Source organism: Oerskovia sp. NPDC057915, from assembly GCF_042887685.1.
GTDB lineage: Bacteria > Actinomycetota > Actinomycetes > Actinomycetales > Cellulomonadaceae > Oerskovia.
This window is the reverse complement of sequence record NZ_JBHVOS010000016.1, coordinates 7430-52078: the sequence shown is the minus strand read 5'-3', so window position 1 is coordinate 52078 and position 44649 is coordinate 7430. Positions and strand designations below refer to the sequence as shown.

Below are 44649 nucleotides of genomic sequence, written 5' to 3'. Positions count from 1 at the left end.
TGTGGCCCCCGGGGGGTGGGGGGGGGGCCGCTCCCGGGCGGGGCGGGTGGTGGGGTGGGGGGGGGGGCGCCCACCCCCCGGGCGCCCCCCCGCCGGACCACGCACTCAGCGCTGGCGGACGGCGCGCTCGGCGCCCTCCCGCACCTCCGCCGAGAGGCGGACCTCGCCCGCGGCCTCGGCGTCGAGCAGACGCTGCGACACCTCGACCGACGTCCCCGCGGCCCGCGCCCCGAACCAGTCCGCGATGCTCACGCCGTGCGTCGGGCGGAACACGACCTCGACCGCGTCCCCGGCCCGCACCTCCCCCGGGGTCACGACCCGCAGGTACGCGCCCGTGCGGTTCGCGTCGGTGAACCGCTTGACCCACCGGTCCTCGGCGAGCCGTCGCGCGAACGTCGCGCAGGGCGTGCGCGGGTGCGTGACCTCCAGGACCGCGGTCCCCACCTGCCAGCGCTCGCCGATCAGGGCCCCGCTCGCCGCGACGCCTCGCGTGCGGAAGTTCTCCCCGAACAGCCCGGGCGTCACCTCGTAGCCGAGCTCTGCCGACCAGTGGTCGGCGTCCTCCTGCGAGTACGCGTACACCGCCTGCTCCTCGCCGCCGTGGTGCGCACGGTCCGCCTGGACGTCGGCGTAGAGGCCCAGCGGGCGCACCTTGACGGGGCCGTCCACGGCGCGCTTGTCGATCGCGGTCACGCCGACCGTGCCCGCGTCGGGCAGCAGGCCGTGCACGCGGCACACCGCGAGGAGCTCACCGGTCGCGCCGAGCGGCGCGTGGGGACGGGCAGGTTCCGGGGTGGAGAAGGTCATCGGAGGATTCTCCCAGGTCGCGCCACGGCTCCGGCCCGACGGCGTCGCACCGGCGGGTCCGGCACGTCACCGTCGGGGGCGGGCACGTCACCCTCGGCGTAGCGGCCGGTCACCGTCGGCGGGTGGGCACGTCGCCCTCGGCGGGGTGCACCCCTGGGCGTCCGCGATACGGGCGTCGCTGCGCCGTCGGGCGGTCCACCGCGCGTGATGGCGACCCGCCGGACAGACTGGTGCGATGGCCAGAGGTGTTCTACGACTCAAGTCCGTCGAGGAGTCGCTCGCGGCCCTCGACGACCCGGAACGGTCCCTCAAGCGGGACCTCAACGCCTGGGACCTCGCGGTCATGGGGGTCGCGGTCGCGGTCGGGGCGGGCATCTTCTCGGTCGGCGCGACCGCCGCCGCGAACTTCGCCGGGCCGTCGGTCATCATCTCGTTCGTCATCGCGTCGATCGTGTGCGCGCTCGCCGTCATGTGCTACGCCGAGTTCGCCTCGGCGCTGCCCATCGCGGGCTCGGCCTACACGTTCTCCTACGCGACCATGGGCGAGCTGGTCGCGTGGATCATCGGCTGGGACCTCATCCTGGAGATGCTGCTCGCAGCGTCGGTGATCGCGAAGTTCTGGGGCATCTACCTCGCCGACGCGTTCTCGCTGTTCGGCATCGACCTGCCGCTGACCGTCGCGATCGGTCCCGTGGACCTCGAGTGGGGGCCCGTGTTCATCGTGGCGGTCTTCACGACGCTCCTCGCGATCGGGACCAAGCTCAGCAGCCGCATCAACAGCGTGTTCACGATCATCAAGGTCGCGATCACGCTGTTCGTGATCGTCGTCGGCTTCTTCTACGTCAAGGCCGAGAACTACACGCCGTTCATCCCGCCGTCGCAGCCGGCCCCCGAGAAGTCGGCGCTCGAGCAGCCCCTGTTCGGCTTCCTCACGGGCCTCGAGCCCACGACGTACGGCGTCATGGGCCTGCTCGCGGGTGCGGCGCTCGTGTTCTTCGCGTTCATCGGGTTCGACGTCGTCGCGACCACGGCCGAGGAGGCCAAGAACCCGCAGAAGACCATCCCCAAGGGCATCCTCAGCGGACTCGCGGTCGTCACGGTCCTGTACATCCTGGTGACGCTCGTCGTCACAGGCATGGTCTCCTACACCGACCTCGCGGCCTCCGACGACCCGTCGCTCACCACGGCCTTCATCCTGGTGGGTGCGGACTGGGCCGGGCGCGTCATCTCGGTCGGCATCCTCGTCGGCCTGACGACCGTCATCATGGTGCTGCTCCTGGGCCTCACGCGCGTCATGTTCTCGATGAGCCGCGACGGCCTGCTGCCGCGCGGCGTCTCCAAGACCTCGCACCGCTTCCACACCCCGGTCCGCCTCCAGGTGGGGACCGGCATCGTGGTCGCGCTGATCGCGGGGCTCGCGCAGGTCGAGCTGCTCGAGGAGATGATCAACATCGGGACGTTGTCGGCGTTCGTGCTCGTGAGCTTCGGCATCCCGATCCTGCGCCGCTCGCGCCCTGACATCGAGCGTGGCTTCCGCGTCCCCTGGTCCCCCGTGCTGCCCATCTTCTCGGGCGTCGCGTGCCTGTGGCTCATGACGAACCTGACGACGCTCACGTGGCTGCGTTTCCTCGTCTGGGTCGTGATCGGGCTCGTGATCTACGCGTCGTTCGGGTACCGGCACAGCCTGCTCTCGAAGCGCAACGTCGCGGCGCGGGAGGCGGAGGCGGCCGCGGCGTCGGGTCCGCCGGGGGACCCGGCCCCGCCTGCGTGACCTTCCCGTGCCCGACGGCGCCCCCTCCCCCGGCGAGAGTCTCACCGGAGGAGGGGGCGCCGTCGGGCGTGGCCGCGGTGGAGGGATCGCGTCGAGGGAGAGGGCCAGAACCCTCCACCTCGACGGTGGCCCTCCGTCCCGGCGGCGGGATCAGCAGGTGAGCGCCGCGTAGTCGAGCGTGTACGACTCCTGCGACCCCGCGTCGTCCCAGGCCCTGACCGTCACGGTGCCTGCAGCGAGCGCACCGGTCCGGGTGCTGAACTTCTGCTGCGCGATCTTGCCCGGCGCGACGTCGTCGAACGTCTTGGTGCCGAACGGCGTCGTGATCCGGACGTCGAGCGGGCGGTCCTCGCCGTTGGTCGTGACCACCGAGAGCGTCGCGACGCCCCCCGTGCAGCGCGCCGTCGCGCTGAGGTTCGTCAGCTCGGGGTCGACCGGCGAGACCACACCGTTGATCGCCGACGTGTCCGCCGCGAGCGACGCCGTGGCGTGCGCGATCGCCTTGGACGTGATGTCGAGCGCGACCGGGTCGACGTTGTCGATGTCGTCGTTCGCCGAGTGGTAGTTGGGGTCCTGCCAGATCCCCGCCGTGCCGCCGAACAGCGCGACCTCGGCCTCGGTCTTGACGTCGTCGGCGCCCGTGAACAGACCCGACGCCGGGATGCCGTTCGCGATGAACGCCTGGTAGTCCGAGCGGCCCGAGAACTCCGAGTCGACCCACGCCTGCCCGATCCCGTCGAAGTAGTCCGTGAAGACGTCCTCGGTCTCGGACGAGCCCGGCGGCACCGGCACGGGCGCCGGGTACGTCGACTCGTCGGAGTCGTAGACCCCGATCACGTAGTTCGGCGATCCCACCATGTCGAAGTTCAGGTACGTCGCGATCTGGTCGAGCGCGGCCGGGTCGTTCGCGACCAGGTCGTCGACGTAGTGCGTCGAGCCCAGCAGCCCCACCTCCTCGGCGCCCCACCAGGCGAACCGCACCTGGTTGTCGAGCGGGCCGCCGTGCTCGGCGAGCTGGACCGCGGTCTCGAGGATCGCGGCCGAACCCGACCCGTTGTCGTTGATGCCCGGCCCCTCGGGCACCCCGTCGAGGTGCGCCCCGATCATGACGACGTTGTCCGACCGGCCCGTGCTCGTCTCCGCGATGACGTTGAAGGTCTCGTGCTGGACGATCGAGGTCTGGAGCACGTACGTCGCGCTCGTCTGCCCGCCGGCGACCCCCGCGATGATGGCCTGCCCGTCGGCCTGCGTGATGCCGACCGTGGGCACCCACGCGTCGCTGGGCGCGCCGAGCGTCGGGCTGATCGGGCCCGCCGTGTTGTTGTAGATGATGACGGCCGCGGCCCCCGCGGCGGCCGCGTGCTGGACCTTGAGCGAGAAGTTGCAGGAGCCTCGGCTGACCAGGGCGACGCCCCCCGTCGCCACGACCCCGGCCCACGCGTCGGCCGTGCAGCCCTGCTTGAGGGCGTCAGCCGGCTGGACGACGGGTCCCGTGACGCCGCCCGGCGGGGTGTCGGGTGCGAACTCCGCAGGGAAGATGCTCTGCGTGACCGCTACCCCACCGGCCGTGAGCGACAGCTCGTCGGTGTTCTGGTCCTCGAACGTGAAGTACTGGCGCTCGGGCGTGTACCCGGCGTCGGTCAGGACCTGCTCGACGTACGCGGCGCTCGCCTCGTACCCCGGGGTCTCCAGCGCGCGGTTGCCGCCGTTGGCGTCCGCGATGGCCTGGAGCTGCTCGAGGTGCTCCATGACGGCCGCGCCCGAGACGTGGTCCTCGAGCGGGGCGGGTGGTGCCGGCGGCGCAGCGGCGGCCGGCGGGACGAACACCGCGGCGAGCCCCAGGCTCAGCGCGGCGACGGACGGGACGATCGGACGTGTTCTCACACTCGTTCTCCTCCAGTGGTCCCCCACGCAGCAGACCGCACACTCGACGCGACGCTGCGGGGAGTTCGGTTGTCGCGAGCGTACGGGCAGCGGGCGGGACGCGACACAGGAAGGAGCCCACCCGCCGAGGGTGACGGCCCTGCCCGCCGACGGTGACGGCCCGGCACGCCGACGGCGACGCACCGGGACGCCGAGGGTGACGGCTCAGGACGCCGACGGTGACGCGCCAGCACGCCGACGGTGACGGTCCACCGCGCCGACCACCACCGCGGGCGCGACGACGGACCGCGGCGAGCGACGCCGTCGGGCCCGGTGTGCTGGGTATTGCCTGGCACCGGATGCCCCACGACCGGACCGTGTCCACGACCCAGCGAGGCCGCGCGAGGGCACGCGAGCGCCCCGTCTCGCGGGGTGTCGCGCAGCCCGCTCGCGCCCGGGCACTGGCAGGGTGTGCGCATGGATCCGGACTACTCCCTCGCGGTGCGTGCAGCGTGCGAGTTCATCGGCACGGCGATTCTCATCATCATCGGCAACGGCACGGTCGCGAACGTGCACCTCAAGGGGTCCAAGGGGTACGGCGGCGGCTGGAGCCTCATCGCGATGGGCTACGGGTTCGGCGTGATGATCCCGGCCCTGATGTTCGGCGGGATCAGCGGCAACCACATCAACCCGGCGTTCACGATCGGGCTCGCGACGTGGGGCCTGTTCCCGTGGGCCGACGTCGCACCGTACGTCGTCGCGCAGATGCTCGGCGCCATGGCGGGGCAGCTCGCGATCGTCGCGACCCACAAGCCGTACTACGACCGCACCGAGAACGTCGACGACGTCCTCGCGACCTTCTCGACCGTCAACGCCGCGCACAGCCGCGCCAACGGGTTCGCGAACGAGCTGCTGGGCTCGGTCGTCCTGTTCTCGTGCGCCCTGGCGATCGTCAACTCGCCGCTGACCACGACCGAGCCGGGGCTCGCGCACATGGCCCTCGGCTTCCTCGTGTGGGCGCTCGTCGCGGGTCTCGGCGGACCGACCGGGCCGGCGCTCAACCCCGCGCGCGACCTCGGGCCGCGCATCGTGCACGCGCTCCTGCCCCTCAAGCACAAGGGCCCCTCCGACTGGGGCTACGCGTGGGTGCCGGTCGTCGCGCCGCTGCTCGCGGGGCTCATCGGGGTGGGCTGCTGGAAGCTGCTCCTGGGCTGAGCCGTGCCGGGGCCCGACGGCGGAGCGAGCGTCGCGCCGTCAGGTCACCCTCGGCGGGCGCGTGCGTCACCGTCGGCGGGCGCGTGCGTCACCCTCGGGAGGCGCGTGCGTCACCGTCGGCGGGCGCGTGCGTCGCCCTCGGCGGCGCGGCTCGCGCTCAGAGGCCCGCGACCAGCTCCAGCACCGCGGCCAGCACCTCGTCGAACCCGCGCTCGGGCTGGAACACGAGCCATTCGAGCCCCGCGACGAGCGTGGCCCCGAACACCGACGCCGCGAGCAGCGACACGTCCGCCCCGGGTCGCTCCTCGCGCAGCGCGGCCGCGTAGAACTCGATGACGCGCGCCCGGATGTGACCGACGGTCTCCTGCCACTCGCGCCCGACCCGGAAGACCTCGGCAGCGAGGAGCTTCGCGAAGTCGGGGTGGGCGCTGATCTGCTCGAGCAGCGACGCGATGAGCGCCCCGAGCGCCTCCTTGCCCCGCAGCCCGGCGCGGGCCTCGGAGAGCGTGACGGTCAGCCGTTCGAGCCCGCCGGCGAGCGCGGCCTCGAACACGTCCGACTTGGACCCGAAGTTGTAGTAGACGCTGCCCTTGGCCACGCCCGCGGCCGCGGCGATGTCCTCGACGGACGTGGCGGTGAAGCCCTGGTCGGCGATGAGGCTCACGGCCGCGTCGATGATCTGCTGCCGGGTCCCGGCACGGCGGGCCGCGAAGGCCTGCTCGCGCCGGGTCCCGGCGGGCTCGCCGGCCCCGGCGAACCTGGTGGCACCGGCCTCGACGGGCCCGACGGCGCCCGGTCCGTCCGCCGTCGGGTCCGCCTTGGTCGTCGTCATCGTTCGTCCAGCCTCTTCGTCGTCGTGCGTCGTCGTGCGGTCGCCAGGGGCTCCGGCCGGGCCGGCGTCAGATCTCGAGCGCCGGGTGCAGGCGGTCGAGGGTCCAGGTGCGCATGCGGCCCGCCCGCCAGGCGCTGATCGCCAGCGACGCTAGCAGCAGCACGCCGAGGTAGACCACCGCGAACCAGAGCCGTCCGTCGACCCCGCCCGTGATGGTCTGACGCAGCCCGTCGACCGCGTAGCTCATCGGCAGCAGCGGGTGGATGGCCTGGAAGAACGCGGGTGTCGTCTGCACGGGGTAGGTGCCCCCCGAGGACGCGAGCTGCAGCATGAGCAGCGCGAGGATCGCGACCTTGCCCGCGGCCGGGCCGAGCAGCGCCATGAGGGCCTGCTGGAGCGCGAGGAACGTCGCGGCGACGAGCGTCGTGAACGCGAGCGTCCCGAGCGCGTGCGTCATGTCGAGGCCCACGCCCCAGTGGATGACGGCGAGCATCACGGCGACCTGCGCGAACCCGATGCACAGCGCGGGCAGGAACCCGGCGAGCGTGGTCCGCAGGCCCGACGCGGGCGTCGCGAGGGCCCGCGAGGGCAGCGGACGCATGAGGAGCCACGTGATGAGCGCACCCACGAACAGGGCGAGCGGGATGAAGAACGGCGCGAACCCCTCGCCGAAGCCCTCTGCCTCGGCCAGGTCGTGGTCCGCGACGGTCACGGGGGCCGCGATGACGTCGGCGCGCTGCTCGCGCAGGGCGGTGCCGTCGTCGGGGATGGCTTCGGAGCCCTCGGCGAGCTTGTCCGTCAGGGTCTGTGCGCCGTCGGTGAGCTGCGCCCCGCCGTCGGCGACCTGCGTGGCGCCGTCGGCCAGGGTGCTGGTGCCGTCGGCGAGCGCCCCGGCGCCGGTCGCGGCGGACTGCGCGCCGTCGGCGAGCTGCTGTGCGCCCGAGTACAGGGACGACGTGCCGGCGGCGAGCGTGCCCGCCCCGGACGCGAGCGAGGCGTTCCCGGCCGCGAGGTCGGAGGCCCCGCCGCGCAGGGTCGTGAGACCGCTGCTCAGGTTCGCGGCACCGGCGGCCACACCGTCGACGCCGTCACGGACGGTCTGCGTGCCCGACCCCGGGTGGAGCTGCGCGTCGATCTGCGCCGCCCCCGCCGAGGCGGCCTTGATGCCGTTCGAGAGGGCGGGCAGCCCGGCCGCGACCTGCTTCGAGCCGTCGGCCAGGGTCTGGAGCCCGGCAGCGCTCTGCGCGAGCTCGGCGTCCGAGGGGAGCTGGCCGAGGGCCTGCTGGTTCGCGGCCGCGAGCGCCTGCGCCCGGGGGTCGGCGGAGGCGCCGAGCGTCGCGGCGTTCTGCTGGAGCAGCGCACGGAGCGTGGGGACGCTGCCCGCGAGCGAGGTGACCTGTCCCTGGACCTGCGCGACGCCGTCGGACACCTGCTGGGCGCCTGCAGCGGCCTTGTCGGCCCCGGCCACGAGCCCGTCGGGGGCCGTGAAGCCTGCGACGAGCTTCTGCGAGCCGTCGGCGAGCTGGACCATGCCCGACTGTGTCGTGGCCGCACCGGCCGCGAGGGCCGAGGCCCCGTCGGCCGCGGACGAGGCGCCCGCGGCGAGCTTCGAGGCGCCTGCGCTCGCCGAGGACGCGCCCTGCGACAGTGCGCCCGCACCGTTCGCGAGCTGCCCGGCTCCCGCCACGGCGGACCCGGCACCGTCGGCGAGCCGGTCGATCCCGGACGCGAGCGTGCCCGCACCGTCGGCTGCGGACGTCGCGCCGTCGGCGACCTGCGTCGCGCCGTCGGTCAGCTGACCGCTCGCCGCCGTGAGCGTGAGGGCTCCGTCGGAGGCCTGCGCGAACCCGTCCCGTGCGCTGCCGAGACCCACGAGGACCTTGTCGACGGCCTGCGCGCCGATCTCCTCGCGCACCGCGCCCTGGACCTGCGTCATGGCGCTGCGGCCCAGGGTCGTCGCGAGGAACGAGTTCGCGTCGTTGTACGTGACCATGAGCTGCGCGGACTGCGGGTCGTCGCCCGCGGCGCTCGCGATGCCCTCCGAGAAGCCCTCGGGGATGGTCAGCGCGAAGTAGTAGGTGCCGTCCTTGACGCCCTTCTCGGCCTCGGCGGCGTCGACGCGCGCCCACTCGAGGTCGCCCGAGTCGACGAGCGTGGACGTGACCTCCTCGCCCGCGTCCAGGCGCTCGCCGTCCACCTCGGTGCCGGTGTCCGCGTTGACGATCGCGACGGGGAGCTTGTCGAGGTTGCCGGTCGGGTCCCAGAAGGCCCACAGGTACATGGCCCCGTAGAGCAGGGGCACGAAGATCATCGCGCCCACGGCGAGCTTGGGCAGGAGGCCGCGGCGGAACCGCCGCAGCTCCGTGCCGGTGGAGGTCCAGGACATCACGAGAGGTGTTTCCGTTCTGTTCGTGCGAGAGATGGGGGCCCGACGGCGGAGCGCGGGCGGGGAGGTGCGGGTCGCCGACGGTGACGGTGCTGGTCGCCGACGGTGACCGTGTGGGCCGCCGACGGTGACGGTGCGGGTCGCCGACGGTGACGGTGCGGGTCGCCGACGCCGTCACCCTCGGCGGGCGAGAGCGTCACCCTCGGCGGGCGAGAGCGTCACCCTCGGCGGGCGAGGGCCAGAGCCCCAGAGCCAGGGTCAGGCCGGGACGAGCTGCGGGCCGGTCGCGAGCCGCACGACGTGCGGAGTGCGGCCCCAGCGCATCGCGTCGACCTCGCCCGCTGAGGCGACCGACCCGATCACGGTCACCCCCGTGGCCGCGAGCGCTTCGAGGCGTTCCCAGACGATCTGTCGGCGGGCCGAGTCGTGGACCTGGTCGAGGTCGTCGACCACGAGCAGCTCGGGGCCCTGGGCCATGGCGATCGCGATCCGCAGGAGCATGGCGTCGACCTCGTCGAGGTCCCAGACCATGGCGTCGAGCGCGGGCAGCTCGCGGCGGCCGAACACGGGGCGGGCCACTCGCTCGTACACCTCCTGGGTGACCTTGGGGGTCCGGCGGTACCAGGGCGCGAGCCAGGTGAGGCGTTCGCGCACCGAGTCCCCGACCGTGACCGCGTCGTCGAGCTCGTCGATCCCGTGGAAGCCGGCGATCGCGGCGCGGCGCTGGACCGCGGTGCGACGTGCGCGGCGCCCCGTGAGGTTCTCGCCGAGCACGACGAGCCAGCCGTCGGGGGTGTGGTCGGGGGCCATGCGGCCTGCGAGGGTCAGGAGCAGGCTCGAGCGGCCGGCACCCTGCGGGCCTTGGAGGACGACGACCTCGCCGGCAGGGATCTCCAGGTCGACGGGGCCGTAGACGAGGCCGCGCGGGCCGTGGAGCTGGAGGTCGTAGGCGCTGACGGAGTGCGGGGGCGTGCCGTCGCCGAGCGTGGGGGTGTCGGGCTCGGCGATCTCGCCGCCGAGCGGGCCGCGCAGGGTCAGGTCGTCGGCGATGTCCGCGGCGGTGAGCTCGCCCTGCGGGAGGTGCGCGACGCCGTCGGGCCTGTTGACGTTCGCCGCAGGTCCGGGGACGGGCGCGGTGGTCGGGGCCTGCACGAGGTACGTGGCCTCGTCGCTGCTGTGCCGTGCGACGGGCTGGTTCATGGGGGTTCCTCCGAGAGTTCCGGGTCCGATCACTCTTTTAGACTGACCGGTCAGTTCGAAGTTACGCGCAGAGAACCCCGGTTGTCCACACGGCGTCAGATACCCGGCCCCGTGATCCCTGTCACGCGGGACCCACGAGAGGGGCGGTCCGGACCCAGACGGGCTCTTGCACCACGGCCCGGAGCACCCGTCTCGCCCCGCACCGCCCCTCTCGCCTCCCTCTCGCCCCCGCCCTCCGAGCGACATACGCTCGTGCCCCGGACCACCCGGCACATCGTCGTGTCGCACACGAGACGTATCGAGAGGCACACAGTGAACGACGGCACCGCCGCCCACCCCGCACCCACCGGGACGCAGCTCCCCCACGTCGTCGTCGTGGGCGGCGGGTTCGCGGGCCTCGCGACCGTCAAGGCGCTCGCGGGCGCGCCCGTGCGCGTCACGCTGATCGACCGCCGCGTCTACAACACGTTCCAGCCGCTGCTCTACCAGGTGGCCACGGGCGGCCTGAACCCGGGCGACGTCACGTACTTCCTGCGCGCGCTGCGCCTGGGGCAGCGCAACGTGCGCGTGGTGCACGAGCACCTCGTGGGCCTCGACCCGCACGCCAAGACGCTCCGGCTCCTCAACGACGAGGAGATCCGCTACGACTACCTCGTGCTGGCCAACGGCGTCACGACGAACTTCTTCGGGACGCCCGGCGCCAAGGAGCACGCGTTCGCGATGTACTCGCGCTCGCAGGCGCTGAAGATCCGCGACACCCTGTTCGTGCGCCTCGAGAAGTCCGCCGCCTCACCGGGGACCGACGACGGCCTGCGCGTCGTCGTCGTCGGTGGCGGCTCGACGGGCGTCGAGGTCGCGGGAGCCCTCGCCGAGCTGCGCACGCAGGGCCTCGCCCCCGCGTACCCGGAGATCCACGGCGACGCGTTCAGCGTCAAGATCGTCCAGCGCGGCACCGAGCTCATCAAGCCCTTCCCCGCCAAGCTGCGCACGTACGCGGCACGTGAGCTCCAGCGTCGCGGCGTGGACCTGCACCTGGGCGCGGGCGTCGCGAAGGTCCTGCCCGACGGCGTCGAGCTCACCGACGGTGACTTCATCCGCTCGGACCTCACGATCTGGGCAGCGGGTGTGGCTCCGCACGAGGAGGTCTCGCGCTGGAACCTGCCCCTGGGCGACGGCGGGCGCATCCGCGTGGGCGACGACCTGCAGGTCGAGGGCTTCCCGGACCACTTCGCGGCGGGCGACGTCGCGATCTCGCCCGCGGGCCTGCCGCAGCTGGCCCAGCCCGCGATCCAGTCGGGCAAGGTCGTGGGGCGCAACGTCCGCGCACTCGTCGAAGGCCGCCCGACGACGTCGCTCAGGTACCTCGACAAGGGCACCATGGCGGTCATCGGGCGTCGCGCGGCCGTCGCGGACATCGCCGGGAAGCTGCGCCTGACCCGCGGGACCGCATGGTTGGCGTGGCTGTTCGTGCACATCATGAGCCTCATCGGGCCCCGCAACCGCCTCACGACGCTCGCGGGGCTCGTGACCCGCTACGGGTTCCCGTTCCACCGCCGCCCGGTGCCGATCGTGGGCGACGTGCCGACCGTCCGGCCGCCCAAGGGCTGGGTGCCCGCGGACGGTCCTGCGCCGCTCCCCGAGGTCACGCCGAACGACTGAGGTGCCGGGCGGCCGGGCGGCCGCGGCGCTCGGCCGTCCGGCGGCGGCCGGGCCGCCCGGCACCGAGTGTGCAGTTCGGGTCGTCCCCAGCCGCCAGGGACGACCCGAACTGCACACTCAACGGGACGGCCCACCCCGCGCATCGGTAGGGTCACGGGACGGCCCGCACATCCTCGGCAAGGAGCTCGTCATCACGCACGCACCCGACCCCGAGCCCCGGGCCTCGACCCCCGAGGCGCAGGCCACCCCGGACCAGACCCCGGACCAGACCCCGAGCCAGCCCCCGGGCCCACCCCCGAAGCCCGCCCGGTCCCCCCAGAGCCACGCCCTGCGCGTGCTCGTGTGGTTCGTGCTGATCGGCGGGCTGACGTACGTCGTCATCCCGGAGATCAGCCAGATCCCGCGCATGGGCGAGGCCCTGCGCGACGCGCAACCGGCGTGGGCTCTCCTGGCCGTGCTCTTCGCCGCGTCGGGGTTCTTCGCGGCCGCGGCCTCGCTCGCCGCCTGCTCCCCGATGCACCTGCCGTTCCTGCGCACGACCCGGGTCCAGCTCGCGAACGCGTTCGCGGGCACCGCGACCCCGGCGAGCGTCGGGTCGCTCGCGCTCAACGTCCGCTACCTGTCGAAGTCGGGCATGAGCGCGGCGCTCGCGACGGGCACGGTCGCCCTCCAGAGCATCGTGCAGGTCCTGGTCCACCTCGTGCTCCTCACGGTGCTGGCGCTCGTCGCGGGGCGCAGCATCGACCACCACGTCCCGGGCTGGGCGAAGTGGGCGCTGCTCGCGGCGGCGGTCGCGGTCGTCGTCACGGGCGTGGTGGTGCTCACGGTGCCGCGGTTCCGGCACGCGGTCCGCACGTACGCCCGCGACGACGTGCTTCCTGCGTTCCGCCAGCTCGGCGGGCTCGCGAAGGACCCTCGCAGGCTCTCCCTCGCGGTCCTGGGCGCGATGGGGACGACGGTGTCCTCGGCCGCGACCCTGTGGGCCTGTCTCCTGGCGCTCGGCGGCGGCAACGACCCGATCGCGGCGGCGTTCTCGACCATGGTCGGGCAGACGCTCGCGTCCGCGGCCCCGACCCCGGGCGGTGTGGGTGTGGTCGAGGCCGCGCTCACGGGCGGGCTCGTGAGCTTCGGGATCGCGTCGACGATCGCCTTGCCGGCGGTCCTGCTCTACCGGCTGATCTCGTGCTGGGTCCCGGTCCTGCTGGGCTGGATCACGCTGCGCAGGCTGCAGCGCGCGGACGTGGTCTAGCGCCACCGCGCGCCACGCGGCGCTCGCGGTTCCGTCGAAGCCGGTCAGCACGTCAGGAAGACCACGCCCGACGGCGCCGCTCCCCGGGAGGTGCGCTCCGCCGTCGGGCGTGGGTCGTCCGGGCGTGGGTCAGCGCCGGCGGATCCCCTGAGCGAACACGTCCAGGACGGCCAGGATGCCGTCGTGCTGCCAGATGCGGTTGCGCTGCCGGCCGGTGCGCTCCTGGAGCACACCGGCGTCGGAGAGCTGGACCAACGCGCGTTGCGCGGTCACAGCGTTCATCCCCAACCTGCCGGTCAGGAACGCCGCGTTGACGACGGGGTGGGCGACCAGGTGGGGCACGACCTTCCAGGCCGCGGCTTGCGGCCGCAGGCTCCCCAGCTGCTCCTTCGCCTGCGAGATCTGCGCCCCCAGGTCGTCGACGAGCTGCGCACCGGACCGCGCGGCATAGCGACCGGCCCGGGCGAACTGCTCGACGATCGGCCGGGCGTCCCCCTCGCGAAAGGCCGTGAGCGCGTCGAAGTAGGCCTTGGTGTCGACCAGGAGTCCCGCCGAGACGGGGGCGGTGGTGTGTCGGACCGCCCCCTTGGACCGGAGCAGGGCGTGGACGAGAGCGCGCCCCGTGCGTCCGTTCCCGTCGACGAACGGGTGGATCGTCTCGAACTGCGCATGAGCGACGGCGGCCTGGACCAGGACGGGCAGGTCGTCCCGGTGCATGAAGTCCACCAGGTCGCTCATCGCGGGTGCGACCAGCTCGGGCTGAGGGGCGACGTGCGGGGCCCCTCGCGGGCTGATGCTGCTCGTCCCCACCCAGACCAGCCCGTCGCGGTATCGACCTGCGTGCTGCTCCCAGCCACGCTGGCCCGAGAGGAGCTCGTGCTGCATGGTGAGGATCGCGGTCTCGTCCAGCCGGTCGGCCAGCGCGAGCGCTGCCTCCATCGCGCGCACGTTGGCGACGACGGTCTGCGCGTTCGCGCTGGTCGACTGGTCGATCTCGGCGAGTGCGAGCTGCCTGGCCCCCACGGTGAGGTTCTCGATCTGCGAGGACGACGCCGACTCGGTGCGAAGCAGCACCGACGCCATGGGCCCGAGTGCGGGGCTGTCCACGCCGAGCACGGTGCGTGCGTACGCGTCGAAGCGTGTGAGCTCGGCGGTCGCCACCTCGACGTCTGCGGCGAGGTCGCTCGGGACGTCGGGAGCCAGGTCGGCGATCTCGGCGGGGACCGTCGAGGTGTACGGCCCGGACCCGGCGGTGATCTGAGCCCGGGTGGACAGTCCGTCGTTCTCCGCCACCCAGACGTGCTGCTCGTGACCGACCGGGGCGAGCGCGAGGGGCATCGGATCTGTCGTCACGCCTCCATCGTACTAACAGTTTTGACGAAAATGTAAGTAAGCGGGCCGGGCTGATCACAGTTCGCCCGACGGCGCCGCTCCCCGGGAGGTGCGCTCCGCCGTCGGGCGTGGGTCTTCCGGGCGGGACGCTACTCACGGACCGGTGCGCCCGTCGGGACCACCGGGGCCTCCTCGACCGGCACGTCCTCCTTGCGGCCCAGGGCGCTCGGCCACCACATGTGCCGCCCGACGTCCAGGTTGAGCGCCGTGACGAGCACCGACCGGACCACGAGGGTGTCGAGCAGGACGCCGAACGCGACCGCGAACCCGATCTCCGCGAACGCGACCACGGGCAGCGTGCCCAGCACCGCGAACGTCCCCGCGAGCACGAGCCCGGCCGACGTGATGACCGCGCCCGTCGCGGCCAGCCCGATGAGCGCACCGCGACGCGTCCCGACGCGCAGCGACTCCTCGCGCACCCGTGTCATGAGGAAGATGTTGTAGTCGATCCCGAGCGCGACGAGGAACACGAACACGAACAGCGGCAGCGACGTGTCGGCGCCCTCGAACCCGAAGACGTACCTGAACACGAGCGCGCTCACGCCCAGCGCCGCCGTGAACGACAGCACGACCGTCGCCACGAGGATGAGCGGGGCCGTGATCGCGCGCAGGAGCAGCGCGAGGATGACGAGCACGGTCAGCAGGATGATCGGGATGATGAGCATGTTGTCGGCGGCCGAGGCGCGCTGGACGTCGAGCGTGATGGCGCTCGCCCCGCCCACCTTGGCGTCGGCGTCCGGTACCGCGTGGACCGCGTCGCGCACCCGGTCGACCGTGTCGTAGGCAGCCTGCGAGTCCGGCTCGGACGTGAGCGTGCCCTCCATGTAGGCGTACCCTCCCGACGACACGGGCTCGGTCACGGTCGACGCGTCGATCCCCTCGGTGGCCGCGAACGCGTCGTGCACCGCGGCGACCGCGGTGGGCGACGAGTCGTCGGCGACGACCACCACGGGAGACCCCGAGCCGGCCGGGAAGTGCTGGGCCAGGACCTGCTCGCCCACGATCGACGGCTGCTCCCCCCGGAACGACTCGGCGCTCGAGAGGCCGTTCGCGTCGAGCTGCGTGATGCCCAGGCCCAGCACGGCCAGGACGATCGAGGTCACGACCCACACGCGGCGCGGCCGCTTCGCGATGCGCGTCCCGAGCCGGGCCCACACGCCGTGCTCGGTCGGCTCGTCGTCGCCCAGGTGCGGCACGCGCGGCCAGAACACCCACCGGCCCGTCGCGACGAGCAGAGCGGGCAGCAGGGTCGTCATGACGAGCAGCGCGACCACGATGCCGATCGCGGCCACGGGCCCCAGCCCGCTCGTCGAGCGCATCTGCGCGAACAGCAGGCACAGCATGCCGATCGCGACCGTCGCACCGCTCGCGACGATCGCCGGGCCTGCGCGGTGCAGCGCGAGCGCCATGGCCTCGTGCCGGTCCTCGTGACGACGGAGCTCTTCCCGGTAGCGCGCGACGAGCAGCAGGGCGTAGTCCGTCCCCGCACCGAAGACCAGCACGGTGAGGATGCCCGCGCTCTGCGCGTTCACGGTCAGGCCGGTCGTGTCGGCGAGCACGTAGATCACAGCCTGCGACACGGTCAGCGCGACGCCCGCCGAGACCACGGGCAGGAGCCACAGCGTGGGGCTGCGGTAGGTCAGCAGGAGGATCACGATGACGACGCCCGCGGCCGCGTAGAGCAGCGTCGAGTCGATGCCCTCGAACGCCTTGGACGAGTCCGCGGCCGACCCCGCCGGACCGGTCACGTAGATCTCCATGCCGTTCGCGCCGTCCTCCGCGGTCGCACGCAGGTCCGCGACGGCGTCGGCCGCGAGGTTCCAGCCCTCGCTGCCCAGGTCGAGGGGAACGATCACCTGGGCGGCCTGCCCGTCCTCGGAGGGGATCGGCCCGACGACGTCCCCGTCCAGGGTGTCGAGCTCGCCGAAGGTCGCGACGTCCTGGGAGACCTTGGCGAGGTCGGCCGGGGTCAGGCCGGACTCGCGCACGTAGACCAGGACCGCGGGGATCGTGTTGGGCGACGTGAAGCTGCTCGCGACGTCGAGCACCTGCGTCGACTCGGCGTTCGCCGGGAGCCACGACTTGGCGTCGTTGTCCTGGGCGCCCGTGAGCTTGCCCGCCAGGGGCCCGGTCAGTGCGAGGACGACCGCCCAGAAGGCGATGACGACCCACTTGGCGTAGCGGTGCGTGATCCAGCCGGCGATGCGAGACATGGGTTCTCCCCCGGGACTCCCGGTGCACTCTGGCGCGAGATTCCAGCGCACACCCGCGAAGGGGTGGGTGTCAACGGGAAGGCCGGGCCGCGCTGCCGACCGGCCCCGCAAGCCGCCCGTACCGGGTCAAGCCGCCGGGTGCGGCGGCCTGCGGGACCGGCCGCCGGGGCGTGCCGCTGCGTCAGGCCCCGGGGCGTGCCGCTGCGTCAGGCCGCCGGGCAAGGCCCTGGGTCACGCCGTCCGGTCGGCCCGTCCGGCGCGCCCCCGCAGGCGCGAGCGCACCGCGTAGATCCCCGCGATGACGCCCACGAGCACCAGGGTCGACACGAGCTGGACGCGTGCGTCGTCGTCGAACAGCATGAGGACGATCAGGCCGGCGAGACCGGCGAGCGTGGCCCACGTGAGACCCGGGTAGGCCCACATCCGCAACGTCATCCTGTCCGCGCCACCTGCGGCGGCCTCGAGGCGGGGGCGCAGCCGCAGCTGCGAGACCGCGATGAACACCCAGATGACGAGCAGCGCCGAGCCCACGGCGTTGAGCAGGATGCCCAGGACCTCGCCCGGCAGCAGCCAGTTGAGCCCCACCGACACGAGCCCGAAGAACACCGACAGCAGCACCGCGACCCACGGGACGCCGGTCGGCGACACCTTGGTCAGCGCCGGGTGCCCGTCGCCGCGGCCCGCGAGCGAGAACGCCATGCGGGACGTCCCGTACACGTTCGCGTTGAACGCCGACAGGAGCGCGACGACCACGACGGCCTCCATCAGGCGGGCCGCGCCGGGCAGCCCGGCCAGGTCGAGCACCGCGACGAACGGGCCGCTCAGCAGCTCGGGTGCGTCCCACGGCAGGACGAGCGCCATGATCGCGACCGCACCCACGTAGAAGAAGAGGATGCGCCACACGATCGACCGGGTCGCGGTCACGATGGCCTTCTGCGGCTCGCGGGCCTCGGCCGCGGCGATCGTCACGATCTCGATCCCGCCGAACGCGAAGACCACGACGAGCAGCCCCGCCGCGATGCCGGGCAGGCCGTGGGGCGCGAAGCCCGCGAGCGAGGCAGGGTCGCCGAAGATGTTGGTCGTCCCCACGGGGTCGGTGCCGGGCAGCCAGCCCAGCACGAGCAGGACCCCGATCACCAGGAACGCGACGATCGCCGCGACCTTGATGAACGCGAACCAGAACTCGAACTCGCCGAAGTGCTTGACGCCCCACAGGTTCACGACCGCGAACGCCGCCACGAACACGAGCGCGACGACCCACTGCGGCACGCCCGGGACCCACCCGGACACGATCTGCGAGGCGCCCGTGATCTCGGCGCCGAGCACCATGATGAGCGTGAACCAGTACAGCCACCCCATGGTGAACCCGGCCCACCGGCCCAGCGCGGTCTCGGCGTACACCGAGAAGGACCCGCTCGACGGGACGGCCGACGCCATCTCGGCGAGCATCCGCATCACGAGGATCACGAGCAGGCCAGCGACGGCGTAGGAGACCAGGACGGCGGGTCCGGCGGTCGCGATCCCGACGCCGCTGCCGAGGAACAGGCCGGCCCCGATCGCGGAGCCCAGGCCCATCATCGTCAGGTGGCGGGTGCGCAGGCCGTGGGAGAGCTGCTCGGTGGTGCCGGGCGCGGTGGGGTGCGCGGCGTCGTCGGGCAGGGTGGGGGAAGCGCTGTCAGGCGTGCCCGACGGCGTGGGTGCGTTGCTCATGGGGGTGCGGTCTGTCCGTGCTCGGGGAGGACGCCGAGATGGCGCCGTTCCACGGTACCCGCCCCCGGGCACCGGGAAGCACGCCCGCTGCGCTCTGGGCGAACCGACCCCTCTCTGTTGCCCCGAGCGACATACGTTCGAGGGGTTCGCCCGACCGCCCCACCTGGAGGTAGCACGATGAAGGTTCTCTACACCGCGGAAGCACTGGCCACCGGAGAAGGCCGCAACGGCCACGTCCGGTCGACCGACGGACGCGTCGACCTCGACGTCGCCGTGCCCAAGGAGATGGGCGGCAGCGGCGACGGCTCCAACCCCGAACAGCTCTTCGCCGCCGGCTACGCGGCCTGCTTCCACTCGGCGCTCCTGGGCGTCGCACGACAGCGCAAGATCACCGTCGCCGACTCGGCCATCGGCGCGAGCGTCTCGATCGGCCCGCTCGAGGGCGGCGGCTACACCCTCGCCGTGCACCTCGAGGCGAGCCTGCCCGGCGTCGAGCGGGACGTGGCGCAGGAGCTCGTCGAGCAGGCGCACCAGGTGTGCCCCTACTCGAACGCGACGCGCGGCAACATCGAGGTGACCGTGGCGGTGGTCGACGAGTAGCCCGACCCCTCCCCGGCGAGCGGGGAGCGCCCGCGCGGTGCACCGTGGAGGGAGCACCGTCCCCGACATCCCGAGGAGAACCATGAACGTCGCCCTGATCGGAGCCCACGGCAAGGTGGGTCGCCTGGTCGTCCCCATCCTCGCCGACCACAAGATCGAGGTGAGCGGGATCGTGCGGCACGAGTCGCAGCTCCCGCTCGTCGAGGAGCTCGGCGGCACCCCGGTGCTGCTCGACGTCGAGAACGCGACGACCGAGGAGATCACCGAGGCCCTGCGCGGGCACGACGCCGTGGTGTGGTCCGCCGGGGCCGGCGGCGGGGACCCCGACCGGACCTACGCCGTCGACCGGGACGCCGCGATCCGTTCGATCGACGCGGCCGCCGCCGCGGGGGTCTCGCGCTACGTCATGGTGTCGTGGATCGGCTCGGTGCCGGACCACGGCATCGCGGAGGACGACAGCTTCTTCCCGTACGCCGACGCCAAGCTCGCAGCCGACGACCACCTGCGCGGCACCGACCTCGACTGGACGATCCTGGGCCCCGGCACCCTGACGAACGACGAGGCGACCGGCACGATCACGGTCGACGCGCACGAGGGCAGGACGTCGCGCGGCAACGTCGCCCTGGTCGTCGCGCAGGCCCTGCGCTCGCCGTCGACCGTGGGGCAATTCGTCCGTTTCGTCGACGGCGAGACGCCGGTCCTGGAGGTGTTCGGCCGCTAGGCCGCTGGGTGCCGAGCACGGGGTCGAGGTCGTTCCGACGCCGATGCCGACCTCGATCCCGTCCTCGACCGCTGGCAACCTCGTGGTCGGCGGGTGGGGGGAGGTCCGGCCGTTGAGACCGGGACGGGTCGGCACTGGACGGTCACCAGGTCGGTACCCGGTGGGGGTACGGTCGAAGCTGCGGCGGCGGCGTTCGCACCGGCCGCCGAGCGGCACACCGCCCGACCTGGACGACCCGTCAGACACCGCCCGACCCCGAGGAGCCACCGGTGAGCAAGGCCAACCCCACCCGCTGGGAGCAGAAGACCGCCGTGAACCCGTCCCACTCGACCTGGTACGTCGAGCGGTTCCGCGCCATGGCGGCCCAGGGCGCCGACCTCGCGGGCGAGGCCCGGCTGGTCGACGCGATGGTTCCCCGCGGCGCCCGCATCCTCGACGCCGGCAGCGGGCCCGGGCGCGTCGGCGCCGAGCTCGCGGTGCGCGGTCACGTCGTGGTGGGCGTCGACGTCGACCCCGTGCTCATCGAGGCCGCCGAGGCGGACCACCCCGGTTCGACGTGGCTCGTCGGCGACATCGCCGAACTCGACCTGCCCGCGGCTGGCATCGCCGAGCCGTTCGACGTGATCGTGTGCGCAGGGAACGTCGTGACCTTCCTCGCGCCGGGCACCGAGGTCGAGGTGCTGCGCCGCTTCCGGGCGCACCTGGCGCCGGGAGGGCGGGCCGTCGTCGGGTTCGGGGCCGGACGCGGATACGCGTTCGACGCGTTCTTCGCCGACGCCGCCGAAGCCGGGCTCGAGGTCCAGCTCACCCTCTCGACGTGGGACCTGCGGCCGTTCGCCGAGGACGGCGACTTCCTCGTCGCGGTGCTGGGCGTCCCGGGCGCCTGACGGGTCACGGTCCGCGCCGGGGGGAATTCACCCCCTCCAGGATGCTGACGCCAGGGGGTCCGCTCCCCTAGCCTCCGGGTGTCGACCGACCGGCGGTCGACACCGGCACCGCCGTGCGCGTGCCCGCTCGACGAGGAGCCACACACATGACCGTTCGCTTCAACCCGCCCCCTGGCTGGCCCACCCCACCGGCAGGGTGGACCCCCGACCCGAGCTGGTCACCCGACCCCCACTGGCCCGCGAAGCCTGCCGACTGGCCCCTCTGGGTCGACGACGAGGCCGCCGAGCCCCGCGAGGAGACGATGCTGCTCCCCCTGGCAGGACTCGCGGCCGGCGGCCCCGACGCCGTCGCCCGCCGAGACGGCCGCACGCGGCGCATCGTCCTCGTCGCCTTCCTGTGCCTCGCCTTCCTGATCGTCGGGCTGATGATGGGGACGGGAACCTCGGGCTCTCGGCTCGCCGCCGCCGAGGCCACCCTGGGCGAGGCGACGGAGGCTCGCGCCGCCCTGGACGAGGACAACGCGGCGCTCACGACCGCCCAGGACGAGCTGGGCACCGCACAGGCCGACCTCGCGGCACGTGAGGAGGCCGTGGTGGCGAAGGAGACCGAGCTCGCGAGCCGCGAGGCGGCCACCGTGACGGCAGAAGCGGACCTCCAGGCCCGGGTGACGGCCGTCGAGGGGCGCGAGGGCGCGGTCACCGCGGCCGAGGCGGACCTCCAGGCGCGGAGCGCGGCGACGGGTCGCTCGGGCACCTCGTCGAGCACACCGAAGGAGACCACGCCGGAAGCGCCCGCCGGGATCGTCGGCGGGGGCGGTGGCGGTGCCGTGTCCTACGCGAACTGCGACGCCGTCCGCGCCGCGGGCAAGGCGCCGATCCGGGTCGGGGAACCCGGGTACAGCAAGAAGCTGGACCGCGACGGCGACGGGGTGGGGTGCGAGTAGTCGCGACGAGGAACCGCGAGGGGCCGAGCCCTTCGTTCGTCCAGGGCGAACGCCGGTTTGGAATTGAGCGTGGGTGACTCAAGTTGTACCCGTCAGAGGTTCCATCACGACTGAAGGAGTCACCATGACGACCACCCTGACCACCGCTCCCGCGTTCGACCGCGCACTGCGCGACCTGCTCACCGCACGCCCCGTGGCAGGCGTCCCGGCCCACGCCGACGTCTTCCAGGACGGCAACGACCTGGTCGCACGCTTCGACCTGCCGGGCATCGACCCCGCCCAGGACGTCACGGTCGAGGTCGAGGGCCGCAAGCTCGTCGTGCGCGGCGAGCGCAAGGACGAGCGAGCCGAGGAGGCCGAGGGCCGTCGCGTCCGCGAGGTCCGCTACGGCGCGTTCCACCGCGTCGTGACCCTCCCGCAGGCCGCCGACGCGAGCGCCATCAGCGCCCGGTACGACGCAGGCGTCCTGACCGTCACCGTCTCCGGCGTCTACGCCGGCACGACGCCGCAGCGCATCGAGGTCACGACCTCCGCGTCCTGACGGTCTTCCAGACCTCCCCGCCGCAGGTCACCCCCCTTCGGCCCGTGGCGAGGTGAGTCGACGGGCCCGGTGCGAGAGCACCGGGCCCGTCGTGCTGTCCGGGGAGGGGCGGAGCGCAGCCGATGCGGCCGTGGTGGCCGCTGCGGCCCGCACGGCGGCACCCGCCAGCCCGTCCGCGAGCATGCGGTTGCCGTTCCTCGAGCATGCGGTTGGCGTCGGCATCCGGGCAGATCCCGACGCCCACCGCATGCTCGGCACCGGGCGCTGGGGCCCAGGCCTCAGGCCGCGGCTCCCGGGGCGCCGTCGGCGGCGACCATCGCCTCGCTCCGGTCCCACAGGTCGGCCGCGAGCCGTGCGTCGCCCACGAGCGGGTGGGTCGTCGCGACCTTGCGCTTCACGTAGTAGCTCCCCGGCTCCCAGTCGACGCCCGGGGTCGTCGTCGCGAGCCACACGAGCGTGTCGGCGCCCTTGGCCGACGACGTGAGGAAGCGGCTCAGCACCGTCTGGTACATGACGCGCATGCTGCTCGTCGACGTCGCCGCGAAGTTGGTCGCGACGACCCCCGGGTGGAACGCGGCGGCCGAGATCCCGGCCGCGCGGTACCGGCGGTCGAGCTCGCGCGTGAACAGGTTCACGGCCAGCTTGGCGTTGCCGTACGCGGTGTTGGGCGCGTACGACCGCTCGGACTCGAGGTCGTCGACGTGGAAGTCGCTGAACAGCCGGTGCGCGGCGCTGCTCGTGCTGATGACGCTCGCGTGGCTCGCCTCCAACCGGTCGAGCAGCAGCGTCGTGAGGAGGAACGGCGCGAGGTGGTTGACCTGGAAGGTCAGCTCGTGGCCGTCCTCGGAGACCTGACGGTCGGCCATGATGCCGCCCGCGTTGTTCGCGAGGACGTCGATCCGTTCGTAGCGGTCGCGCAGCTGCGCGGCGAGCGACCGCACCTCGGCCAGGCGCGCGAAGTCGGCCACGAAGTGGTCGGCACCCAGCTCGCGCGCGACCGCGGCGGTCTTCTCGGGCGAGCGTCCCACGACCACGACCTCGTGCCCGTCCTCGGCGAGCGCCCGGGCTGCCGCCGCCCCGATCCCGTCGCTCGCTCCCGTGATGACGATCGTCCTGCGTGCCATGCGTTGCCTCGCCTCGTGTCGTGCCGTCGCCGTGCCCCTCTCGGAGCGTAGACCGCGCGCGGGCACCCGGCAGGACGCCGCGGGCGTCGCTCATCGTCCGAGCCGACCCGCGCCGACCCGTGTCGTCACGTGCCGTCACGCGCCGTCACGCGCCGTCACGTGCCGAGGGCCGCCGCCCGGGCCTGGCTACGCCGTCGGGCCGGTGTCTCGTGCGAAGCGGTCCCGCAGCCCCAGCGCCGTCGAGCGCCACGCCGCGGCCCGCTTGATCGTCGCGCCCATCTCGCCCTCGTCGACCGGGACGTGCACGACCGGCACGCCCCGCTCGGCCGCGAGCGCGAGCATCGCGTCGGTCGAGCCGGGGAACGCGAGCTGCAGCAGGACCGACGTCGTGCTCGCCTGCCGCTCGCCCTCACCGATGCGCCGCTTGTAGCGGATCTCGGTCACGGTCCGTCGCGTGAACGAGGCGCCCGTCGGCCCCGTCTCGCCGCTCGACGTGGCGTCGGCCTCCAGGAGGCGAGCGCCGTCGTCGGGCAGCGGGACGACCGACAGGTACAGCGACACGAGCAGCTCCGAGACCTTGCCCAGGACCCAGCCGCGCCCCGGCACGCGCGGGATCACGCGCAGGTACTGGGCGAAGTTCGCCTCGAGCGCGTCGGCCGACAGGCTCGACCACGCCGGCTGCGTACGCACCTCGAGGACGCGGTCCCAGTCGATCGCGTCGCCGTCGAACCCGACCTCGCCGGGCCCGACGTGCACCGCCCCGAACCGGTCGAGCAGCTCGAGCGGCCGGGTCGCGAAGCGCGGCACGTACGGGACCTGGCGGACGAGCCCAGCGACCGAGGCGTCCCAGTGGTCGGTGAGCGGCAGGACGGGGCGCGGGTACGCGTCCAGGGCGCGGCCCACCCAGCCGGTGACCAGGGTGTCGAGGCGCGGCCTGCTCCCGGCCCCTTCCCGGCCCGACGGCGGAGCGTCGGCCGCGTCGTCGGCGGCGGGATCTGCGGTGGTCGGGTCGGGGCGTCGTCGTCCGGGCAGCGTCGCGGGCATCCGCGGGATGCGGAGCCTGGGGCGTGCGGGAGGGTGCGCGGCTGCATCGGGCTCCGCGCCGGGCGAGGGGGCGGGCGAGGCGGCGGGTGTCGCGGTGGGCATCGCACCAGGCGCCGCGCCGGGAGCCACGTCCGCCGTTACACCGTCGGTGACGGGCGGCTCGGTGGTGGCTGGCCCGGTGGTGGCGCCGGGTTCCCCACGGGTCTCCGTGGCGACGCCGAGCGGCGACTCTTGGTCCATGGGCTCCCCTGCATGTCGACGACCGGGCGGGACGAGCCCGGCGCGGGCCGGGGCGCGGTCACCCCGGACCCTACCGTCCGCGCGCCGTCGATCACCCCGGGGGTGCCGACCCGTGAACGGTGCGACGCTGGACCGATGAGCGAGGTCCCCGGCACGACCGGCGCTACCGGCGCTACCAGTGAGCAGGCGGTCGACCGGCTGTTCGCCCTCCCCCTCGACGAGTTCGTCGCCGCCCGGAACGCCGCGACCAAGGAGGCGACTGCCGCCGGGGACACCGTGGGCGCCGCCCGGTTGAGCGCGCTGACCAAGCCGACCGTCGCCGCGTGGGTCGTCAACCAGGTCGCCCGCGCGCACCCCGAACAGGTCGCGAGCCTCGTCGCGCTGGGCGACGACCTGCGCGCCGCGACCGAGGCACGCGACCGGGCGCGCCTCACCGAGCTCGACCACGAGCGCCGACGCCTGGTCGACGCGCTGGTCCGGGAGGTGTCGCAGGCGGGCGGGGTCGGCGGGCGGCCCGTGTCGGGCGAGGCGCTGCGGCGGCTCGGCGAGACGCTCACCGCGGCCGTCATGGACCGTGACGCCGGGGCCCTCGTGCAGGCCGGGCGCCTGACCCAGGCGCTGCAGCACGTCGGGTTCGGGATCGTCGACGAGTCCGGCGAGGACGCCGACGTCGTGTCGTTGAGCGCGGAACGCGCGGCGCGGCGGGGCGGTGGGGCGGCCGCCGGGACCCGCGCGCGGCGCGCCGGGGCGGCGGCCGGTCAGGACGGTGGGGCGGAGGAGCGCCAGGACGACGAGGCCTCCAGGTCGGGCCCCGGGACCGAGCACTCGGGATCGGATACCGCCCTCGCGGACGCAGAACTCGAGGTCTCCGCGGCAGCCGCGGAGATCGACCGTCTCGAAGGTCGCCGCGACCAGGCCGTCGACGTCGTGCGGGAGGCGAGCGACGCCGTCGGGCCGCTGGACGCGCGGCTGAGCGAGCTCGACGAGCAGATCGCCCGGCTCGCCGCCGCACGCGACGACACCCGCGCGGCGCTCGACGAGGCGCGGGGAGCGCTCTGCGCGGCGGAGGGGGCCCTGGCTGCGGTCGACCGTGAGCTCGAGGCCGCCGAAGGACGCGCCGAGGAGGCGAGGCGCCGCCGGCGGGCGGCGCGCCCGAAGGGCTGAACCCGGCGGGCGCTCAGCCCCTGCTGGGACGCTCGCGCGGGACGGTCCCCGTGCCTGCTGGGGCGGCTCGGGCAGACCGCCTCATGGCGTCAGTCGTCCGAGGGCGGGGCCGTGCGCTCGGGGATCTGGACCCGGATCGACACGTCGTTAGCGCCCGGTTCCGTGGGCGTGGCGGGGTCGGTGGGTGTCGGGGTGGGAGTCGGCGTCGGCGACGGGGTGGGAGTCGGCGACGGGGTGACCGGCGGGGTCGTCGGGGAGCTCGTCGAGGTGGGAGTCGGCGAGGGCTGCCCAGGGCCCGTCTCCCCGCCCTTGCAGCCCGTGAGCACGGCGACGGACAGCAGGACTGTGGTCGTGATGGCGGCAGTGCGCACTACGGCTCCCGATGAATTGGTATGTCCGTCCAGGTTAAAAACGATTCGTGCGTCTCGCTCGGCGAGAACTCCCTCGACGCCTCCTATGCGGGGACTTCACCCCGCAGCCCGGACCTGGCACGCTGTCCTCCGTGCCCGGATTCGCCGTGATCGACCTCGAGACCACAGGGTTCTCGCCCCGCCAGCACGACCGCATCGCCGAGGTCGCCGTCGTCCTCACCGACGCCGTCGGCCGCGTCCAGGACGAGTGGTGCACGCTCGTCAACCCCGAGCGCGACCTCGGGCCCCAGCACGTGCACGGCATCAGCGCGGCCGACGTCGGTCTCGCGCCGACGTTCGCCGTCGTCGCGCCGCACCTCGCACGGCTCCTCGAAGGGCGCGTCATCGTCGCGCACAACGCGAGCTTCGACACCCGGTTCCTGCGCGCCGAGTTCGGTCGCGTCGGGCTGCCCGTGGGGATCGACCCGCTCGCGTGCCTGTGCACCATGCGCCTCGCCGGGACGTTCCTGCCGTCCGCACCGCGCGGGCTCGCGATCTGCTGCGAGCTCGCCGGGGTAGTGCACGACGGCGCCCACTCGGCCCTCGGAGACGCCCGTGCCACGGCCGGGCTCCTCGAGCACTACCTCGGGCTCGACGACGCCGACCCGCTCTGGGCCGTCGCGCACGAGGCCTCGGCGACGCACTCGTGGCCCTCGCTCCCGGTGTCCGGCGCCTTCACCCCGGTGCTGCGCGGCGCGAGCCGCCCGACCAGCCACTGGCTGTCCGGCCTGTCCGACCGCCTCGACCGCGTCCCCTACCCACCCCAGGCCGACGACTACCTCGCGCTCCTCGACCTCGCCCTGCTCGACAGGTACGTGTCCTTCACCGAGCGCGGCGCCCTGCTCGCCGCCGCCGAGGAGGCAGGGCTCAGCCGCGCGCAGGTCGAGTCGCTGCACCACGGGTACCTCGACGCGCTCGCACGGGTCGCCCTGTCCGACGGCGTCCTCTCGGACGGCGAAGTCGCCGACCTCCACGAGGTCGCGGACCAGCTCGGCATGGACGCCGACGACGTCGCGGCAGCGATCGTGCGCGCCGAGCGGGGCGTGGTGGTCGCCGGGAGCGACGCGCTCGGGGCGAGCACCATGCCCGACGGCGGAGCGCGCTCGGGCACGATGACTTCGGCTCTCGGCGGGGTTCCCGACGGCGGAACGCATCAGGGCGCGGCGCCTGCCGCCCTCGGCGGGGCTCCCGACGGCGCAGCGCACCTGGGCGCGGCGCCTGCCGCTCTCGGTTGGGTTCCCGACGTTGCAGCGCACCCGGGCGCGGCGCCTGCCGCCCTCGGCGAGGTTCGCGATGGCGGAGCGCACCCAGGCACGCAGGTGAGCGGCGCCGTCGGGCCGGGTGAGGGCGACGGGGCGGGTGGCGGCAACGGGGCGGGTGGCGGCCGTACGGCAGCGACGGCCGGTGCCGGTACTGCGCTCGTCGCGGGCCCCGGCATGACCGTCGCGGTGATGATCAAGACGACTGCCGGGGCCGTGGCGACCGTGGCCGACCGGCCGCGGTTCGCGCTGGCGCGGGGCGACGAGATCGTGCTGACCGGGGCCATGACGCGGCCGCGCGAGGACTGGGAACGTGAGGCGCGGGCGGCCGGCCTCGCCCCGTGGCCGAACGTCACCAAGCGCACGCGCGTCGTCATCGCCGCCGACCCCGACTCGCTGTCCGGGAAGGCACGCACCGCTCGGCGGTACGGGATCCCGGTCGTGAGCGAGCGCGTGTTCGAGGAGCTGCTGGGGCGGGTCTCGGTCGGCTGACCACTCCGGGGTGTCACGCCAGCGCGGCTTCGTCAGGTACCTCCGACGGTGCCGTGACGTAGTGCGTCGTCGGCGGAGTCCGCGCCCTGCTGAGACCACGCACGACCGGTGAGACACGGTCGACAACCCGAAGCCCGCCGTCGACCACGCACACCTCCCGCGAACGAAGACGCCCCCGGAGATACCCCTCCGCGCGCTCGCCGCTGCGCACGTCGACCATCCGCACACCGGTCCACTCCGCGTAGGGGACGACCTCGACGAGCTCGACGACGCGGCCCCCCGGCACCGCATCTGCCCGGACGAACATCTGCGCCCACCGGCGGCGACACCGCGCGACGAACCACACCGGGCCGGCGATCGGGGCGAGGAACAGCGTGCCGACGACGACCAGCTGCATGGTGGTCATCGCCGACGACACCGGATCCCCGCCGACCTGGGACGCGAACTCCGGGCTGACGAGGAAGGCGACGACGGGCAAGGGAGAGAGGAAGACCGCCACGAACGGCAGCAGCAGGCCGACGAGGGTCGGCCGGAACCAGTAGTGGGTGGCGAACCACGGAAGGTAGAGAACGAGCAGCACGACGCCCATCCCCCCGTAGTACGCCACGACCTCGTCGCCGCGCACCACCCCCGCGACCCACCTCACCAGGACCGTGAGGGAGCCCGCGAGGACGAGCACCGTGAGGACCAGACCCGCAGCTGCCCACAGGCGTGTGACGGCCGTACCCATGCAGACTCCCCCTGTCGTTGGCGCCCGGGCCGCTCGGCGGGTGCGCCGCGGGACCGGAAGGGCGCGCGACGCGCGCCCAGGGACCCATCGTGGGGGTGGTCAAGGGGGTGGCGGGGGTTGTCCACAGGGGGCAGAAACTGGAGTCAATCGTCTTGCCGAGCAAGGAGCCCTGCGGAGCGCCTCGAACTCAGGCTTCGCCGCCTTCTGCAGCACTACTCCATCACATCTGGGCATTTTGCCCATACTTCACCCGCCCACGGCTTGAACGCAGCCCCGCCGCCTGATGAGCTTCCGCCATGGACTCTGCCGTCGAAGCCACCCTCCGCACTCGGATCATCCAGTGGGTCCACGAGCGGGCAGACGCGAACGGAGGGTTCCTGCATCGCGCCGAGCTTCTCGACTTTCAGATCGATGGCGGGAAGCTGCCCGTCATCGACTATTCGCGCGGGATCCGCAACCCTAGGGACTTCTCTTCGACGCTATCGATCGTGAGCGTTGCCAACGGTCCGTACGACGACGCCGAGTCCGACGACGGGCTCCTTCGCTATGCCTACCGCGCCGGCGATCCGTGGACGGGAGACAACCGAAAACTCCGGCACGCGCTGGAGACCGGGATGCCTCTGATCCTCTTCCGCAAGGAGGTCCCGAACATCTACACGCCCATCGCGCCTGTTTATGTCGTCGACGACGAGCCTGAGAATCGCCAGTTCCTCATCGCACTCGACGAGGCGTTCAGGTTCATCCCCGACCCTGGCCACCTGACGGCGCCACAGCGTGCGTATGCACTTCGGCTCGCCAAACAGCGCCTGCATCAGCCGGCTTTCCGTACGCGCGTTCTCGTCGCCTACGAAACACAATGTGCCATCTGCAACCTCAAGCACGGCGCTCTCCTCGATGCCGCACACATCGTCCCGGACAGTGACGAGCGTGGCCTCCCCATCGTGAACAACGGTCTCGCACTGTGCAAGATCCACCACGCTGCCTACGACCACAACATGCTCGCTGTCACGCCGGACTACGAGGTCCGCATCGCGCTCGACCTTCTCGAAGAGATTGACGGCCCCATGCTCAAGCACGGGCTCCAGGAAATGCACGGGCGCCAGATCACCGTTCCACGCCGACGCGGCGATCGGCCACATCCTGAGTTGCTCGCCTCACGCTTCGAACGTTTCGGAGACCACGCAGGCGGCTGACACTTGGCCACCGCAGAGCGAGGTCGGCCAAGAGCTGGACGCTTGACCTCCCTCAGAGCCGCAGACGCGGCCGGGGGCACGGTACTCAATCGCTCCGCCTCTTTACCCCCACTCCCGCGGCGCGAACTGCGACAGCGTCAGCTCCGCGCCCTGCGGGTCGCGCACGACCGCTTCGCGCACCCATTCGTTCTCCGACGTCGACAGCACGACCCCTCCGGCCCGCTCGGCCGCTGCTGCGCTCTCGTCCCTGTCGGCGACGGAGAAAGCCACGTCCCAGCGCGCGGGCTGCCCCGACACGCGCGCGACGCCCGCGGCGACGTCGGCGAATCCCGGCGGCGCGAACTCCTGCCGCTCGTGGATTCCGGGGTCGACGGTCCGCGCGAGGTGGTCGCCGTAGCCGGGGACGCGGAACATCCCGGCACCGAGCTCGGGGTCGGCCTCCCATCCGAGCAGCGGGCCGTAGAAGTCGAGGGCGCGGTCGGGGTCGGGGGTGAGGAGGTTGCTGAAGTTCCAGGTCCCCGGCTCGTTGACGCGTTGCGCACCGAGGCGCGTGCCGGCCTGCCACAGGCGGAACCGCGCGCCCTGCGGGTCCTGGACCGAGGCCATGCGTCCGGGTGGGCCGACGATCTCAGGGCCCGAGAGCAGCACGCCGCCGTCGGCCGCGACAGCCCCGGCCGTCACACCGATGTCGTCGACCGCGACGTAGGTGATCCACTCGGGGGTCGCGTCACCCCCGTCGGGTGGGGAGGCGATGGCCGCGACGTCCTGCCCGTCGAGCGAGGCGACGACGTAGCGCCCCGGTGCGTCGGGCGGCATCTTGTCGGTGAACGTCCACCCGAACAGGGCGCCGTAGAACGCGGTGGCGGCGTCGACGTCGGGCTGCTCGGTGTCGACCCAGCACGGGACCCCGTGCGGGTACGTGCGGGGCTGCGTCGGTGTGCTCATCGCTACCTTCCCGGTCCCGCCCGGTGCGGGGCCTCCCGCCTCCCACCTTCGCAGCCACCGCCGACACGGGCCTCCGGAGGAGTGCAGCGACGCCGAGTGTGCAGTTCGGGTCGTCCCGAAGCCCCAGAGACAGCCCGAACTGCACACTCGGTGAGCACGGCCCTCGCCCCGCCGCCCTCTACGCTCTCACCGTGACCGACAACACCGACCGTGCCGCAGGCGTCCTCGTCGTGCAGGCGTGCGGCGACGCCCTGGGCGTCCCGTACGAGTTCGCGATGCCTCCCCGCGCCGACGAGGGCGCGGTCATGCGCGGCGGGGGGCTCGGCCCGTACGCGCCGGGCGAGTGGAGCGACGACACACAGATGGCCGTGTGCATCGCCCGCGTCGCGGCACAGGGGCGCGGGCTGACCGCAGAGGGCCCGCTCGACGACGTCGCCGCGGCCTTCGAGGCCTGGCTCACCGGGGGCGCGTCCGACGTCGGCACGCAGACCGCCGCCGTCCTGAGGAACGCCGCGCACCTCCCCGGGCGACCGGCCGCGAGGTTGCGCGCGGCGAGCGCGGCCCTGCACGCCTCGACGGGCCGGACCGCGGGCAACGGCGCGCTCATGCGCACCGGGATCGTCGGGGTGGTCGCTCTGGACGACCGCGCCGAGACGGCCCGCGCAGCCCGCGCAGTCGCTGCGCTCACGCACTCCGACCCGCTCGCGGGCGAGTCCTGCGTGCTCTGGTCGGAGGCGGTCCGGGTAGCGGTCACGCAGGAGAGGCTCGACGTCCGTGCGGGCCTCGATCTCCTGCCCCCCGATCGACGTGCCATGTGGGAGGCGTGGATCGCGGACGCCGAAAGGGAGCAGCCCACCGCCGACCTCCGGTCGAACGGCTTCACGGTCACGGCGTTCCAGGCTGCATGGCACGCGATCGCGTCCACCCACGTGCCCGACGGCGGAGCCCGCCCGGCGCGCAACGGCTCGGCTGCGTCGTCGGGCACCGTGGGCGAAGGCGCGCCGCACACCGTGCGCGCGCTGCAGGCGGCGGTCCGGATCGGGGGCGACACCGACACGGTGGCCGCCATCGCGGGGGCGCTCCTCGGCGCACGGTACGGGACGACCGACCTCCCCGCCGAGTGGCTCGACCTGGTCCACGGCTGGCCGGGGCTCGACGGCGAGGGGCTCGGCGACCTCGCCCGCACGACCGCCCAGCGCGGCACACACATCACGTGACCTGGGAACCCGCCCCGGGCGAGCGCACCGGCAAGAAGCCGACACTTACCCCTCCTCCCGCCCCGGGCACACCTCCGCCTCACCGCGCAGCACCGATCCCCCCGACACCCCGAGCTCGGTGTGCCCGGTCGAGCGGAGCGTGAGGACCGCGCCGTTGGCGTCCTCGGCCGAGAGGAAGGCCCAGCCTCCGGTGGGTGACTCGTTCTCGTGGAGCGCGTGGAACCCGTGCTCGGTCAGGACGGCATCGAGGGTGTCGACGACCTGCGCCCAGGAGCCGTCGACGCTGATCGGCTCCTCGGCGCGCCACCCCGGGGTCCAGAACGGGCACCGGCCGTCGGCGACCTCCCAGTCGACGGGGGCCCGCTCGACGGTCGTCCACTCCCGGGGGCCGGCTGCGTCGTCGACCACCTCACAGACGTCGGCGAGGACGGCGCCGTAGTGCTCGGGCGCGTCGGCGAGCGTGAGCGACGTCGGCGCCGACGCTCCGTTCCCGCCGCAGCCGGTGACGAGCGCCGCAACCAGCCCGGCAGCGGGCATCGCGCTCAGGTCGTCCCCACGTCGCATGGCACCCCCGCACGGCGTCAACGGCTCCCACCCGGAGCCGGGGCGACGATACCGACCGTCCCGGCCACCCGGAGACTTGTCCACAGGGATGGGCGGCCCGCGCCCCCCAAGCCGGCGGTCCAGGCGTCGAGTGTGCAGTTCGGGTCGTCCGGACGCTCCGACGACAGCCCGAACTGCACACTCGGCGACACCGCACGAGCAGCACTCGGCGACCCCGAACGAGCAGCACCCGGCGACACCGCACGAGCAACCCGCGCCGCCTACGTAGTACCCCCTACGTGCGTTGACCATCCCCCTGACCGCCCGACAGGCTCGCAGTCGTCCCCCTGTAATCGACGAGAGGCACGTGCATGCTCACGGCACGAACGATCCGACGACCAGCGACGGTGCTGGCTCTCCTTGCTCTTCTCCTGACGACGGCCCTCGCGTGGTCGATCGCCGGACCCGCGCCTCGCGCGGCCGCTGCCGAGGCGTGCGCTCCGGCGTGGTCCTCGTCCGCGGTGTACACGGGCGGCGCCGTCGTCTCGAAGGACGGCCAGAACTGGAAGGCCGGGTGGTGGACCCAGGGTGAGGCCCCGGGGACCACGGGCCAGTGGGGTGTCTGGCGCACCCAGGGCACCTGCGGCCCGACCGGCGGCACCACGGGTGGCACCACCGGTGGCACGACGGGCGGCACCACGGGTGGCAGCACCGGCGGCGGCACCGGCGGCTTCGTGGTGAGCGAGGCCCAGTTCAACCAGATGTTCCCGAACCGGAACCCGTTCTACACGTACCAGGGCCTGGTCGCGGCGCTCAGCGCGTACCCGCAGTTCGCCACGTCGGGCGGCACCGAGGTCGCCAAGCGCGAGGCGGCGGCGTTCCTCGCGAACGTCAACCACGAGACGGGCGCGCTGGTCTACGTCAAGGAGATCAACACCGCGAACTACCCGCACTACTGCGACGCGAGCCAGTCGTACGGCTGCCCCGCGGGCCAGTCGGCGTACTACGGCAAGGGCCCGATCCAGCTCTCCTGGAACTACAACTACAAGGCGGCGGGCGACGCCCTGGGCATCGACCTGCTGAACAACCCGTACCTGGTCGAGACCGACCCGGCCGTGGCCTGGAAGACGGGCCTGTGGTTCTGGAACACGCAGTCGGGCGCGGGCACGATGTCCGGTCACCAGGCGATCGTGGGCGGCTCGGGCTTCGGTGAGTCGATCCGGTCGATCAACGGCACGCTCGAGTGCAACGGCGGCAACCCCGCGCAGGTGCAGAGCCGCATCGCGGCGTTCCAGCGCTTCGCGCAGATCCTCGGCACGACCACGGGGTCGAACCTCACCTGCTGAGTCGTCCCCCTGCCCGACGGCGGAGCGCACCTTCCCAGGTGCGCTCCGCCGTCGGGCGTCCCACGGTCTCGCGGCCCGCGGCCGTCGAGTGTGCAGTTCGGGCTGTCACCGACGCTCCACGACGACCCGAACTGCACACTCGGCGCCCAGGCGCCCAAGAAACCAGGCACCCAGGCACCCGGGCGCCCAGCCCCGTCAGGCCGCGCAGTCCGTCGCCGCGTACGGCGTGCGGACCTCGACCGGCCCCGCCGGCTCGTGCACCGTCACGGTCGCCACCCCCGCCTCGATCGCCGGCACCCGGGCGGAGAACGTCTGCTGCGCGCTCTTGCCCGCGCCCACGCCCGCGAACTTCTTGGTCCCGAACGGCGTCGACACCTCGACGTCCACCGCGTGGTCCCCGCCGTTGAGCGCTCGCACCGAGACCTGCACCCTGCCGCCGACGCAGCGCGCCGTGGCCTCGACGCCGACCTCGGTCGACGGCACCGACGGCCCGGTCGCGAACTCGACCCGCGTCACGAACACGTCCCCGGCCCCTGCGTTCACCGCGCCGAGCGGCGCCCCGAACGTCAGACCGCTCAGCCAGGCGCCGTCCGCACCGGGCAGCGCCGCCGCGAACAGGTTGGCGTCGTCCCACTCGTCGGCCCCGTCGCGCTCGCGCGTCCCGAGCTGGGTCACGGCCCCGGGCGTGCCGTCGGCCGCGAGCGCGAGCGTGAACACGTCCACGCCGCCGACGGGCGTCCCCAGCGAGCCGTACGTCGTGCCGACGACGAGCACCGTGCCGTCGGCCCCGGCCACGCCGGTCACGCCGCGGTCGTCGGTCGCCGTGCCGGTCTGCGTGGTCCACAGGACCTCGCCCGAGGCGTCGAAGGCCCGCGCGAACACGTCGTTGTCACCGGCGGAGGCCCCGCCGAGCGCACCGCGCGTGTGCCCCACGGCGACGACCGACCCGTCTGCGCGCGCCACGAGCCCGCTCACCTGGTCGTTGGCGGAGGTCGCGACCCCTCGCATCCACACGAGCTCGCCCGCGCCGTCGTACCGCGCGACCCAGCCGTCGTTGGCGCCGGCCGCCTGCGCGCCCGGCATGCCCTGCCCTGCGACCCCGCCGACGTACACGGACCCGTCCGGGCCGGGGGCCACGGCGAGCGCCTTGTCCTCGCCCGGACCGCCGACCTGGCGCAGCCACAGGAGCTCGCCACCGGCCGAGACGCGCCCGACGACGGCGTCCTTGTCCCCCGCGCTCGTGCCACCGGGGACGGTGCCGCTCGTGTACCCGGCGACGTACGCGCCGCCCGCCCCGTCGGGCGCGACGGCGTAGAAGCGGTCGGCCGCGGCGGGATCGCCCGTCTGGAGGGTCCAGGCGCGCTCGCCCGTGGCGGTCACGGCCGCGACGAACCCGTCGTCGCGCGTCGTGCCCGCGTGCTTCCCGTCGAGGTCGCCCTTGGTGTACCCGGCGACGAGGGTCGTGCCGGCCCGTCCGGCGACCACGCCGTACGCGCGCTCGTCGGCGGCCGTCGCGATCGGGTGCTGCCACAGCGTCGCACCGTCCGCGTCGCGGCGGGCGAGCACGACGTCGAGGCCACCCGCGGGCTGGGACCCGGCCCACGCCCCGGCAAGGTTGAGCGCGACGGTCGTGCCGCCGTCGGGCGTGGGGAGGATGCCGCCCGCGCGGTCGTCGCCCGCGGAGCCGAGCAGCTCCGCGTCCCACGGCACGGTGGGCTCGGTGCGCAGGCGCGAGGACACGTCGACGATCGCCTCGCGGAACGCGGGCTGCCAGACGTCCCAGTCGTGGCCCCCGTCCATGACCCGCAGCTCGGCCGTCACTCCTGGCACGCGGCGCGCGGTGTTGTAGAGCCGGGCGGACTCGAAGTCGATGTCGTGGCTGGCCTCCGCGGGGTCCGGGTTGGCCCACTCGTCGTCGCCGACCGCGACGAACAGGTGCACGGGCAGCGCCGGGTCGAGCGCGGCGAGCGCCGCCGGGTAGGAGAGCTCGGTGTAGCGCTCGGGCGAGAACAGCTCGTGCCCGACGCCGTAGCCCCCGTGGTCACGGACGGACGAGTCCGCAGGGGGCTGGGGGACGTACACGGCGGGGCTCAGCACGATGCCGGCCGAGAACTCGTCCTGGTGCGCGAGGGTCAGGCGCAGCGCGCCCGCCCCGCCCATGGAGTAGCCGCCGACGGCGCGCGCCTCACGGTCGGCCACGGTGCGGTAGGTCGCGTCGACGTGCCCGACCAGGTCGCGCGTGAGCGCGGTCTCGACCTGGAGTCCTGCGCCTTCGCCCGAGTCCGCCGACCCCTCGTAGGCCGAGTCCGTGTACCAGCTGCCCCGGTCGTTCCAGGGCGCGTCGGGCATGACCACGACCAGGGGCTGGATCGCCTCGGTCCCGATGAGCTCGTCGAGGTCGGTCGCGACGCGCTGCCACGCGGCCTGCGTGTCGCCGCGCCCGTGCAGCAGGTAGACGGTCGGGTAGCGCTGCTCGGCGTCCTCGTCGTAGCCGGGTGGCAGGTACACCGTGTAGTCGACGGCACCGCCCGCGCCGAGCGCCTCCGAGGGCGCGCTGCCGGGCACGAGCGTGCCCTGCTCGGCGGCCGCGACGGGTCCGGCCACGACGAGCGGGAGCCCGACGACGGCGCCGCCCGCTCCCACCACCCCGGCCAGGAGGGCAGCGATCCGCCGCCGCGAACGAGGGACGCGCGGTGGCGTCGTCGGGAGGGCTGAGGTCATGGTTCTCTCCTTCGAGAAGCGTGAGCAGGGCCGTACGGGTCGTGCGGGGTGGGACGGGCACCGCGGCCGGCGAGGTGGAGCGGCCGGGGCCGACCATCGAACCGGTCGCAGTGGTCGAGGTGGAACAGAAGGCAGTGCAGGTTCAGCAGGTCGGGGCCACCCGCGCGCCGGTGCGCGGGCACCCCCTCACGGGAGAGCGGCCCTCAGGCCGTCGCCTCCCCCGCGACCGCGAGGACCGAGCGCGCGCGCTCGACCATCGCGACGTCGAGGAACGTGCCGTCGGGGAGCGCGATCGCCCCGACCCCGCGCGCGGCCGCGGTGCCGACGCGGTCGAGCACCTCGCGCGCCCGCGAGACCTCGTCGGTGCTCGGGAGGAACGCCTCGCGGATGGGGTCGAGCTGGACGGGGTGGATCGCGGTGCGACCCAGGAAGCCGAGGGCACGACCCGCACGGCACGAGGCCACGAGCCCGTCGACGTCCTTGACGTGCGTGTACGCCGACATGGACGGCGACGGCAGCCCCGCGGCCCGCGCCGCGACCACGAGGCGGCTGCGCACCCAGGCCAGCGCGCCGTCGTCGTCCACGCGCAGGTCGGAGCGCAGGTCGGCCTCGCCCAGGCCGACCGACGCGACCTGGGGCGAGGCGGACGCGATCTCGAACGCCCGCTCGACCCCGAGAGCCGACTCGACCAGCAGGTGCAGGTCGCGCCCGGGCAGCGCGGCCGCGAGGCCGCGGACCTCGTCGGCCGACTCGACCTTGGGCACGCGAGCCCCCACGGCGAGGGGAAGCGTCGCGACCGCCGCGACGTCGTCGGCGTGCCAGGGCGTGGCGCGCTGGTTGACGCGCACCTGGACCCGGCGCGAGACCTCGGCCAGCAGTTCCACGGCCGAGGCCCGCGCGGCCACCTTGGCGGCCGGGGCGACCGCGTCCTCGAGGTCGACGATCACGACGTCGGCGGACGTCGCGAACGCCTTGGTGACACGGTCGGGCCGGTCGGCCGGGGCGTAGAGCAGCGTGAGCGGCGGGGTGCTCATACGGCCCCCGCCTCCCGCAGCTCGGCGACGCGCTCGGCGTCGAAGCCCAGCTCGCCCAGCACCTCGTCGGTGTCGGCGCCGTGCGCGCGGCCCGTGAAGCCGATGACGCCGTCGTGGTCCGAGAGCCGGAACAGCGGGCCCTGCATGAGCAGGGGCCCGAGCTCGGGGTCCTCGATCTCGTGGAGCGTGCCGAGCGCCTGGAACTGCGGGTCGCCCACGATGTCCTGCGCGTCGTAGATGGGCGCGACCGCGGCCTGCGCCTCCTCGAACGCCGCCACGACCTCGTCGCGCGTGCGCTGCGCGATCCAGCCGCCCACGGCCGCGTCGAGCTCGTCGGCGTGCTGGGCGCGCTCGGCCCCCACCGCGAACCATGGCTCGTCGATGACCTCGGGGTGCCCCACGAGGCGCATGACGCGCTCCGCGATCGACTGCGCCGACGTCGAGACCGCGACCCACTGGCCGTCGCTCGTGCGGTACGTGTTGCGCGGCGCGTTGTTCGCCGAGCGGTTGCCCGTGCGCGGCTGCACGGTTCCTAGCTGGTCCCAGCGCGTGATCTGCGGGCCGAGCATCGCGAGGATCGGCTCGATGATCGCGGTGTCGACGACCTGGCCGCGGCCCGTGCGCTCACGGCTCTGGAGCGCGACCATGACCGCGAACGCGGTCGCGAGCGACGCGACGCCGTCCGCGAGACCGAACGGCGGCAGGGTCGGCGGACCGTCCGCCTCGCCCGTCATGGCCGCGAACCCGCTCATGGCCTCGGCGAGCGTGCCGAACCCGGGGCGCGACCGGTACGGCCCAACCTGCCCGAACCCGCTGATGCGCGCGAGCACGAGGCGAGGGTTGTGGGCCGAGAGCTCGTCGTAGCCCAGGCCCCAGCGTTCGAGCGTCCCGGGGCGGAAGTTCTCGATCACGACGTCGGCCTCGGCCGCGAGCGCCAGGAAGACCTCGCGCCCCCCGTCGCTCGACAGGTTGACGGTCACGGTGCGCTTGTTGCGGCCGAGCGTCTTCCACCAGAGGTTGACGCCGTCCTTCGCGGCGCCGTGCCCGCGCGAGGGGTCGGGCTTGATGGGGTGCTCGACCTTGATCACGTCGGCGCCCATGTCGCCGAGGTGCATCGCGGCCATGGGGCCCGCGAAGAGCGTCGAGGCGTCGACGACCTTGAGGCCCGCGAGCGCACCGTCCCGGGGGTCGCGCGAGACGGTCATGCCGTCACTTCCACGGTCCAGGCGCAGCGGAAGCCGATGCTCGAGCTGCGTGCCAGCCCCAGGCCCGGCAGGAGCAGCTTGGCGCTGAACTCGGGGCGCTGGACGCCGCCGTCGAAGTACCACTCGGAGCCGACGGACTCGTGGTCCGAGCCGCCCTTGAGCATCGCGTAGCGGGTGCGGCCGTCGCTGTGCTCGCTCTCGGTCCAGTTCCACACGACGGGGGTGCCGCGCAGCAGGCCGCCGGTCTCGCCCGCGAGCTGCCACTCGTCCTCGCTCGGGAGCCGGCCTCCGCGCCAGGCGCTGTAGGCGCGCGCGTCGTCGAGGTCGACGAACGTCACGGGCTCGTCCTCGCGCCCCGCGGGCGGTCGGTCGTCCACCCAGTGCGCGAGGAACCTGTGCCGGGTCGCGGGCCGGTAGCCGGTCGCGTCGAGGAACCGTGCGAACTCGGCGTTGGTCACCTCGGTGGCCGCGACCGCGACGGGGGCGGCGAGCTCGCCGTCGCGCTGGAGCGTGCGCGGGTCGTGCAGGCGCGGCGCGAGGGGCTTCCACTCCTCGACGTAGGGCGCGCCCTGGTACATCCCGGTCTCGCGGGCGCGGTAGCGCACCGTCAGGACGTACGGCCCCGCGGGCACGACGACGGCGCTCGCCTCCACGTCCTGGCCCGCCCCGGTCTCGGGGTGGACCGGCACGGGGTGGGCGGTGGTGTGTGCGGCGGAGCCGTCGAGCCGGGCGGTGCCGTCGAGCCCCGACGCCGAGACCTCCGGCACGATCCGGCGCGCGAGGCGGTGCGGGAACCGCGCGTCCGCGCTCGGAGCGTGACGCCGCATGTCCTCGACGAGGCCGGGGAGCCAGTCGGGCTCGTCGGCGCCGGGGGCGACGTGCACGAGCGCCGCGATGCCGCGGCCCGGGACCGTGACGGGTGGAGCGGTGGCACCGGCTCCGTCGACGGTGCCACCGGCCTGGGCGACCGGCGTACCGGTCGGGTCGGTGGGGGCGGCGGAGGCCGCCAGGCCGGTCAGGTCGATCAGACGGCCGGCGGGGGCGTCCGCGAGGACCTGGCCCGTGTAGTCGTCCTCGCCGCGGTTGACGAGCGTCCACAGCGAGACGCCGTCGCGCGAGAAGAGCGACGCGTGCACGCCCGCGTCGCGCGCCTCGGGGGCGAGGTCCGTGAGCGGGGTCCAAGCGCCGTCGAGCAGCAGGTCCTTGGCGGCGCGCTGGACCGTGACCATGCGGCGCAGCGTCGCGGCGTCGCGCTCGCTCCACCCGACCCACACCCCGAACACGACCTCCCACACCATGACGCCCACGCCGTTGATCCACGCAGACTGGAGCTCGTCGGTGTGGTCGCGGTTCCAGCGGCGCACGTGGTGCTGCATGTGACGGCGCTCGTACCAGTGCGCGCGCAGGACGCCCGGCACCGCCGAGTCGGCGAAGAACTGCGCCCACGACGACGAGTGGTCCTCGATGCGCTCGACCGCGAGCTTGGACTCGCCCTCGAGGACGATGCCCGGCCGGGCGGCCTCGAGCCGTGCGACGAGCTCGGGCTCGGCCTTCTTGAGCGTGTCGAGGAAGACGCCGTCCGCCGGAAGGTCCGCGACGACCGCAGCGAGCTCGGACAGGTCGTCCTCGCCGCGGCGCGTGCCCGTGTCCCACGGGTTGTAGTCGACGAACACGTGCAGGCCCGCGGCGTGCAGGGTCGCGACCAGGCCGTCGGGCCCCGTGAGGCCCGGGACGTCACGGTAGAAGTCCCACTGGTTGCGGTCGTCGATCCCGATGACCGGGTACGCGTGCCACAGCACCACGGCGTCGAGGTCCGCGAACCGCTCCCGCGCGTCGGCGAGGAAGCGCTCGGGCGTGAAGCGGTTCTCCTCGAACGAGTAGAGCAGCTCGTCCCACAGCCAGACCTGCGCGATCGTGAAGCAGCTCGCGGCCCACGCGGCCTGCGGTCGCTCGTAGACCGCGCCCGTGAACCCGTGGCGCTCGCGCGCGCCGCTGCGCCACGCCTCGAGCCGCTCGCGCCACGCGGCCCGCTGCGCCGGGTCGTCAGGCGCGGCGAAGATCTTCGCCTGGTCGAGCGCGGCGACGTCCTGCTCGTCGAGCGGCCCGTCGAGCGGGACGGACGTGGGGAGGTCGATGGGGCGAGGGACGAGCGGGTCGAACGTGTAGCTCATGGCAGCTGCTCCGTGTGCGCGAAGGTGGCGACCTCGTCGGCCGTGGGCACGGCGTCCTGGGCCCCGGGCCGTGTCACGGCCAGGGCGCCCGCGAACGAGGCGGTCCGGGCGGCGTCCACGAGGGTGGCCCCGCCCGCGAGGGCTGCGGCGAGCACGCCGCAGAAGGTGTCTCCTGCGCCCGTCGTGTCGACGGCGTCGACGCGCGGGGCGGGTACGTGGACGGGGGCCGAGCCGCGCTGGGCGACGAGGCACCCGGCACCGCCGAGGGTCACGACGACGGCGGGCACCCTGGCGAGCAGGGTCGCGGCCAGGCGCGCGGCGACGTCGGCGGGGCTGGTGGGGGCGGCCGGGCTGGTGAAGATGGCCGGGTCGGTGGGGGAGGCGAGGCCGGTGGAGGTAGCAGGGTCGGTGGGAGCGGCCGGGTCGCCGGCGTCCCCCGCCAGGTCGCGCGCCTCGTGCTCGTTGACGATCAGCAGGTCGAGCGCGGCCCACATCTCGTCGGGCAGGTCGCGGGACGGCGCCGCGTTGAGCACGAGCACTGCCCCCGGCCGTCGGGCGGCCCCCGCGGCGAGGACGACCTCGAGCGGGATCTCGAGCTGCGCCAGGACGACGTCCGCCGCCGCGATCCGGTCCGCCTGCTCGGGGCCGATGCGCACCTGCGAGTTCGCGCCGGGGGCGACGACGATCGCGTTCTCGCCGTCGGGCGAGACCGTGATGAGCGCGGTCCCCGTGGGGGCCGCGGTGCGGCCGACGAGGTCGGTGCGCACCCCTGCGCCGTCGAGCGAGGCGAGCAGCAGCCCGCCCGACTCGTCCCGGCCGAGGGCCCCGACGAACGTCGTGTCGGCGCCGCCCGCCCGGGCGGCGGCGACGGCCTGGTTGGCGCCCTTGCCGCCGGGGCTGCGGCGCAGGTCGCCGCCGAGGATCGTCTCGCCACCACCGGGGTGGCGGGGGACGTCGACCACGAGGTCGACGTTGGCCGAGCCGACGACGACGACGCTCCCCCGGCTCGGGGCGGTCTGGTCGGGGCTCATGCGCCGGCCCTCACGGTGTCGGTGTTGTCGGCGGTGTCGGCGACCACGGCAGCATCGGTGGCTGCCGGGACCACCGCTCCCGTGAGCCGCAGCGCGAGCGTCCGGGCGGCGAGGTCGTCGATGCGCTGCTCCCCGCCGGGGAGCGAGGTCGCGATGCGACCGTCGACAGGTCCGGTCCATGCCTGGCCGATCCCCGCGGTCCCGAGCAGGGCCCCGACGACGCCGCCCACTGTCGCGGCGGCCGAGTCGGTGTCCCAGCCCGCGGTGACCGCGATCGAGACGCTCGTCCCGAAGTCCCCCGCACCCTTGGTCAGGGCGTAGGCGATCACGGCCGCGTTGTTGAGCACGTGGACCCAGTGCAGGTCGCCGTACACGGCGTGGATGCGGTCGAGGCCGACGCTCACGTCGCCGTCCTGCGCGGCCTCGCGGCCCAGGCGCGCGGCCTCCGCGATCCGGCTGCCGGGAGGGAGCACGGTCTGGGCCGCGTCGAGCACGTCCTCGACGGTCGAGCAGACCATCGACGCCGACGCGAGCGCCGCGGCCCACATGGCGCCGTAGACGCCGTTGCGCGTGTGGCTCAGGCGCGCGTCGACCCAGGCGAGGTACGCGGCGCTCCGGACGTCGCCCGGGGCGACCCACCCGAGCACGTCGGTGCGGATGAGCGCACCGATCCACTCGCGGAACGGGTTCTGGTGCGTCGCGGTCTCGGGCACGGGACGCGCGTCGAGGATGTTGCGGTACGCCGCACGCTCCGCGGTGAACACGCGCCCCGCGGGCAGGTTGTCGAGCCAGAGCTGGGCGACGTCGTCGGTCGTGAAGCCCGCGCCGTGCTTCTCCAGCAGGGCGAGCGCGAGGATCGGGTAGTTGAGGTCGTCGTCCTCGGGCATCCCGTCGATGTTCTCCTCGAGCGAGGTCGGGGCGCTGCGCCGGTTCCAGGGCCAGCGCGCCGCGACGTCGTCGGGCAGCCCGACCGCCGTGAACCACGTGGCGAGGGGCCAGCGGCCCGTGGCCCGGAGGATCTCCTCGATGCCCTGGCGCGGGATCTTCTCGACCGGCTTGCCCAGCAGGCAGCCGGCCGAGCGCCCGGTCCAGGCGCCGTGCACGCGGCGGGCGAGCTCGTCGTCGGGCACCGTGGGGAGCGCCGGGGGCGCCGGGAGCAGCACGGCGATCTGCGCCCACCCGTCCGGCTCGGCCGGGGCCGGGGCCGCCGGGAGGGCGTCGAGCTCGTCGAGGAGCTCGCGTGCCAGGGCGCGCAGCGCCGGGGGCGCGGGCACGGGGCCCGCGCCGCTCACGGCCGGGACCGTGTCGCCGCCCGCCGCGGTCCACCGTGCGACGACGGCCGCGACGTCCTTGCCCTCGATGGTCGACTGGACGAGCTCGTGCGCGAGCAGGTCCTCGGGCTGGGCCCAGGTGAGTCTCACGCCGAGGCTCCCACCGTCGCGGCCTCGATCTCGTCGAGGGCCAGGAGCCGAGCCGTCGCGGCCTCGCGGTCGGCACGCAGGATGTCGCCCGCGGCCTGCCCCATGAGCCGACCGGTCGCGCGGACGTCGGTACGGCTCGCGCGCTCGATCTCGTCGAGCCACTCGGTCGGCACGACCTCGGTCCCGCCGAGCCCGGCCGTGATCGCGCCTGCCATGACCGCGATCGAGTCGGCGTCGCGCCCGTAGTTGACCGCGCCGAGCACCGCGCCGCGGAAGTCGCCGCGGTGGCCCAGAACGAACCCGAGCGCCGCGGGCAGCTCCTCGATGGACTTGGTGCGCGAGGGGCGGCGCGCGTCCATCGACATCTGCCGGTACTCGGGACCGACCGAGTCGAAGGGGGCCACGACCTCGCGGATCTTGCGGGCCAGCGCCCGCTCCTCCTCGTCGGTCGTGGGCACCGTGCCCCAGCCGTCGAACGCGTCCGCGACGGCGCGCAGCGCGGCGAGCGTCCCGTCGTGCGCGACGTCGAGCGCGGCCGTCACGACGTCCTCGACGCTCGCCCCGGGGGCGACCGCCGCGGCGACCATGGCGGCGAAGACACCCGCTGCCTCGCGACCGTAGCTCGCCTGGTGGGCGCCCGTCAGGTCGATCGCCTCGGCGTACGCGCCGCGCGGGTCGCCCGCGTTGGCCAGCCCGACGGGGGCCACGTACATGGCCGCGCCGCAGTTGACGATGTTGCCGACCCCGGCCTCGCGCGGGTCGACGTGCCCGTAGTGGAGCCGTGCCACGATCCACTTCTCCGCGAGGAACACGCGCTGCAGCAGCAGCGCCGTCGACTCGAGCTCGGGGATCCAGCGGGGCTCGCCGATCATGAGCGGGACCAGGTCCTCGGCCACGGCGTACGCGTCGAGGTGCGCCCGACGCTTGGCGTAGACCTCGACGAGCGCCTGGGTCATGAGGGTGTCGTCCGTGATGTGCCCGTCGCCCTTGTGGTACGGCGCGATGGGTCGGGCGTCCTGCCAGTTCGGGTAGAACGGCCCGACGATGCCCGTGACCCGCCCGCCGTGACGCTCCTCGATCTGCTCCGGGGTCCACCCCTCGGTCGCCCCACCCAGCGCGTCGCCGACGGCCGCGCCGGTGATCACCGCCACTGCCTTCTCGTCCAGCCAGCTCACGAGGTCACTCCCTGTCGTTCGTCGTTCTGCGTTCGGGCGACTCGTGGCCACCCGTGGTCGTCGTCCGTGCGGACGGGCGGGCTGCCGCCCCGCCCCACCGCTGCACAACTTTGTGATCAATTACCACCCAGTCTCATATAAACAAAAACCAGCCCACCAGACCAACAGGCAAATGGGTTGGCGTGGTCTGGGTG

Annotated in this window: 34 protein-coding genes; 14 read left to right on the top strand and 20 right to left on the bottom strand. The window is 73.8% G+C overall.

Annotation, left to right across the window (positions count from 1 at the left end; all coding sequences use genetic code 11):
- Positions 1-105 precede the first annotated feature (105 nt).
- Positions 106-807, bottom strand: a complete 702-nt coding sequence (locus ACFVQ3_RS12120; RefSeq protein ID WP_387639157.1) for an MOSC domain-containing protein — start codon at positions 805-807, stop codon at positions 106-108.
- Between the two features lie 235 nt (positions 808-1042).
- Here ACFVQ3_RS12120 and ACFVQ3_RS12115 point away from each other — a divergent pair, with 235 nt between their 5' ends.
- Positions 1043-2578 (top strand): APC family permease, encoded by a 1536-nt coding sequence (locus ACFVQ3_RS12115; protein ID WP_387639154.1) that lies wholly within the window; start codon positions 1043-1045, stop codon positions 2576-2578.
- A 150-nt stretch (positions 2579-2728) separates the two neighbouring features.
- Here the strand turns inward: ACFVQ3_RS12115 and ACFVQ3_RS12110 are convergent, their stop codons facing one another.
- Positions 2729-4462, bottom strand: a complete 1734-nt coding sequence (locus ACFVQ3_RS12110; protein ID WP_387639151.1) for a M20/M25/M40 family metallo-hydrolase — start codon at positions 4460-4462, stop codon at positions 2729-2731.
- A 456-nt stretch (positions 4463-4918) separates the two neighbouring features.
- Between ACFVQ3_RS12110 and ACFVQ3_RS12105 the strand changes: the two genes are divergently transcribed.
- Positions 4919-5656 carry an MIP/aquaporin family protein gene (locus ACFVQ3_RS12105; protein WP_387480718.1) on the top strand — a complete coding sequence of 246 codons (738 nt, stop codon included), beginning with the start codon at positions 4919-4921 and terminating at the stop codon, positions 5654-5656.
- 157 nt (positions 5657-5813) lie between these two features.
- Here ACFVQ3_RS12105 and ACFVQ3_RS12100 read toward each other — a convergent pair whose 3' ends face one another.
- The 3 genes from ACFVQ3_RS12100 to ACFVQ3_RS12090 form a co-directional block, all read right to left on the bottom strand.
- The gene (locus ACFVQ3_RS12100; protein WP_387639148.1) at positions 5814-6488 is read right to left on the bottom strand and encodes a TetR/AcrR family transcriptional regulator; all 675 of its coding nucleotides are present in this window, start codon (positions 6486-6488) and stop codon (positions 5814-5816) included.
- Between the two features lie 67 nt (positions 6489-6555).
- Positions 6556-8874 carry a YhgE/Pip family protein gene (locus ACFVQ3_RS12095; protein ID WP_387639146.1) on the bottom strand — a complete coding sequence of 773 codons (2319 nt, stop codon included), beginning with the start codon at positions 8872-8874 and terminating at the stop codon, positions 6556-6558.
- Positions 8875-9132: 258 nt separating this feature from the next.
- The gene (locus ACFVQ3_RS12090) at positions 9133-10074 is read right to left on the bottom strand and encodes an ATP-binding cassette domain-containing protein (protein WP_387639144.1); all 942 of its coding nucleotides are present in this window, start codon (positions 10072-10074) and stop codon (positions 9133-9135) included.
- Positions 10075-10386: 312 nt separating this feature from the next.
- On the opposite strand from ACFVQ3_RS12090, the gene ACFVQ3_RS12085 reads away from it, so the two are divergent.
- Together ACFVQ3_RS12085 and ACFVQ3_RS12080 are read left to right on the top strand one after the other, a co-directional pair.
- Positions 10387-11733, top strand: coding sequence for an NAD(P)/FAD-dependent oxidoreductase (locus ACFVQ3_RS12085; protein ID WP_387639142.1), 1347 nt, complete (start codon positions 10387-10389; stop codon positions 11731-11733).
- A 334-nt stretch (positions 11734-12067) separates the two neighbouring features.
- Positions 12068-12982 (top strand): YbhN family protein, encoded by a 915-nt coding sequence (locus tag ACFVQ3_RS12080; protein WP_387639139.1) that lies wholly within the window; start codon positions 12068-12070, stop codon positions 12980-12982.
- Positions 12983-13111: 129 nt separating this feature from the next.
- Here the strand turns inward: ACFVQ3_RS12080 and ACFVQ3_RS12075 are convergent, their stop codons facing one another.
- The 3 genes from ACFVQ3_RS12075 to ACFVQ3_RS12065 all read right to left on the bottom strand — a co-directional run bounded on the left by ACFVQ3_RS12075 (position 13112) and on the right by ACFVQ3_RS12065 (position 18297).
- Positions 13112-14335: a Fic family protein gene (locus ACFVQ3_RS12075; RefSeq protein WP_387639136.1), complete on the bottom strand. Its 1224-nt coding sequence runs from the start codon at positions 14333-14335 to the stop codon at positions 13112-13114.
- A gap of 128 nt (positions 14336-14463) precedes the next feature.
- Positions 14464-16587 carry an MMPL family transporter gene (locus ACFVQ3_RS12070; protein WP_387639133.1) on the bottom strand — a complete coding sequence of 708 codons (2124 nt, stop codon included), beginning with the start codon at positions 16585-16587 and terminating at the stop codon, positions 14464-14466.
- A gap of 231 nt (positions 16588-16818) precedes the next feature.
- Positions 16819-18297, bottom strand: coding sequence for an amino acid permease (locus ACFVQ3_RS12065; RefSeq protein WP_387639130.1), 1479 nt, complete (start codon positions 18295-18297; stop codon positions 16819-16821).
- Between the two features lie 177 nt (positions 18298-18474).
- On the opposite strand from ACFVQ3_RS12065, the gene ACFVQ3_RS12060 reads away from it, so the two are divergent.
- From ACFVQ3_RS12060 to ACFVQ3_RS12040, 5 genes are all read left to right on the top strand, one after another.
- Positions 18475-18897 (top strand): organic hydroperoxide resistance protein, encoded by a 423-nt coding sequence (locus ACFVQ3_RS12060; RefSeq protein WP_387639128.1) that lies wholly within the window; start codon positions 18475-18477, stop codon positions 18895-18897.
- Positions 18898-18979: 82 nt separating this feature from the next.
- Positions 18980-19618: an SDR family oxidoreductase gene (locus ACFVQ3_RS12055; protein ID WP_387639125.1), complete on the top strand. Its 639-nt coding sequence runs from the start codon at positions 18980-18982 to the stop codon at positions 19616-19618.
- A gap of 269 nt (positions 19619-19887) precedes the next feature.
- Entirely contained in the window at positions 19888-20505 is a 618-nt protein-coding gene (locus ACFVQ3_RS12050) for a class I SAM-dependent methyltransferase (RefSeq protein ID WP_387639122.1), read from the top strand.
- A gap of 146 nt (positions 20506-20651) precedes the next feature.
- Positions 20652-21449 (top strand): excalibur calcium-binding domain-containing protein, encoded by a 798-nt coding sequence (locus ACFVQ3_RS12045; RefSeq protein ID WP_387639119.1) that lies wholly within the window; start codon positions 20652-20654, stop codon positions 21447-21449.
- A gap of 124 nt (positions 21450-21573) precedes the next feature.
- Positions 21574-21990: an Hsp20/alpha crystallin family protein gene (locus ACFVQ3_RS12040; RefSeq protein ID WP_387639116.1), complete on the top strand. Its 417-nt coding sequence runs from the start codon at positions 21574-21576 to the stop codon at positions 21988-21990.
- 278 nt (positions 21991-22268) lie between these two features.
- On the opposite strand, the gene ACFVQ3_RS12035 is transcribed toward ACFVQ3_RS12040, so the two are convergent.
- On the bottom strand, positions 22269-23114 hold the full coding sequence (locus tag ACFVQ3_RS12035) for an SDR family NAD(P)-dependent oxidoreductase (protein ID WP_387639114.1): 846 nt from the start codon (positions 23112-23114) through the stop codon (positions 22269-22271).
- 186 nt (positions 23115-23300) lie between these two features.
- Positions 23301-24260 carry a hypothetical protein gene (locus ACFVQ3_RS12030; RefSeq protein ID WP_387639111.1) on the bottom strand — a complete coding sequence of 320 codons (960 nt, stop codon included), beginning with the start codon at positions 24258-24260 and terminating at the stop codon, positions 23301-23303.
- A 273-nt stretch (positions 24261-24533) separates the two neighbouring features.
- On the opposite strand from ACFVQ3_RS12030, the gene ACFVQ3_RS12025 reads away from it, so the two are divergent.
- Both ACFVQ3_RS12025 and ACFVQ3_RS12020 read left to right on the top strand, forming a co-directional pair.
- A complete protein-coding gene (locus ACFVQ3_RS12025) occupies positions 24534-25562 on the top strand; it encodes a hypothetical protein (RefSeq protein WP_387639108.1) in 1029 nt (342 codons plus the stop codon).
- Positions 25563-26064: 502 nt separating this feature from the next.
- Positions 26065-27723 carry an exonuclease domain-containing protein gene (locus ACFVQ3_RS12020; protein ID WP_387639106.1) on the top strand — a complete coding sequence of 553 codons (1659 nt, stop codon included), beginning with the start codon at positions 26065-26067 and terminating at the stop codon, positions 27721-27723.
- A 13-nt stretch (positions 27724-27736) separates the two neighbouring features.
- Here ACFVQ3_RS12020 and ACFVQ3_RS12015 read toward each other — a convergent pair whose 3' ends face one another.
- Positions 27737-28312 (bottom strand): hypothetical protein, encoded by a 576-nt coding sequence (locus ACFVQ3_RS12015; RefSeq protein ID WP_387639103.1) that lies wholly within the window; start codon positions 28310-28312, stop codon positions 27737-27739.
- 437 nt (positions 28313-28749) lie between these two features.
- Between ACFVQ3_RS12015 and ACFVQ3_RS12010 the strand changes: the two genes are divergently transcribed.
- Positions 28750-29646 carry an HNH endonuclease gene (locus ACFVQ3_RS12010; RefSeq protein WP_387639100.1) on the top strand — a complete coding sequence of 299 codons (897 nt, stop codon included), beginning with the start codon at positions 28750-28752 and terminating at the stop codon, positions 29644-29646.
- A gap of 102 nt (positions 29647-29748) precedes the next feature.
- On the opposite strand, the gene ACFVQ3_RS12005 is transcribed toward ACFVQ3_RS12010, so the two are convergent.
- Entirely contained in the window at positions 29749-30591 is an 843-nt protein-coding gene (locus ACFVQ3_RS12005; protein WP_387639098.1) for a VOC family protein, read from the bottom strand.
- A 191-nt stretch (positions 30592-30782) separates the two neighbouring features.
- Between ACFVQ3_RS12005 and ACFVQ3_RS12000 the strand changes: the two genes are divergently transcribed.
- Positions 30783-31808, top strand: a complete 1026-nt coding sequence (locus ACFVQ3_RS12000; RefSeq protein ID WP_387639095.1) for an ADP-ribosylglycohydrolase family protein — start codon at positions 30783-30785, stop codon at positions 31806-31808.
- A 45-nt stretch (positions 31809-31853) separates the two neighbouring features.
- Here ACFVQ3_RS12000 and ACFVQ3_RS11995 read toward each other — a convergent pair whose 3' ends face one another.
- Positions 31854-32372, bottom strand: coding sequence for a hypothetical protein (locus ACFVQ3_RS11995; RefSeq protein ID WP_387639093.1), 519 nt, complete (start codon positions 32370-32372; stop codon positions 31854-31856).
- Positions 32373-32722: 350 nt separating this feature from the next.
- Between ACFVQ3_RS11995 and ACFVQ3_RS11990 the strand changes: the two genes are divergently transcribed.
- A complete protein-coding gene (locus ACFVQ3_RS11990) occupies positions 32723-33697 on the top strand; it encodes a glycoside hydrolase family 19 protein (RefSeq protein WP_387639091.1) in 975 nt (324 codons plus the stop codon).
- Between the two features lie 195 nt (positions 33698-33892).
- Here the strand turns inward: ACFVQ3_RS11990 and ACFVQ3_RS11985 are convergent, their stop codons facing one another.
- From ACFVQ3_RS11985 to ACFVQ3_RS11955, 7 genes are all read right to left on the bottom strand, one after another.
- Entirely contained in the window at positions 33893-36418 is a 2526-nt protein-coding gene (locus ACFVQ3_RS11985) for an alpha/beta hydrolase-fold protein (RefSeq protein WP_387639089.1), read from the bottom strand.
- A gap of 203 nt (positions 36419-36621) precedes the next feature.
- Positions 36622-37452 (bottom strand): HpcH/HpaI aldolase/citrate lyase family protein, encoded by an 831-nt coding sequence (locus ACFVQ3_RS11980; RefSeq protein ID WP_387639087.1) that lies wholly within the window; start codon positions 37450-37452, stop codon positions 36622-36624.
- Positions 37449-38657 carry a CaiB/BaiF CoA transferase family protein gene (locus ACFVQ3_RS11975; RefSeq protein ID WP_387639085.1) on the bottom strand — a complete coding sequence of 403 codons (1209 nt, stop codon included), beginning with the start codon at positions 38655-38657 and terminating at the stop codon, positions 37449-37451. The genes ACFVQ3_RS11980 and ACFVQ3_RS11975 overlap by 4 nt, the downstream gene beginning before the upstream one ends.
- Entirely contained in the window at positions 38654-40828 is a 2175-nt protein-coding gene (locus tag ACFVQ3_RS11970) for an SUMF1/EgtB/PvdO family nonheme iron enzyme (protein ID WP_387639082.1), read from the bottom strand. The genes ACFVQ3_RS11975 and ACFVQ3_RS11970 overlap by 4 nt, the downstream gene beginning before the upstream one ends.
- A complete protein-coding gene (locus tag ACFVQ3_RS11965; protein ID WP_387639079.1) occupies positions 40825-41859 on the bottom strand; it encodes a ribokinase in 1035 nt (344 codons plus the stop codon). The genes ACFVQ3_RS11970 and ACFVQ3_RS11965 overlap by 4 nt, the downstream gene beginning before the upstream one ends.
- The gene (locus ACFVQ3_RS11960; protein WP_387639076.1) at positions 41856-43280 is read right to left on the bottom strand and encodes an ADP-ribosylglycohydrolase family protein; all 1425 of its coding nucleotides are present in this window, start codon (positions 43278-43280) and stop codon (positions 41856-41858) included. The genes ACFVQ3_RS11965 and ACFVQ3_RS11960 overlap by 4 nt, the downstream gene beginning before the upstream one ends.
- Positions 43277-44455 carry an ADP-ribosylglycohydrolase family protein gene (locus tag ACFVQ3_RS11955; RefSeq protein ID WP_387639074.1) on the bottom strand — a complete coding sequence of 393 codons (1179 nt, stop codon included), beginning with the start codon at positions 44453-44455 and terminating at the stop codon, positions 43277-43279. Before ACFVQ3_RS11955 ends, ACFVQ3_RS11960 begins: the two co-directional genes overlap by 4 nt.
- Between the last annotated feature and the right edge of the window lie 194 nt (positions 44456-44649).

Bases quoted from the DNA above. Each gene is read 5' to 3' on its own strand.
- ACFVQ3_RS12120 (WP_387639157.1), bottom strand. From the start codon at position 807: ATGACCTTCTCCACCCCGGAACCTGCCCGTCCCCACGCGCCGCTCGGC.
- ACFVQ3_RS12115 (WP_387639154.1), top strand. From the start codon at position 1,043: ATGGCCAGAGGTGTTCTACGACTCAAGTCCGTCGAGGAGTCGCTCGCG.
- ACFVQ3_RS12105 (WP_387480718.1), top strand. From the start codon at position 4,919: ATGGATCCGGACTACTCCCTCGCGGTGCGTGCAGCGTGCGAGTTCATC.
- ACFVQ3_RS12100 (WP_387639148.1), bottom strand. From the start codon at position 6,488: ATGACGACGACCAAGGCGGACCCGACGGCGGACGGACCGGGCGCCGTC.
- ACFVQ3_RS12095 (WP_387639146.1), bottom strand. From the start codon at position 8,874: ATGTCCTGGACCTCCACCGGCACGGAGCTGCGGCGGTTCCGCCGCGGC.
- ACFVQ3_RS12090 (WP_387639144.1), bottom strand. From the start codon at position 10,074: ATGAACCAGCCCGTCGCACGGCACAGCAGCGACGAGGCCACGTACCTC.
- ACFVQ3_RS12070 (WP_387639133.1), bottom strand. From the start codon at position 16,587: ATGTCTCGCATCGCCGGCTGGATCACGCACCGCTACGCCAAGTGGGTC.
- ACFVQ3_RS12065 (WP_387639130.1), bottom strand. From the start codon at position 18,297: ATGAGCAACGCACCCACGCCGTCGGGCACGCCTGACAGCGCTTCCCCC.
- ACFVQ3_RS12060 (WP_387639128.1), top strand. From the start codon at position 18,475: ATGAAGGTTCTCTACACCGCGGAAGCACTGGCCACCGGAGAAGGCCGC.
- ACFVQ3_RS12055 (WP_387639125.1), top strand. From the start codon at position 18,980: ATGAACGTCGCCCTGATCGGAGCCCACGGCAAGGTGGGTCGCCTGGTC.
- ACFVQ3_RS12045 (WP_387639119.1), top strand. From the start codon at position 20,652: ATGACCGTTCGCTTCAACCCGCCCCCTGGCTGGCCCACCCCACCGGCA.
- ACFVQ3_RS12040 (WP_387639116.1), top strand. From the start codon at position 21,574: ATGACGACCACCCTGACCACCGCTCCCGCGTTCGACCGCGCACTGCGC.
- ACFVQ3_RS12035 (WP_387639114.1), bottom strand. From the start codon at position 23,114: ATGGCACGCAGGACGATCGTCATCACGGGAGCGAGCGACGGGATCGGG.
- ACFVQ3_RS12030 (WP_387639111.1), bottom strand. From the start codon at position 24,260: ATGCCCACCGCGACACCCGCCGCCTCGCCCGCCCCCTCGCCCGGCGCG.
- ACFVQ3_RS12025 (WP_387639108.1), top strand. From the start codon at position 24,534: ATGAGCGAGGTCCCCGGCACGACCGGCGCTACCGGCGCTACCAGTGAG.
- ACFVQ3_RS12015 (WP_387639103.1), bottom strand. From the start codon at position 28,312: ATGGGCGTCGTGCTGCTCGTTCTCTACCTTCCGTGGTTCGCCACCCAC.
- ACFVQ3_RS12010 (WP_387639100.1), top strand. From the start codon at position 28,750: ATGGACTCTGCCGTCGAAGCCACCCTCCGCACTCGGATCATCCAGTGG.
- ACFVQ3_RS12005 (WP_387639098.1), bottom strand. From the start codon at position 30,591: ATGAGCACACCGACGCAGCCCCGCACGTACCCGCACGGGGTCCCGTGC.
- ACFVQ3_RS11995 (WP_387639093.1), bottom strand. From the start codon at position 32,372: ATGCGACGTGGGGACGACCTGAGCGCGATGCCCGCTGCCGGGCTGGTT.
- ACFVQ3_RS11990 (WP_387639091.1), top strand. From the start codon at position 32,723: ATGCTCACGGCACGAACGATCCGACGACCAGCGACGGTGCTGGCTCTC.
- ACFVQ3_RS11985 (WP_387639089.1), bottom strand. From the start codon at position 36,418: ATGACCTCAGCCCTCCCGACGACGCCACCGCGCGTCCCTCGTTCGCGG.
- ACFVQ3_RS11980 (WP_387639087.1), bottom strand. From the start codon at position 37,452: ATGAGCACCCCGCCGCTCACGCTGCTCTACGCCCCGGCCGACCGGCCC.
- ACFVQ3_RS11975 (WP_387639085.1), bottom strand. From the start codon at position 38,657: ATGACCGTCTCGCGCGACCCCCGGGACGGTGCGCTCGCGGGCCTCAAG.
- ACFVQ3_RS11970 (WP_387639082.1), bottom strand. From the start codon at position 40,828: ATGAGCTACACGTTCGACCCGCTCGTCCCTCGCCCCATCGACCTCCCC.
- ACFVQ3_RS11965 (WP_387639079.1), bottom strand. From the start codon at position 41,859: ATGAGCCCCGACCAGACCGCCCCGAGCCGGGGGAGCGTCGTCGTCGTC.